This is a genomic window from Streptomyces sp. NPDC007157, from assembly GCF_040634235.1.
Taxonomy (GTDB): Bacteria; Actinomycetota; Actinomycetes; order Streptomycetales; family Streptomycetaceae; genus Streptomyces.
In genome coordinates, this window is record NZ_JBEYFE010000022.1 from 56,662 (window position 1) to 112,421 (window position 55,760).

The window sequence follows — 55,760 nt, forward strand, 5'->3', positions numbered from 1 at the left end:
CGCGGGTCCACCGCTCCTCGACCCGGGCGCCCTCCGGCAGCCGGTGCAGCAGGTCAAGGCCGCGCCAGACCGCGTCCCAGGTGGGCCGGGTCCGGCTCGCGACGAGGTCGCGGATCTCCTGCTCGGCGGCGGTGAGGATCGCCAGCCGGGCGTCGGCCTGGAGGCCGTCCTCGGCGCCGGCCAGGGCGGTACGGGCGCGGTCGTACCGCTCGAAGGCGGGGGCCAGCAGCTTGTTGTCGAACGCCGGGTCGGTGGCCGGGCCGGCCGGCGGGCACAGCAACTGGCCGTCGCCGTCCCGGGCCAGCTCGGCCACGCGCGCCGCTTCCGCGCCCGTGCCGCCCTGCGGCGGGTCGATCCAGGCCAGCAGTGCGCCCAGGTGCTGGTCCTCGACGCCGGACTGCCCGGTCGCCCAGTGCCGGGAGAGCAGGTCCGTCATGGCGAGGAGGAGGGAGGAGCCGGGGACGCGGGCGCGCTCGCCGAAGTGGGTGAGCCAGCGGCCGAGCAGCGGCACCCGGGGCGGGGCCGGGTAGGGCGCCTCCGGGTCCTGCTCCGCCGTACGCCTGAAACGCGTCGACCGCCCCAGCAGCCGTACGTACTCGATGCCCGCGCGGCCCGGGACGATCAACTGGGGCGCGTCCGCGCACAGTTCCACCTCGACCTTGACCCGCTTGCCGGTCTCCGGGTCGGTCTCGGTGCGCTCGGCGGCCTCGACCGAGCCGGCGTAGGACTCCAGGTACGGCAGGACGACGTCGGCGAGCTCGGCGAGGAACGCGAACCGCAGGTCACGGTCGCGTGGCTGCGGTACGACCAGCAGGCGCGGGGCGTCCCGGTCGGTGCCGACCAGGGCGCCGAGGGGCGCACCCGCCTCACCCGAGGTGGTGAGCGGCACGAAGACGAGGGGGCGCTCGGACAGGTGCCGGTGGCGGACGGTCGCGGCGGGCTGGGCGGTGCCCGTGCTGACGGCTTCGAGCCGGGCGAGGGTGGTGATCAGGGACACCTGGCCCCCTGGGTGCTCAGCGCTTCGGCGCGCAGGGCGGCCGCCCTGCGCAGGGCCGCCACCGCCGGGTCGTCCGCGTCACCGCTGTCGCCGCGCGCCGCCGACAGGACGTCCTCGACGGTGCTCAGCCCGCCCAGCTCGGCCCGGACCGCACGGCCGAGCGTGGTGACCTCGTCGGCGGCGCGGGAGCGCTGCCGGCAGTGGAAGGCCAGTTCGCAGGCGGACAGGCACTCGGGCGCGTAGGCCGCCGGGACCGCCTCGACGGCCGCCGTCAGCTGCTCGGCGGGCAGGCCGGGCGCGAAGCAGGTGCCCTCGGGGAGGGTGTCGGCGATGTCCTGGATGCGGGTGAGCCGGGCCAGCTGGCGGGCGGTGACCGCGCGCTGCTTGCGGACGTCGACGGCGGCGGCGGTGGGCAGGTTGGAGAAGTCCTTGGGGCAGACCAGCAGCACGTCGTGCCGGACCCGCGGGGCGGGGTCGAGGCGGGCCGCGACCTCCTCGAGGGCCAGCACGTACACCGCCGCCTGCCGGGCCGCCGCCCCCACCTTCGCCGGGTCCGCCGAACCGTCCAGCATGGGGAAGGACTTGATCTCCACGACCGTCCAGCTGCCGTCGGGGTGCACGACCACCGCGTCCGGCTCCAGGAACGCCGGGGAACCGGCCACCTGGAGGGCCAGCATCGGGTGGTCGAGGAGAACCCAGCCGCCCGCCTCGCCCGCCTCGCGCAGCGCCAGCGCCGTACGGGCCGTACGCCCCTCCGGGCCGATCGCGGTCAGGTCGGGCACGGCGGCCCGCTCGGCCGGCTCGGCGCCCGGATCGAGGTGCTTGCGCACCAGCCGCAACAACTCCGCCCCGCCGTCCGCCTTCACCCTGGCCTCGAAGGCGTTGCCCCGGGTCAGCGCGAACTGGGACTGGCCGAAGGCCGACGGTGCGCCGAGGGCGCTCGCCAGCGCGGTCTTGTCCACCCCGGCGCCGTCCAGGATCGCCCGCCGCCGGCACCCCGGGTTCGCGGCGAGCGCCGCGAGGGCGCGCGCGTCGAGGGCCTTGGCGGGGACGTCGGGGCCGCGCAGCTCAGCGAGCTGGTGCCGGAGCGCCGTCCCCCGCGTCGGTGGGGGCGGCGTCCGGTTCGGCTCCGGAGGCGAGCCGGGACTCGCGCTGCGATGGGATGCGCTCACCCGCCGAAGTCTGGCATCCGCCACTGACAATCGGGGAAACCGTGTCGCCGGAGCGGGCTGCGACCAGTGAGGTGCCCTGGGTCACCCGGACCCGGACGAAGTCCGCCGCCCGCATCACGTACGGCGCGATCAGGTAGCCGACGCCCATCACGAACACGCCCGCGACCGCGTCCAGGAAGTAGTGGTTGGCGGTGCCCATGACCACGATCGCGGTCAGCAGCGGGTAGGCCACGCCGAGCACCTTGGTCAGGCGGTTGCCGCCGTACCGCCACAGCATGACCCCGCACCACAGCGCCCAGCCGCAGTGCAGGCTCGGCATCGCCGCGTACTGGTTGGTCATCCCGCCCAGACCGCGCGGGGCGCTGGCGTCGCCGCCCCACCAGCCGTACGAGCTGTACTGCGCCATCGTGTCCACGAAGCCGTGCTTCACGTCCAGCAGCCGGGGCGGGCAGGTGGGCAGCAGGGTGAAGCCGATCAGACCGATGAACGTGGACGTCATCAGCCAGGTGCGGGCCCGCCGGTAGATCTCGGCGCGCTTGCGGAACAGGAAGACCAGGATCACCGGGGTGATCAGGTAGTGCAGTGAGGCGTACCAGAAGTCCGCGGGTATGCCGAGCCATGCCTCCCGCGTGAACAGGCGGTTGAGCGGGTGCTCGGCGTTGAGGTGCAGGGCCTTCTCGACGCGCAGGATCGCCAGGCCGTGGTCGACGGCGGTCGAGGTGTCGCCGCGCGCGAGCAGGCGGCCGGCCGTGTAGCAGCCGTACACCAGCAGGATCAGCGGCAACTCGGTCCACCAGCGGAGTCGGGTCGGCGCAGTCACCTCGGTGCCCGTTTTCTCGGTCTGCGGCATCCGACTGCCTCCCCCTTCTCGTCCCTGTCCGCGCGGCACCCGGCGGGCCGACCGTGACACTTTACGTTGCGCGCATTCCCGCCCATGCGGGGCGCTCAGCCCTCAAAGACGCGGAGACCGCCCGCCGGGTTGCCCGTTCCCGGCGCGTTCCCAGGGTGGGTGATGATGGAGGTGTCCCGCTTCCGAATTTCTCCCGAAGGGTTTGTCCTCCATGGCACCGCGCATCCTGCTGGCCCGGCACGGACAGACGGAGTGGTCGCTGTCCGGCAAGCACACCGGCAGGACCGACGTACCGCTCCTGGAGGAGGGCCGGCAGGGGGCCAAGCTGCTGGGCGAGCGCCTGCACCGGCCGCCGTACGACGGTCTCGCGGGCGCCGAGATACGCACCAGCCCGCTGGCACGCGCGCGTGAGACGTGCGAACTCGCCGGGTTCGGCGAGCGGGCCGAGCGGTGGGACACGCTCATGGAGTGGGACTACGGGGCGTACGAGGGCCTGACCCCGGCGGAGATCCAGGCGGCCCGGCCGGGCTGGCTGATCTGGCGGGACGGCGTCCCCGGGGGCGAGTCCCTGGCGGAGGTGACCGCGCGGGCGGACGAGACCGTCGCCTGGGCGCGCTCGGCCGATCGGGACGTACTGGTGTTCGCCCACGGTCACATACTGCGGTCGATCGGGGCGCGGTGGCTGGGCCTGCCGCTGGACTTCGCGGCACGGATCCGCCTGAACCCGACATCGCTGTCGGTGCTCGGATGGGCTTACGGCGAGCCCGCGATCGAGAGCTGGAACGACTTGGGGCACTTGGCCGGCTGACCGGACGCCCGCGGCCACAGCGCCCCTTCAGGGGCGCCGGGCTGTATCGATGTGCGGCTACCGCCGGGTGGGCGCGACCAGCCCCCACGCACCCGCAGCCGCACAATCACCTGTCGACCCCCGCCGGCCCTACACAACCCGAGGAGTCGACGCGTGCCGGTCCAGGAACTCCTGGACCCCGCTCGCCCGCCGATGCGGCAGCAGCACCCGCGCCGTACCCGCCAGCATCCCCTGGATCCGTGACGACTGGACCTGGCCCAGCAGGTCCAGCACCCGCAGCCCCGCCCTCGCCGCCTCGTCGGGACGCCCCCCACGGGCGAGGTCGTCCGCGAGTTCCGCCGTGTACAGCGCGATGTTCCTGGTGAAGTGCGGATCCTGCAGCTCGGCGGCCCTGCGCGCATGCCGCGAGGCCCGCCGCCAGTCGCCCAGCGTGGACCAGCACTGCGCCTCCAGGCCCTCCAGCTCGGCCTCTCCGTAGAAGCTCATCCACTCGGGGTCGGCGTCCGAGTGGCCTCGCTCGAAGAGGGCCTGCGCCCGGACCAGGGCCTGCTCGCAGCCGGTGCGGTCGGCGAGCCCGGCCCAGCCGCCCGCCTCGCGCAGCGCCAGCAGGGACATCAGGCGGGCCGAGCCCAGCGGCCGGCCGACCCGCTGCGCGGCCTGTGCCGCGCGCACCGCTTCCCGCGGCCGCCCCGCGTCCCGCGCCAGGAACGCCGTGTTGCAGAAGGCGTGCGCCTCCAGCCCCGGGTCTCCGGTCATCCGCGCCGTCGCCAGCGCCTCCGCGTAGTGCGAGCGGGCGTCGTCGAAGCGGCCGGAGTCATGGGCCAGCCAGCCCACCGAGATGGCCAGTTCACCGGCGCCCGAGTGCAGGCGGTCGGCGGTCGTCTGCCGAGTCGCGCCGGCGTCCAGCAGCGCGTACGCCGCGCGCAGCGGAGCCGCCGCGCGCCGGTACAGTCCGTCCGCGCCGTGCCGGTCGTCGAGCAACCGGATCCGGCGTACGGCCTCCTCCAGGGCGGCCGCGTGCGAGGACCCGGCACGGTGTACCGGCCGGTTCGCCGCCACGGCGTCGATGGTGGACCCCAGCGGGCCCAGCGTGGCGGCGGCCACGGTGGCGCCTCCGCCGGTCATGAATAGGCGACGCAGCACGTCGCTCTCCTCGTAGTTGTCGTGCGTCTCGTACGTGTCCTGCGGGTGATGCGTGTCCTGCGGTTGAAACCTGTCCTGCGGCTGAAATCCGTCCTTCGGGTCATACGGCTCGATGGCCTCTTGCGTCTCACCTCTCACGAGTGCGAGCGGTGTGTCCCCGGGCTGCCGTGCCCCGCGTCCGCGGACGGACGAGCGGGGCGCGAAGCCGAGGTCGGCGAGCGTGCGACCGGGGAACATGTGCAGGAACACCCGTTCGTACGCATAGTTCGGGCAGCGGATCTCACCTGCCTCGACCCGGCCGATGTAGCGCGCGTCACAGCTCACCCGCTCGCCGATCTCGCGGGCGGCACGCCGGACCAGCGCGGCGAACTCGGCCGGCGAGTGCCGACCGCGCAGCTGCCGGAAGGCGAGGTTCGGCCGTACCGGCCGATCGGGCTGCGACGAGGTCGTGGTTGACGACGTCATGGCCGGGTCCTCTCGTGCGAACCGTCGAACCATGCCGGACTCATGCTGAGTTGTCCGAGTGGACCCTTGATTCCGGCGGGCAAGAACGTACCTGCTGTGTCGGACCCGTGACGCTGGGTTTAGCTACAAACCGGATATCTCATGCACGATCTGCCATGAACTGCCATCCTTTGCGGCTGACTTCCGCCGTAGCCGTTGACGCGGTGGCGCGTTGGACGTCATGGACTGCAAGAGGGCTGCGCGGTGGAGGCCGGGATGGAGACCAGCCAGAGCAACGATCCTTGTACGCCGTCGAGGACTTCGACGGCAGACGATGCGGGGTGCGACCTCGTGACGGTGCCGGCCCGGCAGGGCCTGGAGGCGGTCGACATCCTGCGCCGGGGGGCCGGGGACGCGGTGGGGCCGGTACTCCACCACGACGGGGGCGACACCCTCGGCTTCGTGGTGCCGGCCGGTACGGCGGCGGGCTGGGACGTCCCCGGCAGCACGTGCACCGGGACCGACGGGCGCGGCCTGCGGCTCAACCCCGAGCCGCCGGTCGAGGGCTCCGACTGGCTGCTGCCGCCCGGCGAGGCCGACCTCGCGACGGATCCGGCGGTGCTGCGCCGGGCGCTCGGGGAGGCGGCCCGGCTGATCGAAGTGGCGGACAGCTGCTGCTGAATTTCGGGTACGGCCGCGGCCTGCGAAAATGGCGGAATGGGCAAGTCCAGGAATTCACGGCGCCGGTCGGCTGCCGCCGCCGAGGCCGTCGTCGAACCGGTCGACGGCGGCCTCGCCCAGCTCATACCCGACCCCGAGCGCGGCCGGGCCTGGACCCTGCTCATCGACGGCGCCCCCCAGTCGCACGTCGACCTCGACGACCCGGGGTACCTCTCCTTCGAGTACCAGCGCCGCCTCGGCCATGTGATCGACCTGGTCGCGCCGCCGGGCAGACCGGTGCAGGTGGTGCACCTCGGGGGCGGGGCGTTCACGCTGGCGCGGTATGTCGCGGCGACCCGGCCCCGGTCCACGCAGCAGATCGTCGAACGGGACGCGGCCCTCGTCCAACTGGTCCGGCGGGAGCTGCCGTTGGATCCGAACGCGCGGATACGGGTGCGCTCCGTGGACGCCCGGGAGGGGCTGGGCAAGGTGCCCGAGGGGTGGGCGGACCTGGTCATAGCGGATGTGTTCAGCGGGGCGCGCACCCCGGCGCACCTGACGTCCACGGAGTTCCTCGACGAGGTCCGGAGAGTCCTGCGGCCGGAGGGTGCCTACGCGGCGAACCTCGCGGACGGGCCGCCGCTCGCGCACCTGAGGGGGCAGATCGCCACGGCGGCGGCACGGTTCGCGGAGGTCGCGGTGGTGGCGGACGCGGGGGTGTGGCGGGGAAAGCGGTTCGGCAACGCGGTGCTGATGGCGGCCGACGTGCCGCTGCCGGTCGGGGAACTGACCCGGCGCTGTGCTTCCGACTCCCACCCCGGGCGGGTCGAACACGGGCGGGAGTTGCGGGACTTCACCGGTGGGGCGGTTGTCGTGACGGATGCGGTGGCCGTGGCTTCGCCTGCTCCGCCGCCATCGGTGTTTCGGTGAAGCCTGTCAGTAGGTCTCGACCTGCACGTGCGGTGGGCCGTCGTGCCATGTGCAGAACACCGACACCCGGTCCGTGCTCCTGCTGAACTCGATGCGGATCCAGGACTCCGTCTTCCAGACCTGCATCGACCAGCCCGTTCCCGGTGTCGCCGAGACGAGGGTCGCGCTGGTGTCGCCCAGGTCGAAGACCGCCCGGCCGCCGTCCGTGTCGTAGGCCTTGACCTCGCCGGACGCGGTGGCGGACGGGGCCGGGGTGGCCGTCGGGGTGCGGGAGGGCGTCGGAGCGGGGGTCGCCGACGGGCGGCGAGAAGCGGTGGGTGAGGGACTCGGCGGGCGGGACGTGGCCGGCGCCAGCGGCTTGGAACCCTGCGCCGTCGGGTCGTCGTCCGCCGCCGTGATGGGCAGGGCGCGCGGCGGGTCGTAGGCCGTGCCCGCCATCACCGTGTGGACACCCCACCACGACAGCGTGACCGCCGCGCCCGTGGCGAGCAGCCAAGCCAGTACGTGTACGAGTCCTCTGCGCATCGCGGGCCATACTGCCCCAGGCGTACCGCCGTGCGCACTCGACCCGAGTTATCCACAGGCTCCGACCGGCGCCTGCCGCATGGCGTACGGTGCGGCGCATGGCAAGTGTGCTCGTGGTCGAGGACGACCAGTTCGTACGCTCGGCGCTCATCCGGCATCTCACCGACGCCTCGCACACCGTGCGCAGCGTCGGTACGGCACTGGAGGCGCTGCGCGAGGTCGCCCATTTCCGCTTCGACTTGGTCGTCCTGGACCTCGGACTGCCGGACCTGGACGGCTCCGAGGCCCTGAAGATGCTACGCGGGATCACCGACGTGCCGGTGATCATCGCCACCGCCCGGGACGACGAGACGGAGATCGTCCGGCTGCTCAACGCCGGAGCGGACGACTACCTGACCAAGCCGTTCTCCGTCGAGCACCTGTCGGCGCGGATGTCCGCCGTGCTGCGCCGGGCGCGGTCGGGCGGGGGCGAGGTGGCGCCGTCCAGTGTGCTGCGGGTCGGCGGGCTGACCGTCGATCCGCTGCGCCGGCAGGCCGAATTGGACGGGGTGCGGCTGGATCTCACCCGGCGCGAGTTCGATCTGCTGGCCTTTCTGGCCGGGCGGCCCGGGGTCGTCGTACCGCGCAAGGAGCTGCTGGCGGAGGTCTGGCAGCAGTCCTACGGGGACGACCAGACCATCGACGTGCATCTGTCGTGGCTGCGGAGGAAGTTGGGGGAGACGGCGGCCCGGCCGCGTTATCTGCACACACTTCGGGGAGTCGGTGTGAAGCTGGAGCCGCCGGGCGGGGAAGCGAGGCCGGTCGGATGAGATGGGCACTGGTCAAGGTCTGTCTGGCGGTCACCGCGATGGTCGTGGTCGCCTTCGCGGTCCCGCTCGGCCTGGTGGTCAAGGAGATGGCCCGGGACCGTGCCTTCTCCAACGCCGAGCGGGAGGCGGCCGCCGTCGCCCCCGCCCTGTCCATCACCACCGACCGGGACAAGCTGGAGCGGGTGGTGGCCTCGGCCGGCGCCGACCGGGGCATGGCCGTGCACATACCCGCGTCCGGAGACGGCGCCGCCGTCGACATCGGCCGGCAGCGCGCCGCCGACCGGGACATCGCGACCGTACGGAAGCTGGGGCGTGCCTCCACGACCGGGGTGGCGGGCGGCTCCACCCTGTTGCAGCCCGTGGCGCTCGGCTCCGGTGCCATCGCGGTCGTCGAGGTGTACGTGCCCGAGTCCGAGGTGACCAACGGCGTCTCCACGGCCTGGGCGGTGCTCGCCGCCGTCGGCCTGGCGCTGGTCGTCGGCTCGGTCGCCGTCGCCGACCGGCTGGGCGTACGGATGGTGCAGCCCGCCCAGCGGCTGGTCGAGGGCGCGCACGAACTGGGCGAGGGCAAGCTGGGGTCGCGGGTGCCCGAGGAAGGGCCGACCGAACTGCGGCTGGCGGCGGCCGCGTTCAACTCGATGGCCGACCAGGTCGTACAACTGCTCGCGAACGAGAGGGAGCTGGCCGCCGATCTGTCGCACCGGCTGCGCACCCCGCTCACCGTGCTCCGCCTCAACGCGGCCTCGCTCGGGGACGGGCCGGCCGCCGAGCAGACCCGGGCCGCCGTCGCCCAGCTGGAGCGGGAGGTCGACACCATCATCCGGACCGCCCGGGAGGCCAAGCCGCAGACGGCGGCCGCCGGGCCGGGCGCCGGGTGCGACGCGGCCGAGGTGGTGCGGGAGCGGATGGGGTTCTGGTCGGCGCTCGCGGAGGACGAGGGGCGCAAGTGGCGGGTGGCCGGTGTGGACCGGCCGGTACGTATACCGGTGGCCCGCGCCGACCTGGCCGCGGCACTCGACGCGCTGCTCGGCAATGTGTTCCGGCACACCGCCGAGGGCACCGCCTTCGCGGTCGACGTGCACAACGGGGACGACGCGGTCATCGTGCTGGTCTCCGACGCCGGGCAGGGCATCCGGGACCCGGAGGCGGCGATGGCCCGGGGGCGGGGTTCCGGGGCGGCCGGGTCGACCGGGCTCGGCCTGGACATCGTGCGCCGGCTCGCCGAGTCGACGGGCGGGGACGTACGGATCGGCTCGTCGGTGCTCGGCGGGACCGAGGTGCGGATCTGGATCCAGCTGGACGGTGGGAAACCGGAGCGGAAGGGGCATCGGGGGGCGGTGCGCAGGCGCCGTTCGCGCAGGCAGTCGGGGGAGGCGGGCAGGCGAGGAAGTGGGGAGACCAAGAAAATTGGTCTCGACCTTTAATCGGTCCCGATCCCTTCCTTAAGCGCACCCTAAGATCCGCAACGCCCGTACCTATCAGGCCGTTTGTCCGAATCCAGGTCGCTAGCGTGCTGCCGCACCCCCCCATTCGGCAGGCGAAGGCAGGCACGCGCATGAGCACGCACCGGCGCAGGATCAGTGGCAGGAACAAGGCGATAGGCGGTCTGGTCGCGGCGGCCGTGGTCGGTGGCGGGGCGATCCTGTTCACCGGTATCGCGCAGGCGGCCGGGGTCGGCGCCGCGTACACCAAGACCAGCGACTGGTCGACCGGGTACACCGCGCAGTACGTCGTGACGAACAACAGCGGTGCCACGGAGAAGGACTGGACGCTGGAGTTCGACCTGCCGGCCGGTGCGAAGCTCAGCTCGCTGTGGAACGCCGAGTACACCGTCAGCGGTCAGCACGTCACCGTGAAGCCGCCGAAGTGGGACGCGGACGGCCTCGCGGCCGACGAGTCGGTCACCGTCGGCTTCGTGGTCAACGGCAGCGGGGACCCGACCGGTTGCCGTATCGACAACGCGAGCTGTTCGGCGGACGGCACGGCGACCCCGGAGCCCAGCGGCCGCCCGACCCAGTCCACCCAGCCGACCCCGACCCCGACGGCCACGGCCACGGCCTCCGCCACCCCCACCCGCACCGCGACGGCGACCCCCACCGCGTCCCCCACCCAGAGCAGCGGCACCGGCACCACCACCTCCGCCGGCTTCGCCCCCTACGTCGACACCTCCCTCTACCCGGCGTTCGACCTCCTCGCGGCCGCCGACGCGACCGGCGTGAAGAACTACAACCTCGCCTTCGTCACCGACGGCGGCGGCTGCACGCCCAAGTGGGGCGGGGTGACGGACCTGGCAAGCGACGGCGTGGCGTCCCAGATCGGCGCCCTGCGCGCCAAGGGCGGTGACGTCCGGGTCTCCTTCGGCGGCGCCTCCGGCTCGGAACTCGCGACCACCTGCTCCTCGGCGGACGCGCTGGCGGCGGCGTACGGCAAGGCCGTGGACGCGTACCAGCTGACCAAGGTCGACTTCGACGTGGAGGGCGGCGCGCTGCCCAACGCCACGGCCAACACCAACCGCGCGAAGGCCATCGCCAAGCTCCAGGCGAGCCACCCGAACCTGGACGTCTCCTTCACCCTCCCGGTCATGCCGGAGGGGCTCACCCAGGACGGCGTGAACCTGCTCGCCGACGCCAAGGCCAACGGCGTGAAGATCAGCACCGTCAACATCATGGCGATGGACTACGGCGCCTCGTACAACGGCGACATGGGCACCTACGCCACCCAGGCCGCCACCGCCACCCAGGCCCAGGTCAAGAGCGTCCTCGGCCTCTCCGACTCCGCGGCCTGGAAGGCCGTCGCCGTCACCCCGATGATCGGCGTCAACGACGTCTCCACCGAGGTCTTCAAGGTGGACGACGCCACCCAGCTCGTCGCCTTCGCCAAGTCCAAGGGCCTCGGCGGGCTGTCGATGTGGTCCGCCACCCGCGACAAGCAGTGCGCAGGCGGCGCCAAGCCCACCGCCGACGCCACCTGCAGCTCGATCACCCAGGACAAGGACGCCTTCGCGAAGGCGTTCGCGGCGATCGGCTGACAGGATCCCCGGCAGGCCCGCGAAGCGGCTTCTGCGCAAGTGAGGGGGGCGCGGTATCCCCTGTACCGCGCCCCCGGTCTCAGGCCGCCGGCCGGGCCGGCGGCAGGGTGCTCGTGCGGGCCGCCTCCGCGTACCAGTGGGCGCTCGACTTCGGGGTGCGGGCGAGGGTCGCGTAGTCGACGTACACCGCCCCGAACCTCTTGCCGTAGCCGTACGCCCACTCGAAGTTGTCCATCAGGGACCACAGGTAGTAGCCCCGCACGTCCGCGCCGTCGGTGATCGCGCGGCGCACCGCCGAGAGGTGGCCGTGCAGATAGGCGATGCGCTCCGGGTCGTGGACCCGGCCGTCCGGGTCGGGCTTGTCGTCGTAGGCCGCGCCGTTCTCGGTGATGTAGAGGGGCAGGCCCGGGGCCTCGGCCGTGTACCGCATGATCAGGTCGTGCAGGCCGGTCGGGTCGATCGTCCAGCCCATCTCGGTGCGCTCGCCCGGGGTCTGGTGGAAGGCGACGTCGTCGGCGCCCGGCCAGGGGGAGTGGGTGCTCGCGCCGTGGCCGTCCGACCGCGGGCCGGTCACCGTGGCGGACGCCGCCGACACCAGGGTGGGCGTGTAGTAGTTCAGCCCGAGGGCGTCCAGCGGCTGGTGGATGGTGGCGAGGTCGCCGTCCTGGACGTACGACCAGTCGGTCACCGACGCCGTCGCCGCGAACAGCGACTGGGGGTACGAGCCGTGCAGGATCGGGCCGTGGAAGACGCCGTTGGCCAGGTCGTCGATGGTGCGGACCGCCGCCAGGTCGGCCGGGTCCTGTGAAAGGGGCCGCACGACGGAGGAGTTGAGGCTGATCGCGATCTGGTTGCGGGCCGGCATCGCCGAGCGCAGCGCCGAAGTGCCCAGCCCGTGCGCGAGGTTGAGGTGGTGCGCGGCGCGCAGGGTGGCCGCCGGGTCGGTACGGCCGGGGGCGTGCACCCCGGAGCCGTAGCCCAGGAAGGCGCTGCACCAGGGCTCGTTGAGGGTGATCCACTGCTCGACGCGGTCGCCGAGCGCCTCGCCGAGGATCTGCGCGTACTCGGCGAACCGGTACGCCGTGTCCCGCTCCGGCCAGCCGCCCGCGTCCTCCAGCTCCTGCGGCAGATCCCAGTGGTAGAGGGTCACGGCGGGCTTGATGCCCTTGGCCAGCAGTTCGTCGACCAGCCGGCGGTAGAAGTCCAGGCCGACCTGGACGGCCGGGCCGCGTCCGGTCGGCTGGACGCGCGACCAGGAGACCGAGAACCGGTAGGCGTTCAGCCCGAGGTCCGCCATCAGCGCCACGTCGTCGCGGTAGCGGTGGTAGTGGTCGACAGCGATGTCACCGTTCTCGCCACCGGCCGTCTTGCCCGGCGTATGACTGAAGGTGTCCCAGATCGAGGGGGTGCGGCCGTCCTCCCGCACCGCCCCCTCGATCTGGTACGCGGAGGTCGCGGCGCCCCAGAGGAAAGCGGGAGGAAAGGTCACGGAAGTCGTGGGTTCAGGCATGGAAGCGCTCCCATTGGAGGTCGTGGAGACCGACGGGTAGATGAGGGGAGAGGAAGGGGCGGCAGGAGGGGCGGGAAGGACGGGAGGGGCCGGGGCGGCGGTGACCCGGCCCCCGTCGTTCCGCGGGCGGTCAGCCCTTCACCGCGCCCTGCATGATGCCGCCCACGATCTGCTTGCCGAAGATCGCGAAGACGAGCAGCAGCGGCAGCGTGCCCAGCAGCGCGCCCGCCATGATCAGGGACTGGTCGGGGGTGTACCCGCGGCCCAGGCCCGCAAGGGCGACCTGCACGGTCGGGTTGCCGGTCTGCGTCAGGACCAGGAACGGCCACAGGAAGTCGTTCCAGGCCTGGACGAACATCAGCATGCCGAGCACCGCCATCGCGGGGCGCGCCGCGGGGAACACCACGTGCCACACCACCCGCCAGCTGCCGGCGCCGTCCACTCTGGCCGCCTCGATCAACTCGTCCGGCAGCGCCTGGGTGAGGTACTGCCGCATGAAGAACACGCCGAACGCGCTCACCAGGGACGGGAAGATGACCGCCTGCAACTGGTCCGCCCAGTTCAGCTTGGCGACCATCATGTAGAGCGGGATGATGCTGAGCTGCGGCGGCACCATCATGGTGCCGATCACGGTCAGCATCAGGATGTTGCGGCCCCGGAAGCGCAGCTTGGCGAAGGCGAACCCGGCGATCGTCGACAGCACGACGATGGTCACCGCGGAAGTCCCGGCCACGATCGTGGTGTTGAGGAACGCCTTGCCGAGGTTGGCCTCGGTCCAGGCCACGTCGAGGTTGTGGAAGAGGTTCCCGCCGAACCAGAACGGCGGCGGGGTCTCGGCCAGCCGGTTGTTGTTCCGGGAGGCGGCGATCGCCGTCCACACCAGCGGGAACAGCGAGCCGATGGAGAACACCACGAGGATCGTGTACGCGATCGGGCCCGCGTGCATGGTGCCGCCGGCGCGCGCGGACTTCGAGCGCCGCACGCGCTTGGGCTCGGCCACCGGAGAAGGTTTGCTCAGGGTCGTCGTCACGGCCGGTCTCCTAACTACTGGCGCGCAGCCGGCGCGAGATGACGTAGTTGACGAGCCCGATCACGATCAGGATCAGGAACATCGTCCAGGCGATGGCGGAGGCGCGGCCCAGGTGCTGGTTCACCCAGCCCTGCTCGTACAGGTACAGGCCGAGCGTCTGGAACTGGTGCTCCGCGCCGCCCGACGCCCCCTTGTTGGCGTCGAAGATCAGCGGCTCGCCGAACACCTGGCTCGCCCCGATGGTGGACACGACACAGGTGAACAGGATCGTCGGGCGCAGCTGCGGCAGCGTCACATGGATGAACTGCTGCCAGCGCGAGGCGCCGTCCAGGGCCGCCGACTCGTACAGGTCCTGCGGGATCGCCTGCATCGCGGCCAGGTAGATCAGCGCGTTGTACCCGGTCCAGCGCCAGATCACGATCGTCGACACCGCTATCTGGGACGGCCACTTGTCGTTCTGCCAGTCGATGTTGCCGACGCCGAAGAAGTGCAGCGCCCAGTTGATCATGCCGTAGTCCCGGCCGAACAGCAGCACGAAGACCAGGGAGGCGGCCGCGATCGACGTGGCGTACGGCGCCAGCATCACGACCCGGTAGAAGATCGAGGCACGCAGCCTGTAGTTGAGGATGTGGGCGAGCCCCATCGCCATCAGCAACTGCGGAACCGTCGAGATGATCCCGATGGTCAGGGTGTTCTTGGCCGCGTTCCAGAAGAAGTCGTCGCCGAAGATGCGGGTGTAGTTGTGCAGCCCCGCCCACTGCATGTCGGTGGGCGCGGTCAGCTCGACCGTGTGCAGCGAGGCCCAACCCGTGTAGATCAGCGGGAAGAGCCCGAAGGCGACGAAGAGCAGGAAGAACGGCGAGACGAAGCCGTACGGGCTCCACTTGATGTCCCGCTGCCAGCGGCGTGAGAGACGGGCGCGGCGCCGCCGCTCCGCCTCGGATGGAACGGCGGGCGGGCGGGCCGGGGCCGCGCCCCCCTCCTCTGCGAGGGGCGCGGCGGTGTCGTGCCGGGTGGCCATGGCGGTCACTTGTCCAGGCTGTTGTCGATGGTCTTGACGGCCGTGTTCCAGGCTTCCTCGGGCGACTTGCCCTTGGTGACGAGGACGACGCCGTTGTTGGCCAGACCGTCCTGGATGATCTGGTCCTTCGGGCCGATGACCTGCACCGGGCTGCTCTTGGCGGCCTCGGCGAAGATCGTGCCGATCGGGGCGTCACCGGTCATGTCGTTCTTGGCGCCGGTCACCGCCGCCGAGGTGTACGTCGACGGCGCGCTCGGGAAGGAGCCCTGCACGCTGAAGAGCTTGGCCTGCTGTTCGGGTGCGGTCAGCCAGGCGACCAGCTTCTCGGCCTCCGCGACGTTCTTGCCGCTCTTGGGCACGGTCAGGAAGGACCCGCCCCAGTTGCCGGCCTTCGGCGCCTGGGCCACGTCCCACTTGCCGGCCGCGTCCGCCTTCGACTGGCCCTTGATGTAGCCGAGCATCCACGGCGGGCAGGACATCGCCGCGAACTTGTTGTTGGCGATCGTGCTGTTCCAGGACGGCTGGAACTGGGTCTGCGCCTGGACCAGTCCCTCCTGTGCGGCCTTCGCGGTCTGGTCGAACGCGGTCTTCACGGCCGGGTTCGTCTTGTAGATGATCTTGCCGGAGGAGTCGTAGAACTTGCTGCTCTCACTGGACAGGATCGCGTTCAGGAGGCCACCGGGGGAGTCCATGAAGGTGGTTCCGGAGGGCGCCTTCTTCTTGTAGTTCTCGCCGACCTGGACGAACTTGTCCCAGCTGCCCGCCCAGAGCTTGCTGACCGCGTCGCGGTCGGTGGGCAGGCCGGCCTTCTGGAAGAGGTCCTTGCGGTAGCAGATGCCGAGCGGACCGACGTCGGTGCCGAGCCCGATGGTCTGGCCACCGCTGGTCGTGGCCTGCTTCCACTTCCAGTCCAGCCAGTTGCTCTCCGAGACGCCGCTGACCTTGGACAGGTCCTCCAGCTTGTCCGCGAACGTGCTGGTGACCTCGGCGATGTTGCTGACTTCGACGGCCTGGACGTCCATCAGGCCGCTGTTGGTGGTCAGGTGGTTGACGAGCGCCGGGTAGTAGTTCGCGTTCTGCTCGACCGAGGTGTCCTTGATGACGATGTTCGGGTGGAGCTTCTCGTACTCCTTGTAGAGCCCGGCCTCCTTGAAGCCGAACGTGCCGAACAGGCCGAGCGTGATCGTCGTCTTGCCCTTGCCACCGCCGCTGGTGCCGTCACTGCCGCCACCGCTGTCGTCGGCACAGCCGGCCAGCAACGCTCCTCCCAGCGACACGACGGCCGCCAGGACGACCGCCTTGCGGGAGGCGGTTCGGGTACGTGCTCGCATTACGTCCTCCTGTTGCCCTGACGTGCCGACCCCCCGGCCAACTGCATTGTTGGGCCCGTGTGTTTCTCGCTGCGGCTCGGGCGGGGAACGTGCGGGATGTGTATGTGTCAGGTACTGTGGGAGCGCTCCCACCAGTGATGTGTTGAAGGGTCGTCGGTTCGGGCCGGGGTGTCAAGGGAGCGGACGCGGAGGGATGTGTTCGGTTATCCGGCTGTTAGCTAACGGCGGTTGGAGGGCCCTCGGGGCACGGGCCGGCAAAAGCCCGGCGGCCGGTCGTCACCCGGACCCGGCCCGCCCGGTGTTGTGCGTCGAGGGCGTTCGGGCCGAAGCGGGAGCAGGGAAGACGGCAGCCCCCGGTGGAGGTCATCCCGAAAGTCGAGGCTGTTACATTCCAGGCCGGCAACGAGAATGCGGCAAGAAGGGCGGAGCCCATGGCAAGCCACGGAGCGCGGGGGCGTAGTGGTGGTCGGCCCACCCTCGAAGAAGTCGCCGCCCGGGCCGGGGTGGGGCGGGGAACCGTGTCGCGGGTGATCAACGGCTCGCCCCGGGTCAGCGACGCCACCCGGGCCGCCGTCGAGGCCGCGGTCGCCGAACTCGGTTATGTTCCGAACACCGCCGCCCGGGCCCTCGCGGCCAACCGCACCGACGCCATCGCCCTGGTGGTCCCCGAGCCGGAGACCCGCTTCTTCGCGGAACCGTACTTCTCGGACATGCTCCGCGGTGTCGGCGCCGAACTCTCCGAGACCGAGATGCAGTTGCTGCTGATCTTCGCGGGCAGCGACCGGGAGCGGGAACGGCTCGCCCAGTACCTCGCCGCCCACCGGGTGGACGGCGTCCTGCTGGTGTCCGTCCACGCCGACGACCCACTGCCCGATCTCCTCGCCCAGCTGGAGATCCCCGCCGTGATCAGCGGCCCGCGCTCCGCCGCCGAGACGCTGACCTCGGTCGACTCCGACAACTACGGCGGCGGGCGCTCGGCGGTCGAGCACCTGCTGGCCGGCGGCCGCCGGACGATCGCGCACATCACCGGCCGCCTGGACGTGTACGGCGCCCAGCGCCGCGTGGACGGCTACCGTGACGCCCTGCGGGACGCGGGCCGCGAGGTGGACGAACTCCTCGTCATCGCCGGTGACTTCACCGAGGAGGGCGGCCGCCGGGCCATGTCCCTGCTGCTGGAGCGGCGCCCCGACCTGGACGCCGTCTTCGCCGGCTCGGACGTGATGGCGGCCGGCGCCCGTCAGGTGCTGCGCGAGCTGGGCCGCCGCATCCCCGACGACGTGGCGCTGGTCGGGTACGACGACTCGGCCATCGCCCGCCACATGGACCCGCCGCTCACCAGCGTCCGCCAGCCCATCGTGGAGATGGGCCGCGCGATGATCGACCTGCTCCTCGCGGAGATCGCCGACCGCCGCCCGGCCGTGTCCCGGGGCCTGGAGCGCCGGCACGCGGTACTGCCGACGGAACTGGTGACCCGCGCCTCCTCCTAGGATCTCGTCCCGACGATCACGCCCTTGCCCACGGGCCGCCGGCGGTTCGGGGCGAGACAGCCGGGCTGGGCGACGATCGCCGGAACCGCGGGACGCCGGGCTGTGTGCCGGTCGCCCTGGCCGTCGTCCGCGCGGCCGTGGTTCTCGCGTGTCTTCACGTGGTGACGGCGACGCGTCATCAGGTCTCCGGACGACCCCGTCGGCCACCGAGGACCGGAAACGCCAAAGGTCGGCCTGCTTCCGCAGGCCGACCCTTGGTCGGTGAGGGTGAGTGACGGGACTCGAACCCGCGACATCCTGGACCACAACCAGGTGCTCTACCAGCTGAGCTACACCCACCACGACCGGCGGTGATTCTGTGGTTTCTCCGACCGGCCGAGAAAAAGTGTACAGGGTCCGAAGGGGTGCTCGCGCACGGCTTTACGGGAGTGCCCGCGGGGGCCTCCCGAACGCCTATTCCGCAGGCAGGACGTGGCGGGCGGCGATCGTCCGCGCGGTGTCCGAGTCCGGGCCGGGCTGCGGTACGAAGATGGCCTCGCGGTAGTAGCGCAGTTCGGCGATGGACTCGCGGATGTCGGCGAGGGCGCGGTGGTTGCCGTTCTTCTCCGGGCTGTTGAAGTACGCCCGCGGATACCAGCGCCGGGCCAGCTCCTTCACGCTGGACACGTCGACGATCCGGTAGTGGAGGTATCCCTCCAGGTCCGGCATGTCCCGGGACAGGAAGCCGCGGTCGGTGCCGACGGAGTTGCCGCACAGCGGGGCCTTGCCGGGTTCCTTCACGTGCTCCCGGACATAGGCCAGGACCTGCTCCTCGGCTTCGGTCAGCGTTGTGCCGCCGGCCAGCTCGTCGAGGAGGCCGGACGAGGTGTGCATCTGGCGCACCACCTCCGGCATCGTCTCCAGTGCCTTGGCCGGCGGACGGATGACGATGTCCACGCCTTCGCCGAGCACGTTCAGCTCGGAGTCGGTGACCAGTGCGGCCACCTCGATGAGCGCGTCGTCGGACAGCGAGAGGCCGGTCATCTCGCAGTCGATCCACACCATGCGATCGTTCATGCGACCACCCTAAAGCTGACGTCCCCCTTTGTGGCCCCCACGGTCGGTGCCGCCGCCTTCCGGGGCTTTCGCCGGCAGGCCCCGCTTCGGCCCGGACGGCCTCGTCCTCGATCGCCGGACGGGCGGAGTGGGTGGCTGGATGCCGTTGTCCTCGGCCTCGCCTCCTTGTCCCACCGGGTCAGGTGGTGGGTGGAAGCAGGGACCCCTGCCGACCCGAGGTGGTCGGGTGGGCAGGGGTCGGGTGCGTCAGCTTCCCGTGCGGGGGCCCGGCAGGCTGGCCGAGAGGCCTACCGCCGCTGTCCTGCGGGTCTGCATCGGGAGTACCCCCTCGGGGTACTGGACCGTCAGCGGGCCCGTCGGTGGCAGCGGTGCCGGTTCCGGCGTGTCGGCACGCTCGGACTGCGGCCGCCTCGCCCGGTACGCCGCCCGGTACGCAGCCGGGGACGAGCCCAGCTGGCGGCGGAAGTGACCGCGCAGAGCGACGGGGGAGCGGAAGCCACAGCGGCCCGCCACCTCGTCCACCGAGTAGTCGGACGTCTCCAGGAGACGCTGCGCCTGGAGGACCCGTTGCGTGATCAGCCACTGCAGCGGGGCACTGCCCGTCAGTGAGCGGAATCGGCGGTCGAAGGTCCGGCGGCTCATGTACGCGCGTGCCGCCAGCGTCTCCACGTCGAACTGCTCGTGGAGGTGCTCCAGCGCCCAGGCGACGACCTCGGCGAGCGGGTCGGCGCCGATCTCCTCTGGTAAAGATCGATCGAGGTAGCGCTCCTGACCGCCCGAGCGGCGCGGCGGGACCACCAGACGGCGGGCGAGCGCACCGGCCGCCTCGTTGCCGTGGTCCGTCCGCACGATGTGGAGACAGAGGTCGATTCCGGCCGCCGTACCGGCGGACGTCAGGACGTCGCCGTCGTCCACGAAGAGTTCGCGTGGGTCGACGTGCACCGACGGATAGCGCTTGGCCAGCGTCGGCGCGTACATCCAGTGGGTGGTGGCCGGGCGCCCGTCCAGCAGTCCGGCGGCGGCCAGTACGAACGCGCCGGTGCACAGCCCGACTATGCGGGCCCCTTCTTCATGGGCGCGGCGCAGCGCGTCCAGTGCCTCTTCGGGCGGTGGCGCGGTGATCGATCGCCAGGCCGGTACGACGACCGTGCCTGCGCGTGAGATCGCCTCCAGGCCATGTGGCGCGGTGAGTTCCAGGCCCCCTGTGGTCCGCAGCGGGCCTTCCTCGCCTCCGCACACCAGTAGTCGGTAGCGCGGTACGCCGGCGTCCTGGCGGTCTATCCCGAACACCGACAGCGGTATGGAACTCTCGAAGATGGGCCCGCCGCTGAACAGCAGCACCGCGACGATCTCCTTGCGGCGTCGCCCGGAGAGTTTCCGAGCCGCGGCTTCCGGCGCGGCAGTGGAGTCGTGGCTCATACTGCTAAGCCCCCCTCGGTGGTCGCGGCTCCTCGGTTGTGTCGCTCCTGCACGTTTCCCCTCGGTCCTGCACGAGTCCCCCGCCGTAAGACGTCAAGATCGAATCTACTGGTTCCCGCAGTCTCGCGTTGACCAGTTCGACACGCCGCAGATTGTCGACATGACAACTTGGCGTGAAGCATTCGATCACGAAGCGTTGCACTCACGGGCCGTGCAGGGAAGTACGCCTCGTGGCAGTGGCCAAACCGCGTAGGGTGCACGGGGTCCCCCGGACCCTTTCCGTGCAGGTGGAACGGGGGTTGGGGGGTGGTCGGGGCCCCTCTTGCACAGGGTCGGGAAGTTGGCTGAAAAGAAGCGTTCCCGTGCGCGGAAACCGGTCAGTCGACCGGTGTACTGCCCCTAGTGTGACGTCCGCCTCCCCGGACCGCTCCACGGGGGGCCCGATGCGGCGCCCGGTGCGGGGCCCGGTGGGGCGCCCGGTGGGGTGATCCGTGGGGTTTTCCGTGAGGTTTTCCGCGGGGCGCCGTCCCGTGCTCCGAGCGGCGCAGCAGGTACCGGCACGCGGCGGTGACGGCGGCCAGGCCGAGGCCGGTGCCGCCGGCACCGGCCGGCGAGGTGCCGTACCAGAGGAGCACCACGGGCACGAGGACACAGGAGAACGCGGCCCAGCGGACGACGTCGCCCGCGGTGTCCTGGGTGGGGTGCGGGTCGGGTTTCGGGCGCGGTCCGGACATGTGCGTATCTCCCTGGTCTCCCGGGCGGTGTGCTTCTGCCGCGGCTCCCTGGTGGTGCTGCCGCCGGGTTCAACGCGTGTTCGAGCGGTCGGTCACCGTGCGTGGACCCCGCTCCTGTCCGAATCCTGTGCAAACCGCCTGTACGGGGCAGCAACCATTGCGTTACGGGCGCGGCTCGTGCATGCTCCCTGGAACTCCTAACCGACTCCGGGGAAGGTCCCCTACGGAGCGTGCGCGGGATCTGGGCTGAGGAGGCGTGCCGCCGTACCCTTGGGGGTATGGGGTTGGGAAGATGTTTCCCGGACACAGCTCCGCCGCACACTGTCGTCCCCTCCCACAAAGGATCACAACGCCGAGACAGCCATGGCCGGTCACGAATTCTTCGATCCAGCGGACCGCAAGCGGCCGGTCGCCGACCCCACGGCGGCCGATGCGCTGGCGGCGGAAGAACCACGCCCTTCCTGCGATCCCGCCTTCAAACACGGAGTGGTCGTCGGCTTCGACGGTTCCACCTCCAGTGAGCGCGCCCTCGCCTATGCGATCGGGATGGCACATCGCTCCCGCGCGGGGCTGATCATCGTCCACGTCGCCAACCGACTGCCGACCACCGTGTGGGCCGGCTGCGAGCCACCCGTCTTCGTCGACGTGCCGGACCACCGCACCGAGGTGCTCGGTCTCGAACTCGCCTGCGCCGACTACCTGTCCGAGGTGCCCTGGATCCTCGTCGAGCGCGGCGGAGACATCTGCCACGAACTCGAAGAGGTGGGGCAGGAGTACGAGGCCGACGCGATCGTCGTGGGGTCGACCCACGGGATCGTCGGGCGGATCTTCGGCTCCGTCGCGGGCAGACTCGCCAAGCGGGCCAAGCGGCCCGTCGTTGTCATTCCGTAACTCCGGGTTCTCCCAGGTGAGATGCGCCGTGGGTAAGGCCGGGCTCCCTTTGTGCCGTGCGTAAATCTACTCGCGCGTAGAGGTGTTTGTGCCCTTGTGAAGGGCATATATCGGTCACCGCGCACAACTGCACGAAGTATGAAGGGAGCCCGCCGTGGACAATGACGTCTCTGCGGGAAGCGGAACCACTACCGTGGCCGGCCGACTCGCCCTGGGGATCACCCTGTTGGCGTTCGGCATCGGCACCACCGGCGTGATCGACGACGTCACCACGTCCGACGCCGTGTCAGTCGCCCACTATGTGGGCGGAGTCGCCCTCTTCCTCGTCGGCCTGCTGGCCTTCCGTGACCGTGACACCGTCAACGGCACGGGCTATGTGACCCTCGGTGCCCTCTGGTTCACCTGGGCCGTCTCGTCCGGCTCCAACGCCTCGGCCAACGCGGCGGGGCTCTTCCTGCTCCTCTTCGCCCTCGTGGCACTGTCGTTGACCCTCGCGGGCGGCGACACGCTCGGACAGGGCATGCACGCGCTGCTGTTCCTGTCGACGCTGGTGCTCGCTGTCGCGAACTTCGCCGACAGCTCCTCGCTGGTCAAGGTGGGCGGCTGGGTCGCCGTGGCGGCGGGGGCGGTGGCCTGGTACGCCGCGACGGCCGCGCTCGCGCACTGGCCGACGGTCCTTCCGAGGCGGGCTGCCGGCCGGGGGGTGACGGCCACCGGCTGATATGGCAGCCGACGCCGGGGAGTTGGGCGTCCCCGGCGATCCAATGAGCGGACCCCTTCGTGGCCTGACGGCACACGTGGGGGTCCGTTCGGTTTTGTCGGTCCGCACAACTGAACGGTGCTACTCCACCGTCACGGACTTCGCCAGGTTCCGCGGCTTGTCGATGTCGCGGCCCAGGGCCTTCGCCGTGTGGTACGCGAGGAGTTGGAGGGGGATGCCCATCAGGATGGGGTCGAGTTCGTCCTCGTTCTTCGGGACGACGATCGTGCGGTCCGCCTTCTCCTGGGGCTGGTGGGCCACCGCCAGGATCTTGCCGCTGCGGGCCTTGATCTCCTCCAGGGCCGCGCGGTTCTTCTCCAGGAGGTCGTCGTCGGGGACGATCGCCACCGTGGGGAGCGCCGGCTCGATCAGGGCCAGCGGGCCGTGCTTCAGCTCGGACGCCGGGTAGGCCTCCGCGTGGATGTAGGAGACCTCCTTGAGCTTCAGGGACGCCTCGCGGGCCACCGGGTAGCCCCGGACGCGGCCGATGAAGAGCATCGAGCGGGCGTCGGCGTACTCCGCGGCCAGCTTCTCGATCTCCGCCTCCTGGGCGAGGATCTCCGAGATCTGGGCCGGCAGCTTGCGCAGACCGTCGATGATCCGCTTGCCGTCGCGGACGGAGAGGTCACGGATGCGCCCCAGGTGCAGCGCCAGCAACGCGAACGCGACCGTCGTGTTGGTGAAGCACTTCGTCGAGACCACGCAGACCTCCGGCCCGGCGTGCACGTACATGCCGCCGTCCGCCTCGCGGGCGATCGCCGAGCCGACCACGTTCACCACGCCGAGCACCCGCGCGCCCTTGCGCTTCAGCTCCTGGACGGCGGCGAGCACGTCGTACGTCTCACCGGACTGGGAGACCGCGATGTACAGGGTGTCGGGGTCGACGACCGGGTTGCGGTAGCGGAACTCGGAGGCCGGCTCGGCGTCCGCGGGGATCCGGGCAAGTTCCTCGATCATCTGGGCGCCGATCATGCCCGCGTGGTACGAGGTGCCGCAGCCGAGGATCTTCACCCGGCGCACGGCACGCGCGTCCCGGGCGTCCAGGTTGAGGCCGCCGAGGTGCACGGTGGAGAAGCGGTCGTCGATCCGGCCGCGCAGCACGCGGTCGACCGCGTCGGGCTGCTCGGAGATCTCCTTGTGCATGTAGGTGTCGTGGCCGCCCATGTCGTACGACTCGGCCTCCCACTCCACGGTGGTCGGCTCGGCGGTCGTGCGGGTGCCCTCGGTGGTGTAGGTCCGGAAGTCGTCGGCCTTGAGGGTGGCCATCTCGCCGTCGTCCAGAGTCACTATCTGACGGGTGTGGGTGACCAGGGCCGCGATGTCGGAGGCGACGAACATCTCCTTGTCGCCGATGCCGAGGACGACCGGGGAGCCGTTGCGGGCCACCACGATGCGCTCGGGGAAGTCGGCGTGCATCACGGCGATGCCGTAGGTGCCCTCGATCAGGTGCAGCGCCTGGCGGACCCGCTCCTCCAGGGTCTCCGCCTGGGAGCGGGCGATGAGGTGGACGAGGACCTCGGTGTCGGTCTCGGAGAGGAACTCGACGCCGTCCGCCTCCAGCTTGCGGCGCAGGTCGGCGGCGTTGTCGATGATGCCGTTGTGGACGAGGGCGACCTTCTGGTCGGCGGACATGTGCGGGTGGGCGTTCACGTCGGAGGGCGCGCCGTGGGTGGCCCAGCGGGTGTGGGCGATACCGGCGGTGCCCTTGAAGCGCGCCGGGACCTTGGCCTCCAGGTCCCGGACCCGGCCCTTGGCCTTGACCATCTTCAGGCCGGCCGTCTTCGGGGAGGTGACGACGATGCCCGCCGAGTCGTAGCCGCGGTATTCCAGCCGCTGCAGACCCTCCAGGAGGAGAGGGGCCACGTCACGCTTACCGATGTATCCGACAATTCCGCACATATATGGGTGTTCCGTATTCCTCAGCCGTAGACCATGCGGCGCAGCTGCCGGAGGGTGAGCTCCGGCGGGGCGACCGCCCTGTACTTCAGATCCGCCTCGATCCGTTCGAAGATCTCCGCGTTCACCAGGCCTTCTGCCTGCAGTTCGCGGTGGCGGCGCCGGACGAAGTCCCCGGCCGTCTCGTCGAAGTAGGCGAGCACGTCCTGTATCACCCGCAGCGCCTCGCCCCGGCTCAGGGGCGTGGACCGCGTCAGATGATCAACAAGTTCGTCGTGCACCCGTAGATCCTGGAGTACGGGATGGCGGTTTAGCAAGAATCCTGCCCGATTCCGGGCAACGGCCTGTTGAATCTCTTATGGGGTTCTGTTCGTAGCCTGTCCATCCTGTGTCTTGCGCCACGTTGCTTGTGGAGACGAGTTTCAGACGCCATGGACATTCCTCGTATGGGCGTACCCGAGAAGCTGGCCGAGCGCATGAGCATGGCCGAGCAGCACGAGTACCTCCGCGCCAAATTCTCCCGGCGCTCGATGATCAGAGGCGGCGCCGTCACGCTGGGCGCCGTCACGGGTGGCCAGTTCGTGCTGGGCGGCACCGCCCAGGCCGCCGTGCCCACCCAGTCGACGGCTCCCGCCACCCAGCACGTCGACGGCGCCCTCGTCGCCCCCTTCGGGCGGCACCTCGCCTTCGGCAACGACCCGCGCACGGAGATCACGATCTCCTGGCAGGTTCCCGTCGCCGTGAAGAAGCCCTTCGTGCGGATCGGCACCCACGCCTCGCACCTCTCCGTCAAGATCGACGCCGAGGTCCGCACCCTTTACACGCCGGCCGGGGTGGGCGCCAGCGGCGACCACACCCAGTACTACGTGCACGCGAAGCTGACCCACCTCAAGCCGGGCCGCACGTACTTCTACGGCGTCGGCCACGACGGTTTCGACCCGGCCTCGCCGCAGTTCGCCGGCACCATCGGCACCTTCACCACCGCCCCCTCGCACAAGGAGCCGTTCACCTTCACGGCCTTCGGCGACGAGGGCGTCGGCTACCACGGCCTGGCCAACAACAGCCTGCTGCTCGGCCAGAACCCGTCCTTCCACCTGCACGCCGGCGACATCTGCTACGCCGACCCGGCCGGTGCGGGCCAGACCGCCGACGCGGGCTTCGACTCGCGGGTCTGGGACCAGTTCCTCGCCCAGACCGAGTCCGTCGCCAAGTCCGTCCCGTGGATGCCGGCCTACGGCAACCACGACATGGAGGCCTGGTACTCGCCCAACGGCTACGGCGGCGAGGACGCCCGCTGGAACCTTCCCGACAACGGCCCGGACAGGAAGAACCTGCCCGGCGTCTACTCCTTCGTCTACGGCAACACGGCGGTCATCTCGCTCGACGCCAACGACGTGTCCTTCGAGATCCCGGCCAACCTCGGCATCTCGGGCGGCACGCAGACGAAGTGGCTGGAGGGCCAGCTCAAGAAGTTCCGGGCGTCCAAGGACGTCGACTTCATCGTCATCTTCTTCCACCACTGCGCGTACTGCACCTCCACGGCGCACTCCTCGGAGGGGGGAGTGCGCCAGGAGTGGGTGCCGCTGTTCGAGAAGTACACCGTGGACCTGGTCATCAACGGCCACAACCACCAGTACGAGCGCACCGACGTCATCAAGAACAACGCGGTCGTCAAGAAGCTCCCGATCGGCGGCACCGCGTACCCGGAGACGGAGGGCGTGGTCTACGTGACGGCGGGCGCGGCCGGCCGCAGCCTGTACGCCTTCTCCGCCCCGGACTCGTACGAGGGCCACGTGGCCGACGTCGACACGGTGTCGGCGTTCGTCAACGTCAAGGGCGGCAAGCAGAACGAGACGGTCTCCTGGTCGCGCGTGCGCTACCTCAACTACTCGTTCCTGCGCGTGGACGTGCAGCCCGCGTCGCCGGGCCGGACCACCACGCTGACGGTGAGCGGCATCGCCGAGACCGGCAACCGCGTCGACCACTTCACGGTGGCGCGCAAGGCCAAGTAACACCGGTGGGAAGGGGCGGGTGGTACTCGGGCCGTATGAGGATCACCCGCTCCGTCCTTCTTCGCGGGCTCTTCGGCTTCACATCCTCTTCAGCACCGCCTGTTTGGCCATCGCGAACTCCTCGTCCGTGAGCACGCCCTCGCGACGCAGCTCACCCAGCTCGCGCAGCCGGCGCAGCAGCGCGTCGTGATCGGCCCCGGGCTCCTCGGCCACCCGGGGCACCTCGGGTACGGCCGCCGACGGATGCGGCAGCCGCGCCTGCACGGCCGCCGCGACCAGCGCCATCAGCGGGTCCCGCTTGAACCCCCACAGCTCCACCGCGTTGGGGTCGTACTTGGCCCGCGCCGTGGCCGGCGCACCGCGCACCCGGAACCGCAGATGGCCGTTCTCCAGTCCGGCGGACGGCTGCCACTCCACGGCCAGGATGTCCGCCAGGGCCAGCGTGCGGGGACCGGCGGCGGCCTTCACGTCCTCCGCCTTCCAGTTCCACTCGAGCCGCACCCGCTCGCCGTCGAAGCCGGCCGTGCCGTCCCCGGCGGAGACCGACAGCGGCAGCTGCGGACCCGGCAGCAGATACCCGGTCACCGGCGTGCCCGGGACCTGCTCCAGCAGCAGCGCGTCGCGCACCTGGTCCGTGAAGTACTCGGCGACGCCGTACCGGTCCGGCTCCACGGTCAGCTGATAGGGGTCGTGGGTCTCGGCGAGACGGCCGCCGGTGGCGTGCAGCAGCGGATCGGCGCCGTCCCGCAGCCGCAGCCTCAACCGCCCCGACCTGCGGCCCTGCTCGAACGAGACCGCCGCCAACGCGGCCAGTGGGACGGCCAGTTCACCCAGCGTCCGGCGCAGCACACTGACGTTCCTGTCCCGCCCGGGAGTCAGCCGTAAAGCGTCTCCGTCGAAGGCCCAGGTGGCGTCCTTCTGGATGATTTCCGCCATGGGGGGATTGTTCCACCGGAAGAACGGCCGGGTGGTCTCGACCAATCCCGGTCGGTGGTGCATCCTCAGCCGAGTCCTCTGCAAGTCCTCCGCACAGAGTTCTTCGATGGGAGCGCATGTGAGACGGCACCACGGAACGACTCCCCGTACTCCCCGCATGGCCCGCGTCCTCGGGTCCCTGCTGCTGGTCGCGGCGGCCGGCGCCTTCACGGTCGGCGCCACCCCGGCCACACCGGAGCCCGCCCCGGCCCCGCTCGACCGGGTCGTCCCGGCGCCCGCCTCGGTCAGGGCGGCCGGAGCGCCGTACCGCATCACCCGTGACACCGCCATCCGCGTCGACGGCTCCCGGGAGGCCCGCCGGGTCGCCGAGTACCTCGCGGACCTGCTCCGGCCGTCCACCGGCTACCGGCTGCCCCTGACCACGCACGGCACCTCGGGTATCCGACTCCGCCTCGCCAAGGGCCCGTTCGGCGCCGAGGGGTACCGCCTCGACAGCGGCCGCGACGGCGTCACCATCACCGCCGCCGAACCCGCCGGCCTCTTCCACGGCGTCCAGACCCTGCGTCAGCTGCTCCCGGCGGCCGTCGAGAAGGACACCGCGCAGCCCGGCCCCTGGCTGGTCGCGGGCGGCACCATCACCGACCGCCCGCGCTACGCCTACCGGGGCGCGATGCTCGACGTCTCCCGGCACTTCTTCACCGTGGCCCAGGTCAAGCGGTACATCGACGAGCTGGCCCTCTACAAGATCAACGAACTGCATCTGCATCTCAGCGACGACCAGGGCTGGCGCATCGCCATCGACTCCTGGCCGCGTCTGGCGACCTACGGCGGCTCCACCCAGGTCGGCGGCGGCCCAGGCGGCCACTACACCAAGGCCCAGTACGAGGAGATCGTCCGGTACGCGGCCTCCCGCTACCTCGAAGTCGTCCCCGAGATCGACATGCCCGGCCACACCAACGCGGCCCTCGCCTCCTACGCCGACCTCAACTGCGACGGCACCGCACCGCCGCTGTACACCGGCACGGACGTCGGCTTCAGCTCGCTGTGCGTGTCGAAGCAGGTGACGTACGACTTCGTGGACGACGTCATCCGCGAGCTGGCCGCCCTCACCCCGGGCCGCTATCTCCACATCGGCGGCGACGAGGCGCACTCCACCAGCCACGAGGACTACGTGGCGTTCATGGACCGGGTGCAGCCGATCGTCGCGAAGTACGGCAAGACGGTGATCGGCTGGCACCAGCTGACCGGCGCGCATCCGGTACCGGGGGCGATCGCCCAGTACTGGGGGCTGGACGACACCGGCGCGGACGAGAAGGCCCAGGTGGCCAAGGCCGCCCAGAACGGCACCGGGCTGATCCTGTCGCCCGCCGACCGGGTCTACCTCGACATGAAGTACACCGAGGACACCCCGCTCGGCCAGGACTGGGCCGGTCTGGTGGAGGTGAAGCGCTCGTACGACTGGGATCCGGGCAACTACCTGGCGGGCGTGCCGGGTTCGGCGGTCCGGGGGGTCGAGGCGCCGCTGTGGTCCGAGACCCTCGTGACCGGCGCCGACATCGACTACATGGCCTTCCCGCGGCTGCCGGGGGTGGCGGAGCTGGGCTGGTCGCCGGCGTCCACGCACGACTGGGACGCCTACAAGGTGCGGCTCGCCGCGCAGGCGCCCCGCTGGGACGCCCTCGGCATCGGCTACTACCGCTCGCCGCAGGTGCCCTGGCCTGCGAAGTAGGCTGAACCGGAAAGACCGACGGGCTCCCCCGAGGACCGTACTCGGGGGAGCCCGTCGGCCTGGATCAGAACCCCGCGACGGGATTTTTCAGGGTTCCGACCAGCTGGAGGGCGCTCGACGGGTCCGCCAGGTCCACCATCTGCTTGTTGTCGCGCAGCTGGAGCCGGTTGAGGCAGGACAGCGCGAACTCGGGCGCGAACATGTCGTACTGCGCGAACCTGTCGGCGAGTTCGGGCGCCGACTCCTGGTACGCGCGGGTGACCTCGGCGACCGTCCGCCAGAAGTCGTCCTCCGTCAGGACCCCTTCGGCCGCGAGATTCGCGGCGAGGAAGCGGAAGAAGCAGTCGAAGACGTCCGTGAAGATCGACAGCAGCTTCTTGTCCTCGGGAACCTCGACGCGCAGCCGCTCGACCGCCGGCGGCAGCACCGCGTCCGGGTCCATGACCGCGATCTCCTCGGCGATGTCCTTGTAGACCGCCCGCTGCACCACGCCGTCCTTCAGGACCAGGATGACGTTCTCGCCGTGCGGCATGAACACCAGGTCGTAGGCGTAGAAGCTGTGCAGGAGCGGGGTGAAGTAGGCCTTCAGATAGGCCCGCAGCCAGTCCTTCGGGGTCAGTCCGCTCCGCTCGATCAGCGCGGCCGCGAGGGACGCGCCCTCGTGGTCCACGTGGACCAGGGAGGCCATCGTCGCGAGCGACTCGCCCTCCTGGAGGGACGGCACCGGGCTCTCCCGCCAGAGCGCGGCCAGCATCTTCCGGTACGGCGAGTAGCGGTCGGTCGCCCGCTCGTACTCCAGGTGCCGGTAGCCCACCGCCGCCCGCTCCCGGATGATCGACAGGCCGGTGGACTTGAGCACCGGGTCGTTGTCGATGAGCTGGGCCAGCCAGTCGTTGATCGCCGGGGTGGCCTCCATGTAGGCGGCCGAAAGCCCCCGCATGAAGCCCATGTTGATGACCGACAGGGCGGTCTTGACGTAGTGCTTCTCGGGGTGGGTGCTGTTGAAGAAGGTCCGGATGGACTGCTGGGCCAGGTACTCGTCGTCGCCCTCGCCCAGGCACACCAGGTGACCGCGCGCGACCTCGGCGGCGAAGGTGACGGTGAGCTTGTTCCACCACTGCCAGGGGTGGACCGGGATGAACAGGTAGTCGGCGGGGTCCAGGCCCTGGTCGCGCAGGACGCCGTGGAAGCGCTCCACGGTCTCCTCGCCCAGCTCGTCGCGTACGAAGGACTCGTACTCGATGCCGACGCCCGCCGTGAACGCGGCACGCGAGGTGTGCGCCGCCAGCCAGACCAGCCGGACCGGGCTCGCGGTCTCGGGGGCGTACGAGAGGTACTCGTGGACGCCGAAGCCGAGCCGGCCGTTGTTGGCGACGAAGCAGGGGTGGCCCTCGGTCATCCCGGTCTCGATCGCCTGGAAGCCGGCCCGTGCCAGCTCGGCGGCCGGGATCTGCGGCTTGGTGAGCTTGTAGCAGGTGCCGGAGAGGGTGGAGGAGATCTCCTCCAGGTAGACCGGCAGGATCTCCTCGCTCAGGCCCAGCGAGTCCTTCAGCTCGATGAAGAAGTCGAGGGCGGCGAGCGGGAGTGCGGCGCCGTCGCGGACCCGGTTGATGGAGTCGGCGTCCACCTGCCAGTGGTCCAGGGCCCGGCGGACGGCGGTGAAGCGGTACCGGGTGAGCCCGTCGTCGCTGCGGACGACATACGACTGGCCGTCCTGCTCCGGGGTGATCAGGCGCTCGTGGGCGAACTCGGCGAGCGCCTTGCGTATCAGGAGCCGGTTGGCCTTCTCCCAGCGCTCGGGGGAGAGATGGGCGACCGCGTCCGCGAGGGTCATACGGCCACCGCCTTCGCGAACCGCTCCCGGGTGCAGAAGCTCAGCAACGCCTTCTTCTCCGGCTTCTGGATCTCGCCCACGGGCACGAACCCGACGGCCTCGTTCAGCGCGTGCACGGCCGTGTTGCGCACGTCCGGCTCGACGACGATCCGGCGGGCCGCCGGATCCTCGAAGAGATGCGCGACCACGGCGGTGATGACGGCCCTGGTGAACCCGTGTACGGGCGTGCCGGTGGCCGGCGTCAGGAAGTGCATCCCGACGTCCCCCGGCTCGGGCTCGTACAGCCCGACCAGCTCGCGGTGGGCGGGGTCGTACCGCTCCATGAGGAAGGCGGGCTCACCGTCCTCGCCGAGCCCCAGCAGCGCGTGGTGGTGCTCGTCGGCGGCGATCTCCATGTACGCCCGCTCGACGTCCTCCAGTCTCGCGTCCTGCATCATCCAGTAGGCCGCCTTGGGGTGCGTCACCCAGCGGTGCAGCAGCTCGGCGTCCTTGAGCGGGTCGAGGGACCGGAAGGTGAAGGTCAGGGTGGCGGTGGCGCTCATATGGCGAACTCCTGGAAGGCGATGGTCTTCTCCACCGGGTAGTACTCCGAGCCGAGCAGCTCGCGGATGATGTACGCGTTCCGGTAGGGGCCCATGCCCAGGTCGGGGCTGGTGATGCTGTGGGTGTGGACGCCGGCGTTCTGCAGGAAGACGCCCCGGCCGGTGACGTCGATCGCGTAGTTGCGGGCCACGTCGAAGTTGCCGCGGGAGTCGTAGCGCAGCCGGTCCCGGACGGGCCTGAGGAACTCGGGCTCGGTGTACCTGTAGCCGGTGGCCAGGACCAGGCCCTGGGTCTCCAGCTCGTAGTCCTTGCCCTGCTCCTCCTGGCGGAGGGAGAGGGTGTAGGTGCCGTTGTCGTGGGCCGCCGCGTGCAGGCTGGAGTTGGTGAGCAGCCGGGTGGGGACCGGCCCGCCGAGGTTCTTCTGGTACAGCAGGTCGAAGATCTCGTTGATCAGGTCGCCGTCGATCCCCTTGAACAGGCCCTTCTGCTCGGCGGTCAGCCGGTAGCGGGTCTGCTCGGGCAGGGCGTGGTAGTAGTCGATGTACTCGGGGCTGGTCATCTCCAGCGTGAGCTTGGTGTATTCGAGGGGGAAGAAGCGCGGCGAGCGGGTCACCCAGTTCAGGCGGTAGCCGTGGACGTCGATCTCGCTGAGCAGGTCGTGGTAGATCTCGGCGGCGGACTGGCCGCTGCCGACCAGCGTGATCGACTCCTTGGACTGGAGTTCCTGCTTGTGCCGCAGATACCGCGAGTTGTGGATGAAGTCCCCGCCGAGGCCCTGGCAGGCCTCCGGGATGTACGGCGGGGTGCCGGTGCCCAGGACCAGGCGGCGGGCACGGTAGGTGTCACCGGCGGCCGTGGCGACGACGTACAGCTCGTCCTCGTACCGGACGTCGGTCACCGTGGTGCTGAAACGGACGTTGGTCAGCTTGTTCGCGGCCCAGCGGCAGTAGTCGTCGTACTCCACCCGCAGCGGGTAGAAGTTCTCGCGGATGTAGAACGAGTACAGCCGGCCCTTCTCCTTCAGGTAGTTGAGGAAGGAGTACGGCGAGGTGGGGTCGGCCAGGGTGACCAGGTCCGACATGAACGGGGTCTGCAGGTGGGCGCCGTCCAGGAACATGCCGGCGTGCCACTCGAAGTCGGGCTTCGAGTCCAGGAAGACGCCGTCCAGTTCGGCGATCGGCTCGGTCAGGCAGGCGAGGCCGAGGTTGAAGGGCCCGAGCCCGATCCCCACGAAGTCATAGGTCTTGGTCGGGTTTTCAGGACGCGCGGTCAAGGGACTCTCCCAGGTACTGCTCGGCGTGGCCGGCGATCAGATCGAGGACGGCGGCGATGTCGGCCGCCGTGGTCTCGGGGTTGAGCAGGGTGAACTTGAGGTAGTGGCGGCCGCCCACCTTGGTGCCCGCGACCACCGCGTCGCCGGAGGCGAACAGGGCCTTGCGGGCGTACAGGTTGGCGCGGTCGATCTCGGCCGGGTCGGTGACGGCCGCCGGGATGTGACGGAAGACGAGGGTGGACAGGGACGGCTGGACGACGACGTCGAAGCGGGGGTCGGCGGCGAGCAGCCGCCAGCCCTCCGCGGCCAGGTCGCAGACCTCGTCGAAGAGTTCGCCGATGCCGTCGGCGCCCATGGTGCGCAGCGTCATCCACAGCTTGAGTGCGTCGAAGCGGCGGGTGGTCTGCAGGGACTTGTCGACCTGGTTGGGGATGCGCTCCTCGACCATCCGGCGCGGGTTGAGGTACTCCGCGTGGTAGGTGGCGTGGCGCAGGGTCGCGGCGTCCCGGACCAGCACGGCGGACGAACTGACCGGCTGGAAGAAGGACTTGTGGTAGTCGACGGTGACCGAGTCGGCGCGCTCGATCCCGGCGATCCGGTCCCGGTGCTTGAGGGAGGCGAGCAGACCGCAGCCGTAGGCCGCGTCCACGTGCATCCAGACGCCGTACTGCTCGCACAGTTCGGCGATCTCCGGCAGCGGGTCGATGGAGCCGAAGTCGGTGGTGCCGGCGGTGGCGACGACCGCCATGGGCACCAGACCGTCGTTCTTGCAGCGTTCCAGCTCGCGGGCGAGGGCGACGGTCTGCATCCGCTTGTCCTGGCCGACGGGGACGGAGACCACCGCGTCCTGGCCGAGGCCGAGCAGTTTCGCCGACTTCTTCACGCTGAAGTGGCTGACCTCGGAGGCGAAGATCCGCAGTTTCGCCGGGGAGTCGGTCTTCGCCTCCTCCCGGGCCAGCAGCAGCGCCTGGAGGTTGGACTGGGTGCCGCCCGAGGTGAACACGCCGTCGGCGGCCTCGCCGAGGCCGATGCGGGCGGTCGTCCAGTCGATCAGTTTCCGCTCGATGAGGGTGCCGCCGGCCGACTGGTCCCAGGTGTCCAGGGAGGAGTTGACGGCGGTGAGCACCGCCTCGCCGAGCAGCGCCGGGATGACCACCGGGCAGTTGAGATGGGCGAGGTAGCGGGGGTGGTGGAAGTAGACGGCGTCCCGGAGGTAGACGTCCTCCAGCTCGTCCAGGACCGCGGTGGTGTCGTGCAGCGGCCGGTCGAGGTCGATGCCGTCGATGAGCGGGGAGAGGGCGTCGACGGTGACACCCGTGAACGGCCGGTCGGTGGTGGCGAGTTTGGCCGCCACCCGCTCTACTCCTTCGGTCACGGAGCGGCGGTAGTGCTCCGCGGTCAGGTCATTGAGCAGGTGCGAGCGCATGTGGGGGTCCTCCGGGGACGATCCGGGCGGGGAAGGGAGCGAATGGCTCCGACTTAGGTTAGCCTAACCTAAATAATGGGGGAAGCGTCGCCCCTCCCGTGAAAGGCGTCACTTCGGCCTCGTAACTACTCGCCGGCCGCCCGGAGTTGCTCCTCCGTCAGGCCCTGGCGCCAGTAGCCGACGAAGGTGACCCGCCGCCGGTCCACCCCCCGCTCCCCGACGAAGTGCCGGCGCAGCTCCCTGACCCGCCCGGACTCACCGGCGAGCCACGCGTAGGGCCGCTCGGCCGACGGGAACCGGGCGCCGCGAACGGCCTCCGTGGCCGTGCCTCCCACCACCCAGTCGATCTCGGCGTCGGCGCGTGTCGCCACGTCCTGGACGTCCCTGGCGTGCGGCACCTCCAGCCAGGCGCGCACCCGGGTGCCGGCGGGGAGGGATTCGAGGATGGCGGTCGCCGCGGGTACGGCGGTCTCGTCGCCCCAGAGCAGCACCAGATCGGTGTCCTCGGGCGGCCGGAAGCGAATGGCCCGGTTGTCGGCGACCGCCGGGCCGAGCAGGATCACCCGGTCACCGGCGGCGGCCCGGGAGGCCCACCGGGAGGCGGGCCCGGCGGGGGATGGGGGTCCCCCCGCTCGAGCGGAGCCGAGAGTGGGGGAGGCCCCCGGTTCGACCCCGTGCAGCACGAAGTCGATGTCGATCTCGTCCGGGTCGCGGCGCAGCTCCCGGAGCGTGTACGAGCGCATCACGGCCCGTACGTCGTCGGGGAGTTCACGCCAGCCCTGCCACCAGCCCTCGCCGAGCTCGATCGGCACCGCGGGCTCGGACCGCCCCTCGGCCGGGATGAACAGCGAGAGGGACTGGTCGCGTCCGTCGGAGTGGAAGTGCGCCAGATCGGCGCCGGCGAAGGTGACCCGGACCAGAGACGGACCGAGCCGCCTCGTCCGCGCGACCTGGAGGGAGAAGAAACGGAACGGGGCGGCTACGGCCGTCGTCATATGAGCTCCTGAGACTCAGGAAGTTGTCCGGGTGTGCCTGGGCGGGGTCAGCTGACCTTCTTCGCCGTCTCCAGCGCCTTGGCGAGGTTCTCCACCATCGCGACGCACTTGTCGTAGGAGAAGATCGGCTCGGGGGAGCGGGCGATGACCTGGCCGGCCTTGACCGCGGGGAGCTTCTTCCAGGTGGCCTGGGTGATGTCGGCCGGCTGGATGGTCGCCGAGCGGTCGTCCATCATGATCACGTCGGCCTTGTACTTGTCGACGTTCTCCCAGCTCAGGTCCTCGTACCAGCCGCCGCTCTTCTTCAGCACGGACGCCGACGGCTCGACGAAGTTCACCCCGAGGGACTTGAAGTACTCCAGGTCCACCGAGAGGTTGGAGCCGGAGACGTAGAACAGGTCCTGGGCGGCCGAGCCGGCCAGCACCTTGATGTCGGGGTGCGCCTTGGCGGCGGCGCGCAGCCGGGAGGAGGCCTCCTCGAAGCGCTTCTTGGCGTCCGTGACCTTGCTCGCCGTCATGTCCGCGCCGAGCGACTCGGCGAGGGCCCAGACGCGCTGGAGCGGGACGGTCAACTGGCGGTCGTAGGCCGAGATGCCGACGCTCGGGGCGAGCTTGGCGATCTTGTCCTTGGACTCGTCCGGGACGTACCAGAGGGTGCCGGCGCCGTCGAACATCGTGGTGATGAGGACCTCGGGGGCGAGGGCCGCGTACTTCTCGATGTTGAACTGGCCCCAGGTGTTGCCGAGGATGGTCACCTTGCTGATGTCCATGTCACCGGCCTGGACATCGGCCTTGCCGTCCTTGGTCTTCGTCGGGCCGAACACGCCCTTGACGTCGATGCCGTAGTCGTACAGCGCGGCGGCGACGCCGACGAAGGCGACGATGTCCGTCGGGACCTTGTCCAGCTTCACCGACGTCCCGCGGTCGTCCTTGAAGGTCCAGGGGCCGGACTTGGCGGCCGTCGTCTCCTTGTCGGAGGAACCACCGCTTTTCGCGTCGTCGTCCCCGCAGGCGGCGAGCACGGCACCGAGGCCGAGGGCGCCACCGGCGGCGAGGATGCCGCGGCGAGTGAGGCGGGCTGCTCTGACGTTGGACATAGGTGTGGCTGCTTTCGGACGTGCGGAAACACCGCCGGACAAGTCATTGATTAGGTTAGCCTAACCTCAGATCTTGTCCAGGGGTGGCCTCCCGCGCCCTCCGTGCGAGGTCCGTACGTCGAACCCAACTCTCCTTCTGGTTACTTCCGTTGACGCCCCGACAGGCGGCGTGCTGACCTTGTGCGGTGGCTTACGGCTGGAGCAGACGTTCGCTCGTGTCCCTCTTCGTGGTCTCGGCGGGGGTGCCGCTGTCGCTCGTCCTCGGAGCGGTCACGGGGTGGACCCACTCCGCGATCGGTACGCCGGCCTGGGCTTCGTGGACGATCGCGGCCCTGGCGATCTGCGTAGGCCTGCCGCTCGCCTGGTTCTCCACCCCGTGGGGCACCGGAAGCGCGACGAACCTTCTGCTCAACGCCTACCGCAGGGAGGGGCTGGAGGCCGTCGAACGGCAGTACCTGTCCAAGTTGTCCCCTCATCGGGCCGGGATCCAGCTGTTCAACCTCGGACTCGCCCTCGACCGGGCGGGCGACCAGGACGACGCCCTCGCGGTCTACCGGAGCGCGGCCGATCGAGGATCCCCGCCGGCCATGATGAACCTGGCCTACGGCCTGAGCCGACGCGGCGAAGAGGAGGAGGCACAGGACTGGTACCGCCGTGCACTGGAGGCGGGGTACAAGCCTGGTGGTGTGCAGCAGGAGGCGAACGGCGAGTAGGAGACGGCGCGTTGCCGGATCGAGTGCCCGTGGGCGCGTCGTCCGATCGCGCATGCGGGCCGCACCGAAGCCGGAGTACGAGGGCTGCCTCGGGCAGCTGATCCTCGGCGCCGACGCTCCTGCGGAGACGCTCAGCGTCCGCCGTGTCGCAAGACCGAGAGGAGGACCGACGGAGCGAAGAGCCGCGTCGGCGGGGCACAGAGCGCCAGGACGTCCAGGAGGGCGTAATTGGCCGTCACGTCGGCCGTCGCCGCCCGTTGGACACGGTCGAGGTAGGCGTGTTGCAGCCGGTGCAGCGGTGTCCGGTGCCCGCCCCTCGTCCCGGGATGCCGGAGGTCCTCGGCCTCTGCGATCTTCCACGGACCGGTGGCCTCCGCCGCGACAGCACGTTGCACACGCCTGGTGAAGCCGGGGCCCGTGCCGTGGTCCGTGAGAACGCCACGTAGCGCCAGCGCCTGGCGCACCGCGACCGTCATCCCCTGCCCGTAGACGGGGTTGAAGGTGCACACGGCGTCGCCGACCACGACGAACCCCTCGGGCCTGCGGGCGGTCCGGTCGAAATGCCGGCGTCTGCTCCCCGGCGGGCGGAAGCCACGCAGCGGCGAGTCAGCGACAGCACTCGCGAGGAACCCGGCAAGGGCAGGTGACGCGAGGGTGGCGGCGAACGCGGCAAAGCCCTCCTGATCCGTGGGGGGTTCGTGTCCGCGCAGGCCGCCGACCGCGACGATCCACCGGTCGCGCTCCACCGGCAGCGCGATGCCGAAGCGAGGCAGACTCGTGCCTGACACCTGCAGATACACGCCCCTGGCAAGCCCGGGCACCGGGGCGGTCCGCCGGAAGAGGCCCGTGGTGTAGGCGATGGCGGCGTCCACCGTTTCCTCGGCGGGCGCCGGGTACCCGGCGTCGACCAGCCATGAGGGCGCCGCGGACGAACGTCCCGAGGCATCCACGACCAGGGCGGCGGGGATCACTTCACCGGTGTCACCGCAGCGCAGTCGCAGTCCGGTGACCGCACCCGCCGACGTCTCCAGTCCGATGGCACGGACGCCCTCGCGGAACGAGATCCGCGGATCCTGCGACACCCTGCGTCGCACCGTCCAGTCGAGCACAGGCCGCGTGCAGCTGAGGACGGTGCGCCGTGCGGGGAAGCGCGGAATCACGCCCGCGGGGCCCACCCACTCCAGGTCGCCGGGGAGCCCGAGCGACACGGCGCCGGCCTCGCGAAGCTCGGACCGGATGCCGGGCAGCAGTTCCTCGGCGCCGGTCTCGCCCCGCTCGAACAGCAGGTGGGTGTGGTGGGCCTGGGGTATGCCGGCCCGGGCGTCGGGTCCAGCTGGAAGACGGTCGCGCTCGACGACGGTGACGTCGTAATCCGCGCCGGCGAGTACCGAGGCGGCCAGCAAACCCGCCAGCCCGGCTCCGACGACGACGGCCTTGCGCGGTGTCGCTGAGCTGTCTTCCCTGCTCAAATGTCTTTCCCTCCGTGCCCCGTGGGCAGCCCCGTCCCCCGGCTGGGTGCGCCTCGGTCATGCCGAGAACGATGCGTGCGGCTGGTCGACGCGCATCATGGCACCCGTCGAGCCCGCTGCTGTCAACTGGACCAGCCTCTCAGAAGTTGTTGTCCTTCGGACTCGAGACCGCGTTTTCGCTGGTCGGGCTTAGACCGGACGTTCCCGTGCAAGATCGCAGCAGGGCTCGTCGTGTTGCTGCGCGGCCGTCGTGGAGCCAGGCCCGTGGAGGGGTCTGCAAGAGGCCACTTGGGCAGGGAAAACGCAACTTCGACATGGCCCGCGGAGGCAGCTACCTTCACCTGGTCTTCGGCGATCGCCCACGGCCGCACCGGAGTTCCTTCAGGCCGAGCCGCCCGCGACGGGATGAGTGGGGCACGCCCCGCGAACCCTCGCCCCCATGCGTAGGTCACCGGACCGGGCCCGCACCAGGCACCCCCAAGCAAGGAGAGACGCATGCCCCATCTTGCTCTGTACACATTCGGCGTCCTGAAGTCACCTCTCGCCGATCCCGCACCTCTCACGCGCGAGTTCTACGACATCGGTGAGGCCGTCTACCGGAAGATCAGTCAGCACCCCGGATACCTCGCGCGTGCTGAAGCGGCAGACGGTGACCGGGGCATGCTCTTCGAGGCGGACTGGGGTGCGTGGGGAGAGTTCGCCGTTCCGGCCTGGTACGGCAAGGGCCATACGGTGGAAACCACCGCCCTGGCCGCGACCCTCTCACTCTGGACCGACCTGCGTCCCGCCTTAGACGCCATCTACACCGGTCTGCACCGTGAGGCGCTGAACAGGCGTTACGACTGGTTCGAGAGGACAGGACACCCGAATTACGTGTTCTGGTGGGTCTCCGACGGCGTGATACCCACCTGGCAGGACGGGGTCTCCAGGCTGGAACACCTCCACGACCACGGCTCCGCGCCGCACGCCTTCACCTTCCACCACGCGTTCGCCCCGGAGGGAACTCCGACCAGGATCAAAGGCATCGGGCCGAACAGCGATCAGGTTCGCTGACAAGGAAGCCTGCACGACTGGGTTCGCTGCCGAACGCCTCGATCGAACGACGGCGAGCGCCTTCGCCCTCCGAGGACAGCCGTACGAAACACCAGCTGAAGCCGTCCTCGGCAGCGAGTCGCTTCCCCGGTGGGAGCGCGATCAACTCCAGGGCATGCCGGGGAACGGGCGCCCCGGACCGCTCCCCGGCACGGTCAGTACCGGCGGCACGGTCAGTACCGGCGGCACGGTCAGTACCGGCGGTGCGGCGCTCGGCTGGGTGGCGCTCGGTTGGGTGGCGCTCGGCTGGGTGGCCGGCTGGTTCGCCGTGCCCGGGGCCTGCGCCCCTCCGGTGGCCCACAGCTGGTCGACGCGCGAGCGTTCGGCGGCGTCCGGCTGGCGGTTCTTGCAGGACGGGCCGGGGCCGCCGCCCGACATCAGCTCACTGCACGGGCCGCTGTAGTCGTCCGGCAGGCCCAGTACGTGCCCGGTCTCGTGGGTGACGACGCGGATCGAGTCGTTCTGCCGGGCCTGCGTGTAGTCGATGAAGATGTAGCCGCTGCCGTGGCCGTTGGTGGAGGCGTGGGAGCCGCGCTGGTCGTTGCCCTCGTAGTAGGAGAAGTCGGCGCCGCTCGACGCTTCCTTGAGCTTGACGTTGGTCTCGGCGCTGTTCCAGATCGAGGCCGCGCTCGCTATCTGCGAACGGAAGCTCGGCGCGTGGGAGGCGTCGTAGGTGACGGTCACCGCCTGCGTGCCGGACTGGGCGGCGCTCTTCGCGGCGACCGACTTGAGCACGGCCTGGAAGAACGCCTGGTTGCCTGCGGTCTCCTCGGACGACCCGTCGTACCGCGCCGTGGCGGTGCCGGCGGCGGCCGGGTCGCCAGCGGGGGCGGCGGCCGGTTCGGCACTCGCCGGCACCGCCATGCCCAGCGCGCCGGAGGCCAGGCCCAGGCCGAGAGCGAGGGTGAGGAGTCTCGCGGACATCAGGGACGACTTCATGTGGGGGGCTCCTACTCACTCGGTGACGCCGAGCGCCCGGTGCGTTGTCGTTTCTGCGAAAACACCGGTGCCGAGCTGCGGCGACGTCCTGTGGGTCGACATTCTTAGGACGGCCGCACAGCGAGCGCAAAGGGTTGCAAAGGGGTCCCACCACTAAGCCGCTTCGTAGGCCTCGGGACCGCGCTGGAGCGGTGCGCGGGGCTTCGGTCCACAGGCGGCGGCGGTCAGGAGAGCTGGCGCGGCGTCAGAAGCCTTGCGCCACAGGAAGTCGGGCATGCGAGCGGGCGGGCGAAATTCCGCGGCACATGCCGGGATCGGCATTCCTCTCAAGACGGACAAACGGCCAAATGTCCACCGTGCCGTGGCTACTAAGCGCGACGGCGAAATGCCGACGATCTGTGAGGGACGTCATAGGGCATCGGGGGAATCAGCTGTCCCGGATGCTCGGCCGGGGCGTCCGCGCCCCGCACGCGAAGGCGCCCGCCCCGGTCATCGGGACGGGCGCCTTCGTGCCGTAGGGGAGGCGGCGGCTCGGATCAGCCGACCAGCCCCAGCTCCCTCGCGATCAGCATCCGCTGGACCTCGCTCGTGCCCTCGCCGATCTCCAGGATCTTGGAGTCGCGCCACATGCGGGCCACCGGGTACTCGTTCATGAAGCCGTAGCCGCCGTGCACCTGGGTGGCGTCGCGGGCGTTGTCCACGGCGACCGTGGAGGAGTAGAGCTTGGCGAGGGCCGCCTCCTTCTTGAAGGGTTCCCCGGCGACCAGCCGGGAGGCCGCGTCGCGCCAGGCGAGGCGGGCCGTGTGGGCCTTCATCTCCATGTCGGCGATCTTGAACTGGATGGCCTGGTTGGCGCCGATCGGGCGGCCGAAGGCGTGCCGTTCCTTCGCGTACTTCACCGACTCGTCCACGCAGCCCTGGGCCAGGCCGGTGGCGAGGGCCGCGATGGCGATGCGGCCCTCGTCGAGGATGCGCAGGAACTGGGCGTAGCCCCGGCCCTCCGCGCCGAGGAGGTTGGCGGCGGGCACCCGGACGTCGGCGAAGGACAGCTCACGGGTGTCGGAGGCGTTCCAGCCGACCTTGGAGTAGGGCGCGGCGACCGTGAAGCCGGGGGTGCCCGAGGGAACGATGATCGAGGAGATCAGCGGCTTGCCGTCCGGCTTGCGGCCGGTGACGGCGGTCACGGTGACCAGGCCCGTGATGTCCGTGCCCGAGTTGGTGATGAAGCACTTGGTGCCGTTGATCACCCATTCGTCGGTGGCCGGGTCCAGGCGGGCGGTGGTGCGGGTGGCGCCCGCGTCGCTGCCGCCGTCGGGTTCGGTGAGGCCGAAGGCGCCGAGGATCTCGCCGGCGCAGAGGCGGGGGAGCCATTCGCGCTTCTGCTCGTCGGTGCCGAAGAGGTGGATCGGCATGGCACCGAGCGAGACGCCCGCTTCGAGGGTGATCGCCACCGACGAGTCGACCCGGGCCAGTTCCTCCAGGGCGATACCGAGCGCGAGGTAGTCGCCGCCCATCCCGCCGTACTCCTCGGGGAACGGCAGTCCGAACAGGCCCATGCGGCCCATCTCGCGGACGATCTCGTACGGGAACTCGTGCCGCTCGTAGAAGTCGCCGATCTTCGGCGCCACGACGTCTTGGGCGAACTCCGCGACCGTGCGGCGGAGTTCGTCCAGTTCGGGGGAGAGGCGGTGGTCCATGGTCGTCACTCCTGGTGGGAGAGGGCGCGGACGGTACGGGACGGGCTGGGTCGGCCCAGTCGTTCGGCCATCCACACGCTGGTGGCGGTGAGTTTGCCGAGGTCGACCCCGGTCTCGATGCCGAGGCCCTGGAGCATCCAGACCAGGTCCTCGGTGGCGAGGTTGCCGGTGGCGGACTTGGCGTACGGGCAGCCGCCGAGTCCGCCGGCGGACGCGTCGACCGTCGTCACGCCGTGTTCCAGGGCCGCGTAGGTGTTCGCGAGCGCCTGGCCGTAGGTGTCGTGGAAGTGCACGCCGATGACGTTCGTCGGCACGCCTTCCTCGTTGAGCAGGGACAGCAACTCCAGGACATGGCCCGGGGTCGCGACCCCGATCGTGTCGCCGAGGCTCAGCTCGTCGCAGCCCATGTCGCGCAGCGCCTGGCAGACCCGGACCACCTGGTGGAGCGGCACCGCGCCCTCCCAGGGGTCGCCGAAGCACATCGAGACGTAACCGCGGACATGGGCGTCGGCGTCCTTAGCCCGCCGGACGACCGGGTCGAAGACGGCGAGCGACTCGTCCACCGTGCGGTTGAGGTTGGCCTTGGCGAAGGACTCGGTGGCGCTGGCGAAGACGGCGACCCGGCGGGCGCCGAGGGCCAGCGCCCGGTCCAGGCCGCGCTGGTTGGGCACCAGGACCGGCAGATCGGCCCCGAGGTCGGTGACGAGGGGGAACAGGTCCTCCGCGTCGGCCAGTTGGGGCACCCACTTGGGGTGCACGAAGCTGGTCGCCTCGATCGTCGTCAGGCCCGCGTCGGCCAGGCGGTGGATGAACTCGGCCTTCACCGACGTCGGTACGGTCGACTTCTCGTTCTGCAGGCCGTCGCGTGCGCCGACCTCGTGGATCCGGACGCGGGCGGGCAGGTCGGTGGCCGGTACGACCATGGGGAGGGCGCTCTCCGGGGTGGTCATGGGGTCTCCTCCTCGTGCGGGGCGATCACGGCCAGCACCTGGTCCATGGCGACCGTGGCGCCCGGTTTCACGTCGAGCTCGGCGACCGTGCCGGCGTGCGGGGCGGAGATGACGTGCTCCATCTTCATCGCCTCCACCACCAGCAGGCTCTGCCCGGCGATCACCTGATCCCCGACGGCGACCTTCACGACCGTCACCGTGCCCGGCATGGGCGCGGTGAGCGAGTCGGCGCCGGCGTGTGCGGTCCGGTTCAGGGCCGCGGCTACCGGGTCGTGGTCGCGGACCTGCCAGGCGTCGCCGTCCCGGCCGATCCAGTCGGCGCGGTGGAGGAAGGTGTGGCGGACGCCGTCCAGGGTGACCGACACGCGGTCGGGGGCGACGGAGTGCGTGCCGTGCGGGACGTACTCCACCGGGTCCTGCACCCGCAGGTGGAAACCGACCGGCTTGGGGGTGCCGCCGAGCCGCCAGCCGCTCGGTACCGAGAAGGGGTCCGTCCAGCCCGCACCGACGGCGGGCCGCAGCGCCGCCAGCCGTACGGCGGCCGCCGCCTCGTACACCTCGTCCGGTACGTCGGTGGAGACCAGCTCGTCCACCACCCGCTCGACCAGGCCCGTGTCCAGCTCGCCCGCCACCACCGCCGGATGGGCGAGGAGCCGGCGCAGGAACCCGGCGTTGGTCTGTACGCCCAGCGTGACCGTCTCCGCGAGGGCCCCGCGCAGCTTGCGGAGCGCGGTCTCCCGGTCCGGGCCGTACGCGATCACCTTGGACAGCATCGGGTCGTAGAGGCTGCCGACCTCGGTGCCCTCGCTGAGCCCGGAGTCGGTGCGCACACCGTCCCCCGACGGCTCGTGCAGCAGCAGCACCGTGCCGCCGGTGGGCAGGAACCCGCGCGCCGGGTCCTCGGCGCAGATCCGGGCCTCCACCGCGTGCCCGGTCAGCCGGACGTCCTCCTGCGCGAACCCGAGCCGCTCCCCGGCCGCCACCCGCAGCTGCCACTCCACCAGGTCGATTCCGGTGACGAGTTCGGTCACCGGGTGCTCCACCTGGAGGCGGGTGTTCATCTCCATGAAGTAGTACGACGAAGGGTCGCCGCCCGGCACGATGAACTCCACCGTGCCCGCGCCCCGGTACCCGCACGAGCGCGCCGCCTGCACCGCCGCCTCGCCCATCGCGGCCCGCGTCTGTTCGTCCAGCAGGACCGACGGCGCCTCCTCGACGACCTTCTGGTGCCGGCGCTGGAGCGAGCACTCGCGCTCGCCCAGGTGCACCACGTTCCCGTGGCCGTCGGCCAGTACCTGGATCTCGATGTGCCGGGGGCGGTCGACCCACCGCTCGACCAGGAGCGTGTCGTCGCCGAAGGAGGCGCGGGCCTCGCGGCGGGCGGCGGCGATCTCCTCGTCGAGCAGTGTCAGGTCCCGCACCAGCCGCATGCCCTTGCCGCCCCCGCCCGCCGAGGGCTTGAGCAGCACGGGTGCACCCAACGCGCGTGCGGCTTCCGCGAGTTCGGGATCACGGCCGCCGGGCACCACCGGCACCCCGGCCGCGCTCACCGTCTCCTTCGCGCGGATCTTGTCGCCCATCAGCGCGATCGCGTCGGCCGGCGGGCCGATGAACACCAGCCCCGCCTCCTCGCAGGCGCGCGCGAAGGCGGCGTTCTCGGCGAGGAAGCCGTACCCGGGGTGGACCGCCTGGGCGCCGCTCACGGCGGCCGCCTTCAGCAGCCGCTCCACGGACAGATAGCTCTCGCCCGCAGGCGCCGGACCGAGCCGTACCGCCGTGTCGGCCTCCCGGACGTGCCGCGCGTCCGCGTCGGCGTCGGAGTACACCGCCACCGAGCGCACGCCCAGCGAGCGCAGCGTACGGATGACCCGGACGGCGATCTCGCCCCGGTTGGCCACGAGTACGGTGTCGAACACGAGTCCCCTCCTCACATCCGGAAGACGCCGAACTGGGGCTCACCCAGCGGCGCGTTGCCACAGGCCGTCAGGGCCAGACCGAGCACCTGGCGGGTTTCGAGGGGGTCGATGACCCCGTCGTCCCAGAGCCGGGCGGTCGCGTAGTAGGCGTTGCCCTGGCGCTCGTACTGCGCGCGGACGGGTGCCCTGAAGGCCTCCTCGTCCTCGGCCGGCCAGTTCTCGCCGCGGGCCTCCAGCTGGTCCCGCTTCACCGTCGCGAGGACCGACGCGGCCTGTTCGCCGCCCATCACCGAGATCTTGGCGTTCGGCCACATCCACAGGAAGCGGGGGGAGTAGGCCCGGCCGCACATGGAGTAGTTCCCGGCGCCGTAGGAGCCGCCGACGACGACGGTCAGCTTCGGGACGCGGGCGCAGGCCACCGCCGTGACCATCTTGGCGCCGTGCTTGGCGATGCCGCCGGCCTCGTAGTCCTTGCCCACCATGAAGCCGGAGATGTTCTGCAGGAACACCAGCGGGATCCCGCGCTGGTCGCACAGCTCGATGAAGTGGGCGCCCTTCTGGGCGGACTCGGAGAAGAGGATGCCGTTGTTGCCGATGATCCCGACCGGGTGGCCGTGGATCCGGGCGAAGCCGGTGACCAGGGTCTGCCCGAACTCGCTCTTGAACTCGGCGAACCGGGAGCCGTCGACGATCCGGGCGATGATCTCGCGGACGTCGTAGGGGGTGCGGGAGTCGACCGGGACGGCGCCGTAGAGGCCGTAGGGATCGACCTTCGGCTCGACGACCGGGGTGACCGTCCAGGGCAGTTCGCGGCGGGCGGGGAGGGTGGCGACGATGTTCCGGACGATCCGCAGCGCGTGCGGGTCGTCCTCGGCGAGGTGGTCGGTGACACCGGAGACGCGGGAGTGCACCTCGCCGCCGCCCAGCTCCTCCGCCGTGACGACCTCACCGGTGGCGGCCTTCACCAGCGGCGGCCCGCCGAGGAAGATCGTGCCCTGGTTGCGGACGATCACCGCCTCGTCGCTCATCGCCGGTACGTACGCGCCGCCGGCGGTGCACGAGCCGAGGACGGCGGCGATCTGCGGGATCCCCGCCCCCGACATCCGGGCCTGGTTGTAGAAGATCCGCCCGAAGTGGTCGCGGTCCGGGAAGACCTCGTCCTGCATGGGCAGGAAGGCGCCGCCGGAGTCCACCAGGTAGAGACAGGGGAGCCGGTTGTCGAGGGCCACCTCCTGCGCCCGCAGGTGCTTCTTCACGGTCATCGGGTAGTACGTGCCGCCCTTGACCGTGGCGTCATTGGCGACGATCACGCACTCGCGCCCGCTGACCCGCCCGATCCCGGCGATCACGCCGGCCGCCGGGGCCGCCCCCTCGTACATCCCCTCGGCGGCCAGCGGGGCCAGCTCCAGGAACGGCGAGCCGGGGTCCAGCAGCGCGTCCACCCGGTCCCTGGGCAGCAGTTTGCCGCGCGCGGTGTGCCGGGCCCGCGCCTTCTCGCCGCCGCCCAGCGCGGCCGCGGCGAGCTTGGCGTGCAGTTCCTCGACGAGGGCGCGGTGCGCCGCCTCGTTGACCCGCCAGGCCTCCGACGCGGGGTCCGCCGCGCTCGTCAGCTCCGGTGCCTGGTCCATGCCCGCGATCCCCTCACTTTGTTAATGAGCGTTAACGCATTTCCCTCAGGTTAACGACCGCTAACCTCCCTGTCTAGAATTGCCCTCATGGTCACGAGAACCGATGCCCCGACCCGTCGCGAGCAGATCCTCAAGGAGGCCGCCCGGCTCTTCGCCGAGCGCGGCTTCCACGGTGTCGGTGTGGACGAGATAGGCGCCGCGGTCGGCATCAGCGGGCCCGGTCTCTACCGGCACTTCCCGGGCAAGGACGCGATGCTCGCGGAGCTGCTGGTGGGGATCAGCGGACAGCTGCTGAAGGGTGCGAAGCGGCGGCTGGCGGAGGCCGACGGGGAGAGCGCGCCGTCGGCGGTCCTGGACTCCCTCATCGAGGGCCATATCGACTTCGCCCTCGACGACCGCCCGCTGATCACCCTGCACGACAGGGAGCTGGACCGCCTGCGCGACAGCGACCGCAAGCTGGTGCGCCAGCTGCAGCGCCAGTACGTCGAACTGTGGGTGGAGGTCCTCCGCGAGGTCTACCCCGCCCTGCCGGAACCCGCGGCCCGCTCGGCGGTCCACTCGGTCTTCGGCCTGCTGAACTCGACCCCGCACCTGGGCCGGCCGGGTTCCCTGCCGGGGCGCGGGACGACGGCGGTACTCCTGCACCGGATGGCGCGGGGTGCCTTCGAGGCCGCGGCGGCGTGATGAGCGTTACCCCTGTACCCCCTGCTCCGCCCTGGACCCATCCGCCTACCCACCGGTACGGTGAAGTCTGAGCAAGCGCTTAGACATATGAACCGTGCCTGGAGGTGGCGGCCGTGCGCCGTACGTTGTTCAACGAGGATCACGAGGCGTTCCGGGAGACCCTCCGCGCCTTCATCGAGGCCGAGGTCGTACCCGCGTACGACGAGTGGTTCGCGGCCGGCCAGGCGCCCCGCGACTTCTACTACAAGCTCGCCGAGCTGGGCGTCTTCGGTATCCGCGTCGACGAGGAGTACGGCGGCGCCGGCATCGACTCCTACAAGTTCGAGGCCGTCCTGTACGAGGAGACCGCCCGTGCCGGTGTCTCCTTCGGCGGTTCCGGTGTGCACGTGCTGCTCGGCCTGCCGTACATAAAGCTGCTCGCCAACGACGAGCAGAAGAAGAAGTACCTGCCGAAGTTCGTCTCCGGCGAGGAGATGTGGGCCATCGCGATGACCGAGCCGGGCACCGGCTCCGACCTCGCGGGCATGAAGACCACCGCCAAGCTCTCCGAGGACGGCACCCACTACGTCCTCAACGGCGCCAAGACCTTCATCACCGGCGGTGTGCACGCCGACCGCATGATCGTCTGCGCCCGTACCTCCGCGCCCACCAAGGAGGACCGCCGCCACGGCATCTCCCTGTTCGTGGTGGACACCAAGGCCGAGGGCTACTCGGTCGGCCGCAAGCTCGACAAGCTCGGCCTGAAGACCTCCGACACCGCCGAGCTGGCGTTCGTCGACGTCAAGGTGCCCGTCGAGGATCTCCTCGGCGAGGAGAACAAGGGCTTCTACTACCTCGGCCACAACCTCGCCTCCGAGCGCTGGGGCATCGCCTTCGGCGCCTACGCGCAGGCCAAGGCGGCCGTCCGGTTCGCCAAGCAGTACGTGCAGGAGCGGGTGGTCTTCGGCCAGCCCGTCGCCGCCTTCCAGAACACCAAGTTCGAGCTGGCCGCCTGCCAGGCCGAGGTGGACGCGGCCGAGGCCGTCGTCGACCGCGCCACGGAGGCCCTCGACGCCGGTGAGCTGACCCCGGCCGAGGCCGCCAGCGCCAAGCTGTTCACCACCGAGGTCGCCCACCGCGTGATCGACCGTTGCCTCCAGCTGCACGGCGGCTACGGCTTCATGAACGAGTACCCGATCGCCCGCCTGTACGCGGACAACCGTGTCAACCGCATCTACGGTGGCACCAGCGAGATCATGAAGACGATCATCGCGAAGGACATGGGCCTGTAAGGTCCCCGCAATTACCGGCCAGTAGAAAAGGTGCCATGAACGAGGCACTGAACGATCTCCTCGATCTGCTCGACCTGGAGCAGATCGAGGAGAACATCTTCCGAGGCCAGTCCCGGTCCGCCGTGGTCCCGCGCGTGTTCGGCGGGCAGGTCGCGGCCCAGGCGCTGGTCGCCGCCGGGCGCACGGTCCCGGCGGACCGGCACGCCCACTCGCTGCACGCGTACTTCCTGCGCGCCGGCGACCCGGGCGCGCCCATCGTCTACAACGTCGAGCGGATCCGCGACGGCCGCTCCTTCACCACCCGGCGCGCGGTCGCCGTCCAGCACGGCAGGCCGATCTTCGCCCTGTCCGCGTCCTTCCAGGTGTACGAGGACGGCCTCGACCACCAGACCCCGATGCCGCCCGCGCCGGACCCGGAGACCCTGCCCACCTCGGCGCAGCGGCTGCGCGGCTACGACCACCTGCCGGCCACCGTGGTGGAGAAGTTCCTGGAGGCCCGCGAGGCGATCGACCTGCGCTACGTCGACGACCCGCCGTTCGGGAAGTTCGGCGAGCCGCGCGAGCCGCACAGCCAGGTGTGGTTCCGGACCGCCGGCAAGCTCGACGACGACCCGCTGCTGCACGTGGTGCTCGCGACCTACGTCTCCGACATGACCCTGCTGGACTCGGTCCTGCTCGCGCACGGCCGCGGCGGCTGGGCCGTAGGGGACGTGGTGGGGGCCTCGCTGGACCATGCCATGTGGTTCCACCGGCCGTTCCGCGCCGACGAGTGGCTGTTGTACGACCAGGAGTCCCCGTCCGCGTACGGGGGCCGCGGGCTCGGGCAGGCCCGGATCTACACCCAGGACGGTTCACTGGCCATTTCCGTGATCCAGGAGGGTGTCGTCCGCGTCCCCAGGTAGAACTGGGGGCATGTCCGAAGCCGAACAGAGTGGCGGAGCCGACCGGCGCGGCGGAGCCGAACAGGATGGTGGAGCCGAACAGGGCGGTGGCGAGAGCACCGTCACGGTGATCGTCGCCGCCGTGGCCAACCTCGGGATCGCCCTCGCCAAGGCGGTCGCCGGGGTGATCAGCGGGTCCAGCGCGATGCTCTCCGAGGCGGCGCACTCGGTCGCCGACACGGTCACCGAGCTGCTGCTGCTCACCGCGCTCAAACGCAGCGAGAAACCCGCCGACGAGGAGCATCCGTTCGGCTACGGCCCCGAGCGGTACATCTGGGCCATGCTGGCCGCCGTCGCCACCTTCGTCGGCGGCGCGGTCTTCTCTCTCTACGACGGCATCCACACCCTGACCGCGGGCGAGGAGCTGGGCAACCCGCTGGTGTCGTACGTCGTCCTCGCGGTCGCCTTCGTCCTGGAGGGGTTCTCCCTGCGTACGGGGCTGAAGCAGGCGTACGGCGAGGCGGCCCGGTTCCGGGTGTCGTTCAAGCTGTATCTCCGGCGCACCCCCGACACCGCCGTGAAGGCCGTGGTGATGGAGGACTCGGCCGCGCTCGTCGGCCTGGTGCTCGCGGCAGGCGGCCTGCTCGGCGGGCAGCTCACCGGCTCCGGCGTCTGGGACGGCCTCGCCTCCCTCCTCATCGGCGTGCTCCTGCTGTACGTCGCCTGGGTGCTGGGCCGCTCGAACGCCGAGTTCCTCATCGGCCGGCCGCTGCCGAGGCCGGTACGGGAGCGGATCCGGGCGGAGCTGCTGGAGTCCGAGCACATCGTGGCCGTACTGGAGCTGACCACCCTGGTGCAGGGCCCGAACGAGGCGCTGGTCGCGGCCAAGGTGGACTTCCGGGACGTGTCGACGGCGGCCCAGATCGAGTGGGCCTGCGAACGGGCCGAACAGCGGCTGCGGGCCGCGTTCCCCATGATCGGCCGGGTCTACCTGGACCCCACTCCGGGGCCCGCGACCTCGGTCGATCACGGGCGGTGAGCACCCGAAGTGCCGCGCGACTTGTCGCGGATTAAGCTCTATGAGTGAAATGCCGCACAGTGCATGTGCCGCATAGCGGACGTGCCGCGTAGCGGACGTAAGTCCGGCAGAAAGGTATTTCCCATGCGAGTACAGCGCGTGAGGCGCATCGCGGCGATGTCCGCCGCCGGCCTGCTGCTGGCCGGCGGGGCCGCGATCGGCGCCGCGGGCACCGCCTCGGCGGCCCCCGCCTCCACTCACCAGAACGTGGTCACCGGCGGCTTCGGCTGCAACTCCCGCTACGGTGGCGGGTTCAACAACTGCCGTTACGGCGGCGGCTACGGCGGCGGCTACGGGTTCGCCCCCGTCGCGGTCGTCCCTGTCGTGGTCGTCCCCACCGTCGGGTACGGCTTCGGCGGCGTCGGCTACGGCGGGCTGGGCTACGGCGGGCTCGGCTACGGCGGCTTCGGCTACGGCGGCCTCGGGTTCTGATCCGACCGGACGCGAACAGACATCAGCCACATTCGGGGTCTAGGCCAGGCCATGAGGTGCGGTTCCCGGCTCCCGGGGCCGCACCTCGCCCGGTTGTGCCCGGTTACGCCAGCCCCGCCTCCGACAGCAGGTACGCGGTCATCGGGTCGTAGAAGCGCGGGCTGAGCACGTGGTCGTCGAGCGGTACGGCCACCTGGAGGGTGCCCTCCGCCTCGGCGAGGAACAGTGCCGGGTCGTTGCAGTCGGCGTAACCGACGGAGTCCAGGCCCACCTGCGCCGCGTACCCCGCCCAGCCGTGGTCGGCGACGACCAGTTCGGGCGCCGGCCGTCCTTCGCGCTCCAGGCCGCCCAGGATCGCCTTCATCGGCTCACCGGAGTGGGTGTGCCACAGCGTCGCCCCGTGCTCCAGGACGGCCACGTCGGCGAACTGCATGACGTACCCCTCGTCCGTCTGCAGCCCGTCCGGGATGACCACGACCTCGCAGCCGGCGGCGCGCAGCGCGGCCGCCGTCGCCCGGTGCACGTCCAGCAGGCCGCCCGGGTGCCCGGTCGCGAACAGCACCCGCTGCCGCCCCTCGGCCGCCTTGCGCAGCCGCGCCGCCAGCCGGTCCAGGCCGTCCGCGGTCAGCTCGGGGTCGATGGTGTCCTGGCCGTACCGGTACTCGGGATCGTCGTTCACCCCGACCCGCTCGGCCATCACGGCCAGCACGTCCTGCTCGTCGGTCCAGCGGTCGCCGAGTTCCAGTCCGAGCCACCAGTTGCGCTCGCCGTTGGCCAGCTTGCGGTAGTGGAGCAGGTTGTTCTCGCGGGGCGTGGCGACATCGCCCGCGATACGGGTCTTCACAAGGTGCTCGACGAGCTCGGCGCGGCTGGGTGTCCCGGGTATCGGCATGGCCCCATTGTGAGGCAGGGCGCTGCGCGATTCCCCTGCGTATCGCCCGCTGGGACGTGCGTCACTCACTCCTGCCGCAGCGCGAACCACAGCTCCATCCGTACGTCCGGGTCGTCGAGTTCGGCCTCGAGGAGCGCCGCGCAGCGGGCGATGCGCTGGCGCACGGTGTTGCGGTGGACGGCGAGTGCCACCGCCGTGCGGTCCCAACTGCCGTGCAGGGAGAGCCAGGTGCGCAGGGTGTCGGCGAGGGCGGGGTGCTCCGCGAGGGGGCCGAGGAGGGCGCGGGCGTGGGCGTGGGCCTCCTCTGCCGGGATCAGGTCGTCCAGTGCGGGGCGGGTGCTGTGCCGGACCAAGGGGGTGCGGGTCGCTCGGGCCCGGGCCAGGGCGCGGGCCGCTTGCGCGGCGGCGGCCGGGAGTTGTCGTGCGGGTACGGGGGCGCTGACCCCCAGGGTCCAGCCGGGGTGTGGTGCGGGTTGCCGGTCGGCGGTGACCAGGAGCTGGACGATGTCCCCTACCGGGTCGACAAGAGCCGAGCCGAGTGAGGCGCCCAGTGCGGTGGCGGCCAGGAGGTCGGGCGGCTGCGGGGGCGTGGGGGCTTGTCGCGCCCCGCGGCGGAGCCGCATGTCGGCAGGGTCCTGCGCCCCTGGGGTGGGACGGTCGCCTTGGTCGTTCGGACAGGCATGTACGACCAGCCAGTCGTCGACCTTGCCCAGCAACGGCGCCACCTCCTCCGCCGTCCCGCCCAGCAGGAGCCGTACGAGTGCGGAGGTGCGGGCCGCGCCCGAGCCGCTGTGCTGTTCGCCGGTGAGGAGGGTGAGCAGGACCGCGGCCACCGAGGCGATGGTGTGGTCGCCCGGTTCGCGGGCCGGGGTGGCCACCCCGAGGACGAAGCCGGTGCTGAGGGTGTAGGCCGCGAGGTGGGTGCCCGCCGTGGCGTGGGTCGCCGAGGTGGGGGTGCCGGGGCCCGACGGTCGTACCACCTCCGTCAGCTCGGCCAGCGAGCCGCGTACCGGTGCCTCCGGCTCCCGCCCGGCCGAGGCGGTCTCCGCTCCCTCCGGGCCGTACAGGGCCGTCCAGCCGCCCACCCGCTGGGCCAGCTGGCGCAGCACCGAGGGGACCGGGTCGGGGCGGGCGGCGGCCGCCGCGAGGCTCTGCTGCGCCTCGGTGACCCGGCGCAGCTCGGCGAGGCGGGCCTGGGCCATCAGCTGCCAGACCGCGCGGGCGACGGCGGAGAAGGTGGTCCCCGGCGGGACCTCGATCAGCGGGAGTTCGTACGCCTCGCAGGCCGCGACCAGGGCGCGCGGGACGGTGTCGTGGACGGGGGCCAGCCCGAAGCCGAGGGCCGCGCCGCCCGCCGCCACGATCCGTGACACGTAGTCGTCGAAGTAGGTGCCCGAGCCGGCCGCGTCCGGGATGTGCACCCCGGCGGTCAGCAGCAGCTCCCCGCCCAGCAGGTAGGGGTACGGGTCGGCCATCTCCGAGGTGTGCGCCCAGTGGACCACCAGGGACGGGTCGGAGGGTCCGGCGATCTGGCGCAGGGCGAGGTCCTCGCGGGCCAGCAGGGCGGCGAGGGGCACCGGGGGCGTGGGGGGAACAGCGGGATCCGGCATGGTGTGCGTTCCCTCCATCCGGTGGGGCTCGAATGGATGAAACGTACACTTCGCAGTCGCTTTCCGGCCACCTAGTGTCGATGACCGTCACCCACCGGCGAGACCCCCGGCGAAGGAGGGCCCTGTGGCCGTCGACTACGCAGTGATCGTGATCTATCTGGCCGGCATGCTGGCCATGGGCTGGTGGGGCATGCGCCGCGCCAGGTCCAAGAGCGACTTCCTGGTGGCGGGCCGCCGCCTGGGTCCCGCCATGTACTCCGGCACCATGGCCGCGATCGTCCTCGGCGGCGCCTCCACCATCGGCGGCGTGGGCCTCGGCTACCGGTACGGCCTCTCCGGCGCCTGGATGGTCTTCACCATCGGCCTCGGGCTGCTGGCCCTGTCGGTCTTCTTCTCGGCCCGGATCGCCCGCCTCAAGGTGTACACGGTCTCCGAGATGCTGGACCTGCGGTACGGCGGCCGGGCCGGCGTGATCTCGGGTGTCGTGATGTGGGCGTACACCCTGATGCTGGCCGTCACCTCGACCATCGCGTACGCCACGATCTTCGACGTCCTCTTCGACATGAACCGGACGCTCGCGATCGTCATCGGCGGCTCGATCGTCGTCGCCTACTCGACGCTCGGCGGCATGTGGTCGATCACGCTCACGGACATGGTGCAGTTCGTCGTCAAGACCATCGGCGTGCTGCTCCTGCTGCTGCCCATCGCGGTGGTCAAGGCCGGCGGCTTCGCCGAGATGAAGGCCAAGCTGCCCACGGCGTACTTCGACCCGCTGGGCATCGGCGGCGAGACGATCTTCACCTACGTGCTGATCTACACGTTCGGGATGCTCATCGGCCAGGACATCTGGCAGCGCGTGTTCACGGCCCGGGGCGACCGGACGGCGAAGTGGGGCGGCACCGTCGCCGGCACCTACTGCCTGGTGTACGCCCTCGCCGGCGCCGTGATCGGTACGGCCGCCAAGGTGCTGTACCCGAAGCTGGGCAGCCCGGACGACGCCTTCGCGACCATCGTCAAGGACGAACTCCCCATCGGGGTGCGGGGGCTGGTGCTGGCGGCCGCGCTCGCCGCCGTGATGTCGACCTCCTCCGGCGCGCTGATCGCCTGCGCGACCGTCGCCAACAACGACATCTGGTCGCGGATCCGGGGGAAGGCGAGGTCCGGTGACCACGACGAGGTGCGGGGCAACCGCGTCTTCATCCTGATCATGGGCGTCGGGGTGATCGGCACGGCCATCGCGCTCAACAACGTCGTCGAGGCGCTGACCGTGGCGTACAACCTGCTGGTCGGCGGCCTCCTGGTGCCGATCCTCGGCGGGCTGCTGTGGAAGCGCGGCACGGTCCAGGGCGCCCTCGCCGCCGTGACCGTCGGCGGCCTCGCGGTGATCGGCCTGATGGCGGGTTACGGCATCCTCGCCAACGAGCCCGTCTACTACGGCCTCCTCGCCTCCCTGGCCGCGTATGTCGCCGTCTCCCTGGCGACCAGGCCGACCGACGCGGCCGTGCTGGCCAACTGGCGGGCCCGGCTCGCGGGCCGCGCAGCCCCCGAACTCGTGTCCGAACCGGTTCCGGCCGCCCAGTAAAGTCGTAGACAGAAGCAGTGCATACGCGACGAAGCGTAGGAAAGAAGGCATGACCTCATGAGCAGCAACGAGACACCCCGCGGCCCCGTCGACTCCTCCCGCATCCCGCGGTACGCCGGTCCCGCGACCTTCGCCCGGCTGCCCCGCCTCGACGAGGTCGGTACCGCCGATGTCGCCGTGGTGGGCGTGCCGTTCGACTCCGGTGTCTCGTACCGGCCGGGCGCCCGCTTCGGCGGCAACGCCATCCGCGAGGCGTCCCGGCTGCTGCGCCCCTACAACCCGGCGCAGGACGCGTCCCCCTTCGCCCTGGCGCAGGTCGCGGACGGCGGGGACATCGCCGTCAACCCGTTCAACATCAACGAGGCGGTCGAGACGATCGAGGCGGCGGCCGACCAGCTGCTCGGCACCGGCGCCCGGCTGATGACCCTGGGCGGCGACCACACCATCGCCCTGCCGCTGCTGCGCTCGGTGGCCAGGAAGCACGGTCCGGTCGCCCTGCTCCACTTCGACGCCCACCTGGACACCTGGGACACCTACTTCGGCGCCGAGTACACCCACGGCACCCCGTTCCGCCGGGCGG

At 70.8% G+C, this 55,760-nt stretch carries 49 protein-coding genes, 1 tRNA gene and 1 pseudogene (2 of these 51 only partly in view); 20 read left to right on the forward strand and 31 right to left on the reverse strand.

Annotation, left to right across the window (positions count from 1 at the left end):
• The 3 genes in view from ABZ642_RS32895 to ABZ642_RS32905 are tightly spaced (each overlapping or abutting the next) and all read right to left on the reverse strand, a layout consistent with a single transcriptional unit that may run on beyond the window.
• Positions 1-997, reverse strand: the 5' portion of a protein-coding gene (locus tag ABZ642_RS32895) for a hypothetical protein (protein WP_360490532.1). 593 nt of this gene lie to the left of the window's left edge; only the first 997 of its 1,590 coding nucleotides appear in the window; its start codon is at positions 995-997; the stop codon falls past the left edge of the window.
• Complete coding sequence (locus ABZ642_RS32900; protein ID WP_360490535.1) at positions 988-2,169, reverse strand: hypothetical protein; 1,182 nt, start codon at positions 2,167-2,169, stop codon at positions 988-990. The genes ABZ642_RS32895 and ABZ642_RS32900 overlap by 10 nt, the downstream gene beginning before the upstream one ends.
• Positions 2,066-3,019: a phosphatase PAP2 family protein gene (locus ABZ642_RS32905; RefSeq protein ID WP_360490538.1), complete on the reverse strand. Its 954-nt coding sequence runs from the start codon at positions 3,017-3,019 to the stop codon at positions 2,066-2,068. The genes ABZ642_RS32900 and ABZ642_RS32905 overlap by 104 nt, the downstream gene beginning before the upstream one ends.
• Before the next feature lie 211 nt (positions 3,020-3,230).
• Here ABZ642_RS32905 and ABZ642_RS32910 point away from each other — a divergent pair, with 211 nt between their 5' ends.
• Positions 3,231-3,827: a histidine phosphatase family protein gene (locus tag ABZ642_RS32910; RefSeq protein WP_360490541.1), complete on the forward strand. Its 597-nt coding sequence runs from the start codon at positions 3,231-3,233 to the stop codon at positions 3,825-3,827.
• A 129-nt stretch (positions 3,828-3,956) separates the two neighbouring features.
• On the opposite strand, the gene ABZ642_RS32915 is transcribed toward ABZ642_RS32910, so the two are convergent.
• Positions 3,957-5,435, reverse strand: a complete 1,479-nt coding sequence (locus ABZ642_RS32915) for a hypothetical protein (RefSeq protein WP_360490544.1) — start codon at positions 5,433-5,435, stop codon at positions 3,957-3,959.
• A 255-nt stretch (positions 5,436-5,690) separates the two neighbouring features.
• Here ABZ642_RS32915 and ABZ642_RS32920 point away from each other — a divergent pair, with 255 nt between their 5' ends.
• A complete protein-coding gene (locus ABZ642_RS32920; RefSeq protein ID WP_360490547.1) occupies positions 5,691-6,095 on the forward strand; it encodes a hypothetical protein in 405 nt (134 codons plus the stop codon).
• A 36-nt stretch (positions 6,096-6,131) separates the two neighbouring features.
• Positions 6,132-7,004: a fused MFS/spermidine synthase gene (locus ABZ642_RS32925; RefSeq protein WP_360490550.1), complete on the forward strand. Its 873-nt coding sequence runs from the start codon at positions 6,132-6,134 to the stop codon at positions 7,002-7,004.
• A gap of 6 nt (positions 7,005-7,010) precedes the next feature.
• On the opposite strand, the gene ABZ642_RS32930 is transcribed toward ABZ642_RS32925, so the two are convergent.
• Entirely contained in the window at positions 7,011-7,529 is a 519-nt protein-coding gene (locus ABZ642_RS32930; RefSeq protein ID WP_360490553.1) for a hypothetical protein, read from the reverse strand.
• A gap of 98 nt (positions 7,530-7,627) precedes the next feature.
• Between ABZ642_RS32930 and ABZ642_RS32935 the strand changes: the two genes are divergently transcribed.
• The 3 genes from ABZ642_RS32935 (at position 7,628) to ABZ642_RS32945 (ending at position 11,366) form a co-directional block, all read left to right on the forward strand.
• Positions 7,628-8,338, forward strand: a complete 711-nt coding sequence (locus tag ABZ642_RS32935) for a response regulator transcription factor (RefSeq protein ID WP_360490556.1) — start codon at positions 7,628-7,630, stop codon at positions 8,336-8,338.
• Positions 8,335-9,762: a HAMP domain-containing sensor histidine kinase gene (locus tag ABZ642_RS32940; RefSeq protein ID WP_360490559.1), complete on the forward strand. Its 1,428-nt coding sequence runs from the start codon at positions 8,335-8,337 to the stop codon at positions 9,760-9,762. Before ABZ642_RS32935 ends, ABZ642_RS32940 begins: the two co-directional genes overlap by 4 nt.
• 131 nt (positions 9,763-9,893) lie before the next feature.
• Entirely contained in the window at positions 9,894-11,366 is a 1,473-nt protein-coding gene (locus ABZ642_RS32945) for a cellulose binding domain-containing protein (protein ID WP_360490562.1), read from the forward strand.
• A gap of 79 nt (positions 11,367-11,445) precedes the next feature.
• Here the strand turns inward: ABZ642_RS32945 and ABZ642_RS32950 are convergent, their stop codons facing one another.
• The 4 genes from ABZ642_RS32950 to ABZ642_RS32965 form a co-directional block, all read right to left on the reverse strand.
• On the reverse strand, positions 11,446-12,876 hold the full coding sequence (locus tag ABZ642_RS32950; protein WP_360490565.1) for a GH1 family beta-glucosidase: 1,431 nt from the start codon (positions 12,874-12,876) through the stop codon (positions 11,446-11,448).
• Positions 12,877-13,006: 130 nt separating this feature from the next.
• Positions 13,007-13,906 (reverse strand): carbohydrate ABC transporter permease, encoded by a 900-nt coding sequence (locus ABZ642_RS32955; RefSeq protein ID WP_360490568.1) that lies wholly within the window; start codon positions 13,904-13,906, stop codon positions 13,007-13,009.
• A gap of 10 nt (positions 13,907-13,916) precedes the next feature.
• Complete coding sequence (locus ABZ642_RS32960) at positions 13,917-14,927, reverse strand: sugar ABC transporter permease (RefSeq protein ID WP_360490842.1); 1,011 nt, start codon at positions 14,925-14,927, stop codon at positions 13,917-13,919.
• A 5-nt stretch (positions 14,928-14,932) separates the two neighbouring features.
• Positions 14,933-16,258, reverse strand: a complete 1,326-nt coding sequence (locus ABZ642_RS32965; protein ID WP_360490571.1) for an extracellular solute-binding protein — start codon at positions 16,256-16,258, stop codon at positions 14,933-14,935.
• A 431-nt stretch (positions 16,259-16,689) separates the two neighbouring features.
• Between ABZ642_RS32965 and ABZ642_RS32970 the strand changes: the two genes are divergently transcribed.
• Positions 16,690-17,745, forward strand: a complete 1,056-nt coding sequence (locus ABZ642_RS32970) for a LacI family DNA-binding transcriptional regulator (RefSeq protein ID WP_360490574.1) — start codon at positions 16,690-16,692, stop codon at positions 17,743-17,745.
• Here ABZ642_RS32970 and ABZ642_RS32975 read toward each other — a convergent pair.
• The 5 genes from ABZ642_RS32975 to ABZ642_RS32995 all read right to left on the reverse strand — a co-directional run bounded on the left by ABZ642_RS32975 (position 17,742) and on the right by ABZ642_RS32995 (position 20,954).
• The gene (locus ABZ642_RS32975; protein WP_360490576.1) at positions 17,742-17,924 is read right to left on the reverse strand and encodes a hypothetical protein; all 183 of its coding nucleotides are present in this window, start codon (positions 17,922-17,924) and stop codon (positions 17,742-17,744) included. The genes ABZ642_RS32970 and ABZ642_RS32975 overlap by 4 nt on opposite strands.
• An 87-nt stretch (positions 17,925-18,011) precedes the next feature.
• Positions 18,012-18,084: transfer RNA gene (locus ABZ642_RS32980), tRNA-His, on the reverse strand.
• A gap of 114 nt (positions 18,085-18,198) precedes the next feature.
• Positions 18,199-18,801 carry an oligoribonuclease gene (gene orn, locus ABZ642_RS32985; RefSeq protein ID WP_360490579.1) on the reverse strand — a complete coding sequence of 201 codons (603 nt, stop codon included), beginning with the start codon at positions 18,799-18,801 and terminating at the stop codon, positions 18,199-18,201.
• A gap of 246 nt (positions 18,802-19,047) precedes the next feature.
• Positions 19,048-20,220, reverse strand: coding sequence for a helix-turn-helix domain-containing protein (locus ABZ642_RS32990; protein WP_360490582.1), 1,173 nt, complete (start codon positions 20,218-20,220; stop codon positions 19,048-19,050).
• A 377-nt stretch (positions 20,221-20,597) separates the two neighbouring features.
• Positions 20,598-20,954, reverse strand: coding sequence for a hypothetical protein (locus tag ABZ642_RS32995; RefSeq protein ID WP_360490585.1), 357 nt, complete (start codon positions 20,952-20,954; stop codon positions 20,598-20,600).
• A 363-nt stretch (positions 20,955-21,317) separates the two neighbouring features.
• On the opposite strand from ABZ642_RS32995, the gene ABZ642_RS33000 reads away from it, so the two are divergent.
• Entirely contained in the window at positions 21,318-21,845 is a 528-nt protein-coding gene (locus ABZ642_RS33000; protein WP_360490588.1) for a universal stress protein, read from the forward strand.
• A 154-nt stretch (positions 21,846-21,999) separates the two neighbouring features.
• Entirely contained in the window at positions 22,000-22,566 is a 567-nt protein-coding gene (locus tag ABZ642_RS33005) for a GPR1/FUN34/YaaH family transporter (protein ID WP_360490591.1), read from the forward strand.
• 120 nt (positions 22,567-22,686) lie between these two features.
• Here the strand turns inward: ABZ642_RS33005 and glmS are convergent, their stop codons facing one another.
• On the reverse strand, positions 22,687-24,504 hold the full coding sequence (gene glmS, locus ABZ642_RS33010) for a glutamine--fructose-6-phosphate transaminase (isomerizing) (protein ID WP_360490594.1): 1,818 nt from the start codon (positions 24,502-24,504) through the stop codon (positions 22,687-22,689).
• Between the two features lie 20 nt (positions 24,505-24,524).
• A complete protein-coding gene (locus ABZ642_RS33015; RefSeq protein WP_360490597.1) occupies positions 24,525-24,782 on the reverse strand; it encodes a hypothetical protein in 258 nt (85 codons plus the stop codon).
• Between the two features lie 165 nt (positions 24,783-24,947).
• Between ABZ642_RS33015 and ABZ642_RS33020 the strand changes: the two genes are divergently transcribed.
• On the forward strand, positions 24,948-26,513 hold the full coding sequence (locus ABZ642_RS33020) for a metallophosphoesterase family protein (protein WP_360490600.1): 1,566 nt from the start codon (positions 24,948-24,950) through the stop codon (positions 26,511-26,513).
• Between the two features lie 78 nt (positions 26,514-26,591).
• Here the strand turns inward: ABZ642_RS33020 and ABZ642_RS33025 are convergent, their stop codons facing one another.
• Positions 26,592-27,449 (reverse strand): DUF4429 domain-containing protein, encoded by an 858-nt coding sequence (locus ABZ642_RS33025; protein WP_360490603.1) that lies wholly within the window; start codon positions 27,447-27,449, stop codon positions 26,592-26,594.
• A gap of 157 nt (positions 27,450-27,606) precedes the next feature.
• On the opposite strand from ABZ642_RS33025, the gene ABZ642_RS33030 reads away from it, so the two are divergent.
• Positions 27,607-29,178: a beta-N-acetylhexosaminidase gene (locus tag ABZ642_RS33030; RefSeq protein WP_360490606.1), complete on the forward strand. Its 1,572-nt coding sequence runs from the start codon at positions 27,607-27,609 to the stop codon at positions 29,176-29,178.
• 64 nt (positions 29,179-29,242) lie between these two features.
• Here ABZ642_RS33030 and ABZ642_RS33035 read toward each other — a convergent pair whose 3' ends face one another.
• From ABZ642_RS33035 to ABZ642_RS33060, 6 genes are all read right to left on the reverse strand, one after another.
• Positions 29,243-31,012 (reverse strand): IucA/IucC family siderophore biosynthesis protein, encoded by a 1,770-nt coding sequence (locus ABZ642_RS33035; RefSeq protein WP_360490609.1) that lies wholly within the window; start codon positions 31,010-31,012, stop codon positions 29,243-29,245.
• Positions 31,009-31,554, reverse strand: a complete 546-nt coding sequence (locus tag ABZ642_RS33040) for a GNAT family N-acetyltransferase (RefSeq protein ID WP_360490612.1) — start codon at positions 31,552-31,554, stop codon at positions 31,009-31,011. Before ABZ642_RS33040 ends, ABZ642_RS33035 begins: the two co-directional genes overlap by 4 nt.
• Positions 31,551-32,828 carry a SidA/IucD/PvdA family monooxygenase gene (locus ABZ642_RS33045; RefSeq protein ID WP_360490615.1) on the reverse strand — a complete coding sequence of 426 codons (1,278 nt, stop codon included), beginning with the start codon at positions 32,826-32,828 and terminating at the stop codon, positions 31,551-31,553. Before ABZ642_RS33045 ends, ABZ642_RS33040 begins: the two co-directional genes overlap by 4 nt.
• Positions 32,812-34,254, reverse strand: a complete 1,443-nt coding sequence (desA, locus tag ABZ642_RS33050; RefSeq protein ID WP_360490618.1) for a lysine decarboxylase DesA — start codon at positions 34,252-34,254, stop codon at positions 32,812-32,814. The genes ABZ642_RS33045 and desA overlap by 17 nt, the downstream gene beginning before the upstream one ends.
• A 125-nt stretch (positions 34,255-34,379) precedes the next feature.
• Positions 34,380-35,249 carry a siderophore-interacting protein gene (locus ABZ642_RS33055; protein ID WP_360490621.1) on the reverse strand — a complete coding sequence of 290 codons (870 nt, stop codon included), beginning with the start codon at positions 35,247-35,249 and terminating at the stop codon, positions 34,380-34,382.
• Positions 35,250-35,296: 47 nt separating this feature from the next.
• A complete protein-coding gene (locus tag ABZ642_RS33060) occupies positions 35,297-36,346 on the reverse strand; it encodes an ABC transporter substrate-binding protein (RefSeq protein ID WP_360490624.1) in 1,050 nt (349 codons plus the stop codon).
• A gap of 215 nt (positions 36,347-36,561) precedes the next feature.
• Here ABZ642_RS33060 and ABZ642_RS33065 point away from each other — a divergent pair, with 215 nt between their 5' ends.
• Entirely contained in the window at positions 36,562-37,059 is a 498-nt protein-coding gene (locus tag ABZ642_RS33065; protein WP_360490627.1) for a hypothetical protein, read from the forward strand.
• A 131-nt stretch (positions 37,060-37,190) separates the two neighbouring features.
• Here the strand turns inward: ABZ642_RS33065 and ABZ642_RS33070 are convergent, their stop codons facing one another.
• The gene (locus ABZ642_RS33070; protein ID WP_360490630.1) at positions 37,191-38,528 is read right to left on the reverse strand and encodes an FAD-dependent monooxygenase; all 1,338 of its coding nucleotides are present in this window, start codon (positions 38,526-38,528) and stop codon (positions 37,191-37,193) included.
• 495 nt (positions 38,529-39,023) lie between these two features.
• On the opposite strand from ABZ642_RS33070, the gene ABZ642_RS33075 reads away from it, so the two are divergent.
• Positions 39,024-39,581, forward strand: a complete 558-nt coding sequence (locus ABZ642_RS33075) for a DUF3291 domain-containing protein (RefSeq protein WP_360490633.1) — start codon at positions 39,024-39,026, stop codon at positions 39,579-39,581.
• 315 nt (positions 39,582-39,896) lie between these two features.
• Here the strand turns inward: ABZ642_RS33075 and snpA are convergent.
• The 5 genes and pseudogenes from snpA to ABZ642_RS33100 all read right to left on the reverse strand — a co-directional run.
• A pseudogene (snpA, locus tag ABZ642_RS33080) lies at positions 39,897-40,544 on the reverse strand (snapalysin); the annotation flags it as partial.
• 551 nt (positions 40,545-41,095) lie between these two features.
• A complete protein-coding gene (locus ABZ642_RS33085) occupies positions 41,096-42,256 on the reverse strand; it encodes an acyl-CoA dehydrogenase family protein (RefSeq protein ID WP_360490636.1) in 1,161 nt (386 codons plus the stop codon).
• A gap of 5 nt (positions 42,257-42,261) precedes the next feature.
• Positions 42,262-43,206: a hydroxymethylglutaryl-CoA lyase gene (locus ABZ642_RS33090; RefSeq protein ID WP_360490639.1), complete on the reverse strand. Its 945-nt coding sequence runs from the start codon at positions 43,204-43,206 to the stop codon at positions 42,262-42,264.
• Complete coding sequence (locus tag ABZ642_RS33095) at positions 43,203-45,122, reverse strand: biotin carboxylase N-terminal domain-containing protein (RefSeq protein WP_360490642.1); 1,920 nt, start codon at positions 45,120-45,122, stop codon at positions 43,203-43,205. Before ABZ642_RS33095 ends, ABZ642_RS33090 begins: the two co-directional genes overlap by 4 nt.
• Before the next feature lie 11 nt (positions 45,123-45,133).
• On the reverse strand, positions 45,134-46,750 hold the full coding sequence (locus ABZ642_RS33100; RefSeq protein WP_360490645.1) for a carboxyl transferase domain-containing protein: 1,617 nt from the start codon (positions 46,748-46,750) through the stop codon (positions 45,134-45,136).
• An 87-nt stretch (positions 46,751-46,837) separates the two neighbouring features.
• On the opposite strand from ABZ642_RS33100, the gene ABZ642_RS33105 reads away from it, so the two are divergent.
• The 5 genes from ABZ642_RS33105 (at position 46,838) to ABZ642_RS33125 (ending at position 51,096) form a co-directional block, all read left to right on the forward strand.
• A complete protein-coding gene (locus ABZ642_RS33105; RefSeq protein ID WP_360490648.1) occupies positions 46,838-47,434 on the forward strand; it encodes a TetR/AcrR family transcriptional regulator in 597 nt (198 codons plus the stop codon).
• 113 nt (positions 47,435-47,547) lie between these two features.
• Entirely contained in the window at positions 47,548-48,705 is a 1,158-nt protein-coding gene (locus ABZ642_RS33110; protein ID WP_360490651.1) for an acyl-CoA dehydrogenase family protein, read from the forward strand.
• 35 nt (positions 48,706-48,740) lie between these two features.
• On the forward strand, positions 48,741-49,607 hold the full coding sequence (locus ABZ642_RS33115) for an acyl-CoA thioesterase II (protein ID WP_360490653.1): 867 nt from the start codon (positions 48,741-48,743) through the stop codon (positions 49,605-49,607).
• A gap of 10 nt (positions 49,608-49,617) precedes the next feature.
• The gene (locus tag ABZ642_RS33120) at positions 49,618-50,625 is read left to right on the forward strand and encodes a cation diffusion facilitator family transporter (protein ID WP_360490656.1); all 1,008 of its coding nucleotides are present in this window, start codon (positions 49,618-49,620) and stop codon (positions 50,623-50,625) included.
• A gap of 123 nt (positions 50,626-50,748) precedes the next feature.
• On the forward strand, positions 50,749-51,096 hold the full coding sequence (locus tag ABZ642_RS33125) for a hypothetical protein (protein WP_360490659.1): 348 nt from the start codon (positions 50,749-50,751) through the stop codon (positions 51,094-51,096).
• A 103-nt stretch (positions 51,097-51,199) separates the two neighbouring features.
• On the opposite strand, the gene ABZ642_RS33130 is transcribed toward ABZ642_RS33125, so the two are convergent.
• Together ABZ642_RS33130 and ABZ642_RS33135 are read right to left on the reverse strand one after the other, a co-directional pair.
• Positions 51,200-51,988, reverse strand: coding sequence for a phosphatase (locus ABZ642_RS33130; RefSeq protein ID WP_360490662.1), 789 nt, complete (start codon positions 51,986-51,988; stop codon positions 51,200-51,202).
• A gap of 65 nt (positions 51,989-52,053) precedes the next feature.
• Positions 52,054-53,598, reverse strand: a complete 1,545-nt coding sequence (locus ABZ642_RS33135; RefSeq protein ID WP_360490665.1) for a PucR family transcriptional regulator ligand-binding domain-containing protein — start codon at positions 53,596-53,598, stop codon at positions 52,054-52,056.
• A gap of 124 nt (positions 53,599-53,722) precedes the next feature.
• On the opposite strand from ABZ642_RS33135, the gene ABZ642_RS33140 reads away from it, so the two are divergent.
• Positions 53,723-55,180, forward strand: coding sequence for a sodium:solute symporter (locus tag ABZ642_RS33140; protein WP_360490668.1), 1,458 nt, complete (start codon positions 53,723-53,725; stop codon positions 55,178-55,180).
• Between the two features lie 57 nt (positions 55,181-55,237).
• On the forward strand, positions 55,238-55,760 hold the 5' portion of the coding sequence (gene speB, locus ABZ642_RS33145; RefSeq protein ID WP_351734961.1) for an agmatinase. It continues 446 nt past the right edge of the window; the window shows 523 of its 969 coding nt (coding positions 1-523); the start codon lies at positions 55,238-55,240; its stop codon lies beyond the right edge, outside the window.

Excerpts from the sequence above, each read along its gene's own strand:
- ABZ642_RS32905 (WP_360490538.1), bottom strand. The coding sequence starts at position 3,019 with ATGCCGCAGACCGAGAAAACGGGCACCGAGGTGACTGCGCCGACCCGA.
- ABZ642_RS32910 (WP_360490541.1), top strand. The coding sequence starts at position 3,231 with ATGGCACCGCGCATCCTGCTGGCCCGGCACGGACAGACGGAGTGGTCG.
- ABZ642_RS32915 (WP_360490544.1), bottom strand. The coding sequence starts at position 5,435 with ATGACGTCGTCAACCACGACCTCGTCGCAGCCCGATCGGCCGGTACGG.
- ABZ642_RS32920 (WP_360490547.1), top strand. The coding sequence starts at position 5,691 with ATGGAGACCAGCCAGAGCAACGATCCTTGTACGCCGTCGAGGACTTCG.
- ABZ642_RS32925 (WP_360490550.1), top strand. The coding sequence starts at position 6,132 with ATGGGCAAGTCCAGGAATTCACGGCGCCGGTCGGCTGCCGCCGCCGAG.
- ABZ642_RS32930 (WP_360490553.1), bottom strand. The coding sequence starts at position 7,529 with ATGCGCAGAGGACTCGTACACGTACTGGCTTGGCTGCTCGCCACGGGC.
- ABZ642_RS32935 (WP_360490556.1), top strand. The coding sequence starts at position 7,628 with ATGGCAAGTGTGCTCGTGGTCGAGGACGACCAGTTCGTACGCTCGGCG.
- ABZ642_RS32940 (WP_360490559.1), top strand. The coding sequence starts at position 8,335 with ATGAGATGGGCACTGGTCAAGGTCTGTCTGGCGGTCACCGCGATGGTC.
- ABZ642_RS32945 (WP_360490562.1), top strand. The coding sequence starts at position 9,894 with ATGAGCACGCACCGGCGCAGGATCAGTGGCAGGAACAAGGCGATAGGC.
- ABZ642_RS32950 (WP_360490565.1), bottom strand. The coding sequence starts at position 12,876 with ATGCCTGAACCCACGACTTCCGTGACCTTTCCTCCCGCTTTCCTCTGG.
- ABZ642_RS32960 (WP_360490842.1), bottom strand. The coding sequence starts at position 14,927 with ATGGCCACCCGGCACGACACCGCCGCGCCCCTCGCAGAGGAGGGGGGC.
- ABZ642_RS32965 (WP_360490571.1), bottom strand. The coding sequence starts at position 16,258 with ATGCGAGCACGTACCCGAACCGCCTCCCGCAAGGCGGTCGTCCTGGCG.
- ABZ642_RS32970 (WP_360490574.1), top strand. The coding sequence starts at position 16,690 with ATGGCAAGCCACGGAGCGCGGGGGCGTAGTGGTGGTCGGCCCACCCTC.
- ABZ642_RS32975 (WP_360490576.1), bottom strand. The coding sequence starts at position 17,924 with ATGACGCGTCGCCGTCACCACGTGAAGACACGCGAGAACCACGGCCGC.
- orn (WP_360490579.1), bottom strand. The coding sequence starts at position 18,801 with ATGAACGATCGCATGGTGTGGATCGACTGCGAGATGACCGGCCTCTCG.
- ABZ642_RS32990 (WP_360490582.1), bottom strand. The coding sequence starts at position 20,220 with ATGAGCCACGACTCCACTGCCGCGCCGGAAGCCGCGGCTCGGAAACTC.
- ABZ642_RS32995 (WP_360490585.1), bottom strand. The coding sequence starts at position 20,954 with ATGTCCGGACCGCGCCCGAAACCCGACCCGCACCCCACCCAGGACACC.
- ABZ642_RS33000 (WP_360490588.1), top strand. The coding sequence starts at position 21,318 with ATGGCCGGTCACGAATTCTTCGATCCAGCGGACCGCAAGCGGCCGGTC.
- glmS (WP_360490594.1), bottom strand. The coding sequence starts at position 24,504 with ATGTGCGGAATTGTCGGATACATCGGTAAGCGTGACGTGGCCCCTCTC.
- ABZ642_RS33020 (WP_360490600.1), top strand. The coding sequence starts at position 24,948 with ATGGGCGTACCCGAGAAGCTGGCCGAGCGCATGAGCATGGCCGAGCAG.
- ABZ642_RS33025 (WP_360490603.1), bottom strand. The coding sequence starts at position 27,449 with ATGGCGGAAATCATCCAGAAGGACGCCACCTGGGCCTTCGACGGAGAC.
- ABZ642_RS33030 (WP_360490606.1), top strand. The coding sequence starts at position 27,607 with ATGGCCCGCGTCCTCGGGTCCCTGCTGCTGGTCGCGGCGGCCGGCGCC.
- ABZ642_RS33035 (WP_360490609.1), bottom strand. The coding sequence starts at position 31,012 with ATGACCCTCGCGGACGCGGTCGCCCATCTCTCCCCCGAGCGCTGGGAG.
- ABZ642_RS33040 (WP_360490612.1), bottom strand. The coding sequence starts at position 31,554 with ATGAGCGCCACCGCCACCCTGACCTTCACCTTCCGGTCCCTCGACCCG.
- desA (WP_360490618.1), bottom strand. The coding sequence starts at position 34,254 with ATGCGCTCGCACCTGCTCAATGACCTGACCGCGGAGCACTACCGCCGC.
- ABZ642_RS33055 (WP_360490621.1), bottom strand. The coding sequence starts at position 35,249 with ATGACGACGGCCGTAGCCGCCCCGTTCCGTTTCTTCTCCCTCCAGGTC.
- ABZ642_RS33060 (WP_360490624.1), bottom strand. The coding sequence starts at position 36,346 with ATGTCCAACGTCAGAGCAGCCCGCCTCACTCGCCGCGGCATCCTCGCC.
- ABZ642_RS33075 (WP_360490633.1), top strand. The coding sequence starts at position 39,024 with ATGCCCCATCTTGCTCTGTACACATTCGGCGTCCTGAAGTCACCTCTC.
- ABZ642_RS33085 (WP_360490636.1), bottom strand. The coding sequence starts at position 42,256 with ATGGACCACCGCCTCTCCCCCGAACTGGACGAACTCCGCCGCACGGTC.
- ABZ642_RS33090 (WP_360490639.1), bottom strand. The coding sequence starts at position 43,206 with ATGACCACCCCGGAGAGCGCCCTCCCCATGGTCGTACCGGCCACCGAC.
- ABZ642_RS33100 (WP_360490645.1), bottom strand. The coding sequence starts at position 46,750 with ATGGACCAGGCACCGGAGCTGACGAGCGCGGCGGACCCCGCGTCGGAG.
- ABZ642_RS33105 (WP_360490648.1), top strand. The coding sequence starts at position 46,838 with ATGGTCACGAGAACCGATGCCCCGACCCGTCGCGAGCAGATCCTCAAG.
- ABZ642_RS33115 (WP_360490653.1), top strand. The coding sequence starts at position 48,741 with ATGAACGAGGCACTGAACGATCTCCTCGATCTGCTCGACCTGGAGCAG.
- ABZ642_RS33120 (WP_360490656.1), top strand. The coding sequence starts at position 49,618 with ATGTCCGAAGCCGAACAGAGTGGCGGAGCCGACCGGCGCGGCGGAGCC.
- ABZ642_RS33125 (WP_360490659.1), top strand. The coding sequence starts at position 50,749 with ATGCGAGTACAGCGCGTGAGGCGCATCGCGGCGATGTCCGCCGCCGGC.
- ABZ642_RS33130 (WP_360490662.1), bottom strand. The coding sequence starts at position 51,988 with ATGCCGATACCCGGGACACCCAGCCGCGCCGAGCTCGTCGAGCACCTT.
- ABZ642_RS33135 (WP_360490665.1), bottom strand. The coding sequence starts at position 53,598 with ATGCCGGATCCCGCTGTTCCCCCCACGCCCCCGGTGCCCCTCGCCGCC.